52 protein-coding genes (1 of these 52 cut by a window edge) are annotated in these 57,275 nt (G+C 61.4%); 27 read left to right on the forward strand and 25 right to left on the reverse strand.

What is annotated here, in order from left to right; all coding sequences use genetic code 11:
* Positions 1-785: 785 nt before the first annotated feature.
* The gene (locus NMAG_RS07195; RefSeq protein WP_004217317.1) at positions 786-1,718 is read left to right on the forward strand and encodes a phosphotransferase; all 933 of its coding nucleotides are present in this window, start codon (positions 786-788) and stop codon (positions 1,716-1,718) included.
* 141 nt (positions 1,719-1,859) lie between these two features.
* Here NMAG_RS07195 and ygfZ read toward each other — a convergent pair whose 3' ends face one another.
* Both ygfZ and NMAG_RS07205 read right to left on the reverse strand, forming a co-directional pair.
* On the reverse strand, positions 1,860-3,014 hold the full coding sequence (gene ygfZ / locus NMAG_RS07200) for a CAF17-like 4Fe-4S cluster assembly/insertion protein YgfZ (RefSeq protein WP_004217318.1): 1,155 nt from the start codon (positions 3,012-3,014) through the stop codon (positions 1,860-1,862).
* A gap of 88 nt (positions 3,015-3,102) precedes the next feature.
* Positions 3,103-3,402 carry a DUF6432 family protein gene (locus tag NMAG_RS07205; RefSeq protein ID WP_004217320.1) on the reverse strand — a complete coding sequence of 100 codons (300 nt, stop codon included), beginning with the start codon at positions 3,400-3,402 and terminating at the stop codon, positions 3,103-3,105.
* Positions 3,403-3,721: 319 nt separating this feature from the next.
* Here NMAG_RS07205 and NMAG_RS07210 point away from each other — a divergent pair, with 319 nt between their 5' ends.
* From NMAG_RS07210 to NMAG_RS07220, 3 genes are all read left to right on the forward strand, one after another.
* Positions 3,722-4,930 carry a DUF7093 family protein gene (locus NMAG_RS07210; protein WP_004217323.1) on the forward strand — a complete coding sequence of 403 codons (1,209 nt, stop codon included), beginning with the start codon at positions 3,722-3,724 and terminating at the stop codon, positions 4,928-4,930.
* 290 nt (positions 4,931-5,220) lie between these two features.
* Positions 5,221-5,604 (forward strand): DUF5611 family protein, encoded by a 384-nt coding sequence (locus NMAG_RS07215; RefSeq protein ID WP_004217325.1) that lies wholly within the window; start codon positions 5,221-5,223, stop codon positions 5,602-5,604.
* A gap of 302 nt (positions 5,605-5,906) precedes the next feature.
* Positions 5,907-6,089 (forward strand): hypothetical protein, encoded by a 183-nt coding sequence (locus tag NMAG_RS07220; RefSeq protein ID WP_004217327.1) that lies wholly within the window; start codon positions 5,907-5,909, stop codon positions 6,087-6,089.
* Positions 6,090-6,190: 101 nt separating this feature from the next.
* On the opposite strand, the gene NMAG_RS07225 is transcribed toward NMAG_RS07220, so the two are convergent.
* Positions 6,191-7,744 (reverse strand): heme-binding protein, encoded by a 1,554-nt coding sequence (locus tag NMAG_RS07225; RefSeq protein WP_004217328.1) that lies wholly within the window; start codon positions 7,742-7,744, stop codon positions 6,191-6,193.
* Between the two features lie 143 nt (positions 7,745-7,887).
* Here NMAG_RS07225 and NMAG_RS07230 point away from each other — a divergent pair, with 143 nt between their 5' ends.
* Positions 7,888-8,415, forward strand: a complete 528-nt coding sequence (locus tag NMAG_RS07230) for a PadR family transcriptional regulator (RefSeq protein ID WP_004217329.1) — start codon at positions 7,888-7,890, stop codon at positions 8,413-8,415.
* Between the two features lie 145 nt (positions 8,416-8,560).
* Here the strand turns inward: NMAG_RS07230 and NMAG_RS07235 are convergent, their stop codons facing one another.
* The 4 genes from NMAG_RS07235 to NMAG_RS07250 form a co-directional block, all read right to left on the reverse strand.
* On the reverse strand, positions 8,561-10,399 hold the full coding sequence (locus NMAG_RS07235) for a site-2 protease family protein (RefSeq protein WP_004217330.1): 1,839 nt from the start codon (positions 10,397-10,399) through the stop codon (positions 8,561-8,563).
* 159 nt (positions 10,400-10,558) lie between these two features.
* Complete coding sequence (gene lysS / locus NMAG_RS07240; RefSeq protein WP_004217332.1) at positions 10,559-12,265, reverse strand: lysine--tRNA ligase; 1,707 nt, start codon at positions 12,263-12,265, stop codon at positions 10,559-10,561.
* A complete protein-coding gene (pyrH, locus tag NMAG_RS07245; protein ID WP_004217334.1) occupies positions 12,258-12,986 on the reverse strand; it encodes a UMP kinase in 729 nt (242 codons plus the stop codon). Before pyrH ends, lysS begins: the two co-directional genes overlap by 8 nt.
* 217 nt (positions 12,987-13,203) lie before the next feature.
* Complete coding sequence (locus tag NMAG_RS07250) at positions 13,204-14,220, reverse strand: CapA family protein (RefSeq protein WP_004217336.1); 1,017 nt, start codon at positions 14,218-14,220, stop codon at positions 13,204-13,206.
* A gap of 94 nt (positions 14,221-14,314) precedes the next feature.
* On the opposite strand from NMAG_RS07250, the gene NMAG_RS07255 reads away from it, so the two are divergent.
* From NMAG_RS07255 to NMAG_RS07265, 3 genes are all read left to right on the forward strand, one after another.
* Positions 14,315-15,253, forward strand: coding sequence for a molybdopterin synthase (locus NMAG_RS07255; RefSeq protein ID WP_012996531.1), 939 nt, complete (start codon positions 14,315-14,317; stop codon positions 15,251-15,253).
* Positions 15,254-15,544: 291 nt separating this feature from the next.
* A complete protein-coding gene (locus tag NMAG_RS07260; protein WP_004217338.1) occupies positions 15,545-15,790 on the forward strand; it encodes a DUF7123 family protein in 246 nt (81 codons plus the stop codon).
* A gap of 436 nt (positions 15,791-16,226) precedes the next feature.
* The gene (locus NMAG_RS07265) at positions 16,227-17,405 is read left to right on the forward strand and encodes a site-2 protease family protein (RefSeq protein ID WP_004217339.1); all 1,179 of its coding nucleotides are present in this window, start codon (positions 16,227-16,229) and stop codon (positions 17,403-17,405) included.
* A gap of 61 nt (positions 17,406-17,466) precedes the next feature.
* Here NMAG_RS07265 and thiL read toward each other — a convergent pair whose 3' ends face one another.
* On the reverse strand, positions 17,467-18,354 hold the full coding sequence (thiL, locus tag NMAG_RS07270) for a thiamine-phosphate kinase (protein ID WP_004217342.1): 888 nt from the start codon (positions 18,352-18,354) through the stop codon (positions 17,467-17,469).
* Positions 18,355-18,494: 140 nt separating this feature from the next.
* Here thiL and NMAG_RS07275 point away from each other — a divergent pair, with 140 nt between their 5' ends.
* The 3 genes from NMAG_RS07275 (at position 18,495) to NMAG_RS07285 (ending at position 20,110) form a co-directional block, all read left to right on the forward strand.
* Positions 18,495-18,950, forward strand: a complete 456-nt coding sequence (locus tag NMAG_RS07275; protein ID WP_004217345.1) for a 30S ribosomal protein S19e — start codon at positions 18,495-18,497, stop codon at positions 18,948-18,950.
* A 205-nt stretch (positions 18,951-19,155) separates the two neighbouring features.
* Positions 19,156-19,506 carry a DNA-binding protein gene (locus NMAG_RS07280; protein ID WP_004217347.1) on the forward strand — a complete coding sequence of 117 codons (351 nt, stop codon included), beginning with the start codon at positions 19,156-19,158 and terminating at the stop codon, positions 19,504-19,506.
* A gap of 13 nt (positions 19,507-19,519) precedes the next feature.
* Positions 19,520-20,110, forward strand: coding sequence for an alpha hydrolase (locus NMAG_RS07285; RefSeq protein ID WP_004217349.1), 591 nt, complete (start codon positions 19,520-19,522; stop codon positions 20,108-20,110).
* A gap of 81 nt (positions 20,111-20,191) precedes the next feature.
* On the opposite strand, the gene NMAG_RS07290 is transcribed toward NMAG_RS07285, so the two are convergent.
* A complete protein-coding gene (locus tag NMAG_RS07290; protein WP_004217350.1) occupies positions 20,192-20,767 on the reverse strand; it encodes a hypothetical protein in 576 nt (191 codons plus the stop codon).
* A gap of 121 nt (positions 20,768-20,888) precedes the next feature.
* On the opposite strand from NMAG_RS07290, the gene NMAG_RS07295 reads away from it, so the two are divergent.
* The 4 genes from NMAG_RS07295 (at position 20,889) to NMAG_RS07310 (ending at position 25,754) form a co-directional block, all read left to right on the forward strand.
* Positions 20,889-21,482 (forward strand): helix-turn-helix transcriptional regulator, encoded by a 594-nt coding sequence (locus NMAG_RS07295; RefSeq protein ID WP_012996532.1) that lies wholly within the window; start codon positions 20,889-20,891, stop codon positions 21,480-21,482.
* A 339-nt stretch (positions 21,483-21,821) separates the two neighbouring features.
* Positions 21,822-22,502, forward strand: a complete 681-nt coding sequence (locus NMAG_RS07300) for a hypothetical protein (protein ID WP_004217354.1) — start codon at positions 21,822-21,824, stop codon at positions 22,500-22,502.
* A 325-nt stretch (positions 22,503-22,827) separates the two neighbouring features.
* Positions 22,828-24,126, forward strand: coding sequence for a histidine--tRNA ligase (gene hisS, locus NMAG_RS07305; protein ID WP_004217355.1), 1,299 nt, complete (start codon positions 22,828-22,830; stop codon positions 24,124-24,126).
* Between the two features lie 140 nt (positions 24,127-24,266).
* Positions 24,267-25,754 (forward strand): geranylgeranyl reductase family protein, encoded by a 1,488-nt coding sequence (locus NMAG_RS07310; protein WP_004217358.1) that lies wholly within the window; start codon positions 24,267-24,269, stop codon positions 25,752-25,754.
* Between the two features lie 77 nt (positions 25,755-25,831).
* Here NMAG_RS07310 and NMAG_RS07315 read toward each other — a convergent pair whose 3' ends face one another.
* Together NMAG_RS07315 and NMAG_RS07320 are read right to left on the reverse strand one after the other, a co-directional pair.
* Positions 25,832-27,703, reverse strand: a complete 1,872-nt coding sequence (locus NMAG_RS07315) for an ABC transporter permease (protein WP_012996533.1) — start codon at positions 27,701-27,703, stop codon at positions 25,832-25,834.
* A gap of 71 nt (positions 27,704-27,774) precedes the next feature.
* A complete protein-coding gene (locus tag NMAG_RS07320) occupies positions 27,775-28,476 on the reverse strand; it encodes a hypothetical protein (protein WP_004217361.1) in 702 nt (233 codons plus the stop codon).
* 446 nt (positions 28,477-28,922) lie between these two features.
* On the opposite strand from NMAG_RS07320, the gene NMAG_RS07325 reads away from it, so the two are divergent.
* Entirely contained in the window at positions 28,923-29,840 is a 918-nt protein-coding gene (locus tag NMAG_RS07325) for an ABC transporter ATP-binding protein (protein ID WP_004217363.1), read from the forward strand.
* A 418-nt stretch (positions 29,841-30,258) separates the two neighbouring features.
* Here the strand turns inward: NMAG_RS07325 and NMAG_RS07330 are convergent, their stop codons facing one another.
* On the reverse strand, positions 30,259-30,477 hold the full coding sequence (locus NMAG_RS07330) for a hypothetical protein (protein WP_004217367.1): 219 nt from the start codon (positions 30,475-30,477) through the stop codon (positions 30,259-30,261).
* Between the two features lie 153 nt (positions 30,478-30,630).
* On the opposite strand from NMAG_RS07330, the gene NMAG_RS07335 reads away from it, so the two are divergent.
* From NMAG_RS07335 to NMAG_RS22025, 3 genes are all read left to right on the forward strand, one after another.
* Positions 30,631-32,130 (forward strand): sulfatase-like hydrolase/transferase, encoded by a 1,500-nt coding sequence (locus tag NMAG_RS07335; RefSeq protein WP_004217368.1) that lies wholly within the window; start codon positions 30,631-30,633, stop codon positions 32,128-32,130.
* A gap of 83 nt (positions 32,131-32,213) precedes the next feature.
* Entirely contained in the window at positions 32,214-32,705 is a 492-nt protein-coding gene (locus NMAG_RS07340; protein ID WP_004217370.1) for a hypothetical protein, read from the forward strand.
* Between the two features lie 367 nt (positions 32,706-33,072).
* Positions 33,073-33,213, forward strand: a complete 141-nt coding sequence (locus tag NMAG_RS22025; RefSeq protein WP_004217371.1) for a hypothetical protein — start codon at positions 33,073-33,075, stop codon at positions 33,211-33,213.
* Positions 33,214-33,238: 25 nt separating this feature from the next.
* On the opposite strand, the gene NMAG_RS07345 is transcribed toward NMAG_RS22025, so the two are convergent.
* From NMAG_RS07345 to NMAG_RS07375, 7 genes are all read right to left on the reverse strand, one after another.
* Positions 33,239-33,733: a desampylase gene (locus NMAG_RS07345; protein ID WP_004217372.1), complete on the reverse strand. Its 495-nt coding sequence runs from the start codon at positions 33,731-33,733 to the stop codon at positions 33,239-33,241.
* Positions 33,730-34,782 carry an ABC transporter substrate-binding protein gene (locus tag NMAG_RS07350; protein ID WP_004217373.1) on the reverse strand — a complete coding sequence of 351 codons (1,053 nt, stop codon included), beginning with the start codon at positions 34,780-34,782 and terminating at the stop codon, positions 33,730-33,732. Before NMAG_RS07350 ends, NMAG_RS07345 begins: the two co-directional genes overlap by 4 nt.
* Positions 34,783-34,839: 57 nt before the next feature.
* On the reverse strand, positions 34,840-35,478 hold the full coding sequence (locus tag NMAG_RS07355; protein ID WP_004217374.1) for a hypothetical protein: 639 nt from the start codon (positions 35,476-35,478) through the stop codon (positions 34,840-34,842).
* A gap of 120 nt (positions 35,479-35,598) precedes the next feature.
* On the reverse strand, positions 35,599-36,246 hold the full coding sequence (locus tag NMAG_RS07360; protein ID WP_004217375.1) for a phospholipase D family protein: 648 nt from the start codon (positions 36,244-36,246) through the stop codon (positions 35,599-35,601).
* Between the two features lie 124 nt (positions 36,247-36,370).
* On the reverse strand, positions 36,371-36,973 hold the full coding sequence (locus NMAG_RS07365) for a hypothetical protein (protein ID WP_012996534.1): 603 nt from the start codon (positions 36,971-36,973) through the stop codon (positions 36,371-36,373).
* Between the two features lie 186 nt (positions 36,974-37,159).
* Positions 37,160-38,689 carry a carboxypeptidase M32 gene (locus NMAG_RS07370; RefSeq protein WP_004217378.1) on the reverse strand — a complete coding sequence of 510 codons (1,530 nt, stop codon included), beginning with the start codon at positions 38,687-38,689 and terminating at the stop codon, positions 37,160-37,162.
* A gap of 123 nt (positions 38,690-38,812) precedes the next feature.
* Positions 38,813-40,390, reverse strand: coding sequence for a carboxypeptidase M32 (locus NMAG_RS07375; RefSeq protein ID WP_004217379.1), 1,578 nt, complete (start codon positions 40,388-40,390; stop codon positions 38,813-38,815).
* 75 nt (positions 40,391-40,465) lie between these two features.
* Here NMAG_RS07375 and NMAG_RS22030 point away from each other — a divergent pair, with 75 nt between their 5' ends.
* From NMAG_RS22030 to NMAG_RS07385, 3 genes are all read left to right on the forward strand, one after another.
* Positions 40,466-40,642, forward strand: a complete 177-nt coding sequence (locus NMAG_RS22030; protein WP_160165671.1) for a hypothetical protein — start codon at positions 40,466-40,468, stop codon at positions 40,640-40,642.
* Between the two features lie 321 nt (positions 40,643-40,963).
* The gene (locus tag NMAG_RS07380) at positions 40,964-41,251 is read left to right on the forward strand and encodes a hypothetical protein (protein WP_004217381.1); all 288 of its coding nucleotides are present in this window, start codon (positions 40,964-40,966) and stop codon (positions 41,249-41,251) included.
* 438 nt (positions 41,252-41,689) lie between these two features.
* Complete coding sequence (locus NMAG_RS07385; protein WP_004217382.1) at positions 41,690-42,046, forward strand: hypothetical protein; 357 nt, start codon at positions 41,690-41,692, stop codon at positions 42,044-42,046.
* Positions 42,047-42,113: 67 nt separating this feature from the next.
* Here NMAG_RS07385 and NMAG_RS07390 read toward each other — a convergent pair whose 3' ends face one another.
* Complete coding sequence (locus NMAG_RS07390; protein WP_012996535.1) at positions 42,114-43,256, reverse strand: M20 family metallopeptidase; 1,143 nt, start codon at positions 43,254-43,256, stop codon at positions 42,114-42,116.
* Between the two features lie 107 nt (positions 43,257-43,363).
* Positions 43,364-45,100 (reverse strand): globin-coupled sensor protein, encoded by a 1,737-nt coding sequence (locus tag NMAG_RS07395; RefSeq protein WP_004217385.1) that lies wholly within the window; start codon positions 45,098-45,100, stop codon positions 43,364-43,366.
* A 238-nt stretch (positions 45,101-45,338) separates the two neighbouring features.
* Between NMAG_RS07395 and NMAG_RS07400 the strand changes: the two genes are divergently transcribed.
* Together NMAG_RS07400 and nadE are read left to right on the forward strand one after the other, a co-directional pair.
* Entirely contained in the window at positions 45,339-47,234 is a 1,896-nt protein-coding gene (locus tag NMAG_RS07400; protein WP_004217387.1) for a PINc/VapC family ATPase, read from the forward strand.
* Between the two features lie 244 nt (positions 47,235-47,478).
* Positions 47,479-48,477, forward strand: a complete 999-nt coding sequence (gene nadE / locus NMAG_RS07405) for an NAD(+) synthase (protein WP_004217388.1) — start codon at positions 47,479-47,481, stop codon at positions 48,475-48,477.
* Between the two features lie 21 nt (positions 48,478-48,498).
* Here nadE and NMAG_RS07410 read toward each other — a convergent pair whose 3' ends face one another.
* Entirely contained in the window at positions 48,499-48,912 is a 414-nt protein-coding gene (locus tag NMAG_RS07410; RefSeq protein WP_004217389.1) for a hypothetical protein, read from the reverse strand.
* A gap of 110 nt (positions 48,913-49,022) precedes the next feature.
* On the reverse strand, positions 49,023-49,316 hold the full coding sequence (locus tag NMAG_RS07415) for a MarR family transcriptional regulator (protein WP_004217393.1): 294 nt from the start codon (positions 49,314-49,316) through the stop codon (positions 49,023-49,025).
* A 262-nt stretch (positions 49,317-49,578) separates the two neighbouring features.
* Between NMAG_RS07415 and NMAG_RS07420 the strand changes: the two genes are divergently transcribed.
* The 3 genes from NMAG_RS07420 to NMAG_RS07430 are packed head-to-tail and all read left to right on the forward strand — an operon-like array spanning position 49,579 to position 55,319.
* A complete protein-coding gene (locus tag NMAG_RS07420) occupies positions 49,579-53,124 on the forward strand; it encodes a DUF7289 family protein (protein WP_004217394.1) in 3,546 nt (1,181 codons plus the stop codon).
* A gap of 54 nt (positions 53,125-53,178) precedes the next feature.
* A complete protein-coding gene (locus tag NMAG_RS07425) occupies positions 53,179-53,502 on the forward strand; it encodes an EMC6-like membrane protein (protein ID WP_004217395.1) in 324 nt (107 codons plus the stop codon).
* A 2-nt stretch (positions 53,503-53,504) separates the two neighbouring features.
* Positions 53,505-55,319, forward strand: coding sequence for a ribosome biogenesis/translation initiation ATPase RLI (locus NMAG_RS07430; RefSeq protein WP_004217396.1), 1,815 nt, complete (start codon positions 53,505-53,507; stop codon positions 55,317-55,319).
* 100 nt (positions 55,320-55,419) lie between these two features.
* Here the strand turns inward: NMAG_RS07430 and NMAG_RS07435 are convergent, their stop codons facing one another.
* Both NMAG_RS07435 and NMAG_RS07440 read right to left on the reverse strand, forming a co-directional pair.
* Entirely contained in the window at positions 55,420-56,448 is a 1,029-nt protein-coding gene (locus NMAG_RS07435; protein WP_004217398.1) for a hypothetical protein, read from the reverse strand.
* Positions 56,449-56,727: 279 nt separating this feature from the next.
* Positions 56,728-57,275: the 3' portion of a class I SAM-dependent methyltransferase gene (locus NMAG_RS07440; RefSeq protein ID WP_004217401.1), read on the reverse strand. It continues 91 nt past the right edge of the window; only the last 548 of its 639 coding nucleotides appear in the window; its start codon lies off the right edge, out of view — the gene reads right to left on this strand; its stop codon occupies positions 56,728-56,730.

Below are 57,275 nucleotides of genomic sequence, written 5' to 3' on the forward strand. Positions count from 1 at the left end.
GGCGGGTTCCGTAAGCGTGTGCCCGGCCAGTTCCAGTCGCGAGAATATAGTAACAACTGCAACTAGTTACACACTGATCGCACAGCCCACTCACGGGTCACGTTGTTCCCCGTTCGCTGTGTCGCGGTTCTCACTCACTTCGTTCGCTCGCGGGTCACACTGTTCCCCGCTCGTCGTCCGCGGTTCTCACTCACTTCGTTCGCTCGCGGGTCACACTGTTCCCCGCTCGTCGTCCGCGGTTCTCACTCACTTCGTTCGCTCGCGGGTCACACTGTTCCCCGCTCGTCGTCCGCGGTTCTCACTCACTTCGTTCGCTCGCGGGTCACACTGTTCCCCGCTCGTCGTCCGCGGTTCTCACTCACTTCGTTCGTTCCGAACCGCGCTCGCTCCGAACCGCGCTCGCTCCGAACCGCGCTCGCTCCGAACCGCGCTCGCTCCGAACCGCGCTCGCTCCGAACCGCGCTCGCTCCGAACCGCGCTCGCTCCGAACCGCGCTCGCTCCGAACCGCGCTCGCTCCGAACCGCGCTCGCTCCGAACCGCGCTCGCTCCGAACCGAGCGCTCGTCGTGCGATCAGGTGTGCAGTGACTTGCAGTGGTAACTATAGTACTACCTGCTTCTGCTCAGCACGGACAGACAAGACTTGCTCAAACCGCCTCTGGCTGTCAGTAGTAGGCGGACCGATCTATTCAAGTGGTAGCCGGGGGAAGTAGCAGCTATCTTCTCGTGGCTGGAGCAGCAGGACTGAGACTCCAGCCGGTCGCCGCCCGGTAGCGGCTTTCAGCTATGGACGACCAGATTGAGAAGATAGTCGCACAGTATAGTACTGCAAGTAGCGTCATCCGTGAACTACACGACGTTCCGCCGTACCGTGTCTACGAAGTCGAGCTTGATACGCAACGTGCAGTGGTGAAAGTCGACGATCACCGACGAGGACACGCAGCCGACGAAGGTCGTGTTCACGAGTACGTCGCAACGGAGACAACAGCGTCCGTTCCCGAAGTGATCGCTGTTGGGTCTGACCACTATATTACAGTCTGTCGTGACGAGATTGTGCGCGAAGCGACACAGATAGATCCCGGCTGGGCACACGCTGCAGGTGTCTGGATGGCCACGCTCCACGGTGACACTGCCGGTGCGTTCGATGGATTTGGCCAGCCCCGAAACGATGGCACGAGTCTGTCGCTTGCAGCCCATGACACCTGGACTGACGCTGTCATCGAACGCAGTAGACATCATCGCCAGTACCTCGCGACGAAGGGGTACGCAGACGTTGCCGATGCTGTTGAAGCGTTCTTCCGGGATCATCCCTGTGTTTTCGATGGAGTCGGTGAGCCAGTGCTCTGTCACGGCGACATTCACCCTGAACATCTCAGCCGAACGAGTGAGGGTGGGTGCATCGCGATCGATTTCGAACACGCACTCGTTGCACCGGCGGCGTACGACTACTGGCGGACAGTGATGCCGTACTTCGAAGCGTCCGATGCCGTTGACGAAACTGTTACGCGGGCGTTCCAGGACGGATACGAATCTGTCCGACCGCTTCCCAATGGGTTCGAGGAGCGACGCCCACTGTACAGACTGCTCAACTGGGTTGCGTTCCTCGAATCACTCTATCTCCAACAGAACGTCGACCCGGACAAGCGCGAAGAGATCGGCGACTGGATGCAGACACGTGCATATGAGACGCTTTCGGAGGTGCGAGAGACAGTCGACTAAACAACTGGGGTAAGCAATCGGGAGAGACACAGAGCAACGAAGCAACGAGAAGATGCCTCAGAAGCGCAACTACGGAACTACGGAACTACGGAACTACGGAACTACGGAACTACGGAACTACGGAACTACGGAACTACGGAACTACGAGTAGTCCGGCAACCGATCCGACACATCCGAACCCTCGACGAACGGCAACTCGGTCCGCGTCGCCGGCACCTCCTCGCCGCCAACTCGAACCGTGAACGACTCGCCCTCGTGGTCGTACTCGAGTAGCGCCAGTGCGATGGGCGTCTCCAGCAGTGGGCTCAGCCCGGCGCGGGAGATTTCGCCGACGGAGGCGTCGCCGTCAAAGACGGCTGCGCCGGGGTTGGGGACGAGTTCGGCGGCGTCTGCGTCAGTGTGGGATTCGGGTTCTGCCTCGGCCTCAGGTTCAGACGCAGCATCCACCTCAATCGTCAACCCAATCAACCGCCGGCTCGGCTGGCCACGGTTCTCGACCCGCGAGACAACCTCCTGGCCGACGTAACAGCCCTTCTCGAAATCGAGCGCTGTTGTGAGACCGAGCACGTTCGGCACGGTTCCCTCGAGTTCGGTCTCGAACAGCGCCGACCCGGACTCGAGTGCGAGGCTGTCGCGCGTCCGGTAGCCGAATGGGGCGGCGTTGAGTCCCTGGTTGAGGAGGACGTCGTACACTGCTTCGACGTCGTCGATTCCGCAGATGACCTCGTACGTTTCCTCGCCGGTCAGCGCGTCGGTTCGGATGACGGAGACGCCGGCGTCACCCATCGTTCCGCGGACGAAGCTGTAGCGCTCGTCGGGCGATGCTGCGCCGTTGAGCACGGACGCGACCTTCTCCGTGGCCTGCGGGCCGTGGATACCGAAGATGGCGAACTCGTCGGTTGCAACGTCGATCTCGACGTCCTGGATGAACACCTTCTCGGACCAGTCAGCGGCCAGCTCTTTGGCCTCGCCCGGCGGCGTGAATAGCAGGATCCGCTCGCCTGCGTTGTAGATGTAGAGTTCGACTTCGATACGCCCCTGTGGGCCGAGTACCAGCGCGTAACAGCCCTGTCCGTCGGTTTCAGGGACGTGGTTCGAGACCACGTTGTCGACGTAGTCCCGTCGGTCCTCTCCCGTGACGGTGATCACGCCGTAGGCCAGTTCGATGAGCCCGACGCCGTTGCGGACCGCGCGGTGGGTGCGCTCCGGGCGGCCGTAGTGTTCGACGATGGTTCGGCCGGCGCGCTCGCCGAACGTCGCCCCGTGGTCCTCGTGAATGGACGAGATAACGCTCATGTTGCTGTGGAAGGGCCAGGGACCCACAGGCGTTTCGATTCGATGGTTCGAACGGTGGTCCGAGAGGAGTACGCGCGGCGTTGGCGTCTCAGAAGGGGAAGCGATCCCGAAGCCAGTCGCCGATCGACTGCTCGCCGTCCTCTTCAACGGGGTCGTCGGGGATCACACGCTCGTCGGGTTTAATTACCGTCTCGCTGCCGTCCGTTTCGACGACGATGAGGTGGTCTTCTTTCAACGTCGAGAGGGCCTCCTCGAGATCGTCGATCTCGGCTTCAACCGCGGCCCGGAGCTCGAGGACGGACATGCCGTCGTCGGCGCGGTCGACGAGTTCGTCGAGGACCGCCACCTGGGTCCGTTCCCGGTTCCGATACTCCGGCTTTGCTTTCATCGATATGTCTCTTCGACGACCCGGGATTTGACGTTTGTCGTTCCCGAACCGGTCGCGAGTCGTTGGCCATCGGGTGCTACTCGCCTCAGGTTGGCCTGCACCGCGGTACTGGAGCGACGTCGACCCATGGACCCGATGTGTTTTGTCGGTGTCATGAGTGCCGAGAGATCCCTGCGTTCTATGAGTGTCGTGAGTGTTTCGCGGGTGTGAGAGTGTAAACGCGAGATAAACGCCCGATCACATCTGTTCTATTACATATCATATGTTAGGACGTTCCAGGCGGTACGTTTTTTATGGCCAGGCTCGGTACGATGGGACAATGGTCCTGCGATGTTCGCTGCTCGGGCACGACTACGGGGAATCCGAGGTCGACCGCGAGCGCGAAGAACGGGGCAGTGAGGTCGTCGTCACCGTCCAGGAGTACGAAGAGTGTGTCCGCTGTGGTGACAGACACGTCATCAGTGAGAACACTGAGGTAACGAGTCTCTCGGCCGCACCGGCGACTGAGTCGGACGCGGTTGCTGACGCAGCTGCCACAGCTGACACCGCTGAGACGACTGCGACGCAAGACGCCGACCTGCCCCACGACGACGTATCGACAGCCACGTCCACGCCGACGTCCCCCACGGACTCGACTGCGGCCGAGCAAGGCACAACAGAAGAACCCGCTGACGCGACGACAGTCGAGGCGGACGACGCAATTACCGACGACGCGACGATCATCGACGGTGATGGCGGTGACGATGGTGATGGTGTCAGTGACGGTGATGGTGACGGTGAAACTGAGCCTACGCGTGCACACAATGACGTCGAGTCACACGCCGCAGATACCGCCGCCACTGACGCCGAGACCGCACCCGCCTCTGACGGTGCGGACGAACTCAACGTCCCGACGGACGAGGACGGCAACCCAGTCACCGACGACGGCGAGATACTCGAGGACGAGCCAGCACACGCCAGCGCGGGTGGCGACAGCGACCGCGAGCACGGCGAGTGGCCAGACTCCGACGACGTCGGCCCGCCAGTCGACGAGGAAACAGATACCGAACACGAAGAGTGGCCCGACACGGGCGAGCAGGTCGATGACGATGCAGTCGTTCTCGAACACGACTCGACGGCCTACGAAGATGACTCGGCAGCCGATGCCAGAACAGCGACCGTCGACGCCACTGACCACGAACAGTTCGGTGGATCGCAGGATGCCGGGCAGCGCGATGAGCCAGTGAGCGAATCGAACGCGACCGGGTTTGGGGCGACGGCCGGAACAGGTACCGATACTGGTGGCGGTGACACGACCGCCGCTGCAGCTGAAGCGGAGGCCGAGATGGCCGAAACAGGGAGCGGCATCGAACGCGTCGGAGACGCCCCCGCCCCCGGCGACGCTACCCATCCAGACGACGACGTGCCGAGCGAGTTCTACTGTCCACGCTGTGAGTTCGTCGTGAGCAGCGACCGCGGCTCGCTTCGGGCAGGCGATATCTGTCCGGAGTGTCGGAAGGGATACCTCGGCGAACGGGCCAGACAGTAACCGACAATCGCGTTCATCGCTTGCTGCAGTTTCACTCTCGGAATCGATGACGGGCAATGCACGCCGTCGGTTTTATTTTTCTCACGAGGTCGGACTGGCGCATCACGTACGGACAGCGTACTATCCGACAGCAGACCGTCCGAGGCGTCTGCTGGCCGCCGAGATGGCTGCGAAAAGACACCGTCTGTGAGCACGTGTGGGAACGCCCACTTCGTGTTCGCGCGACCTGTTGGGCACCAATAACGTCGGCTATGAAAAGAGGTAAACACTCCGCCGTGTATCTCCAAGCCATGAAGGAGTACAAGATGCGTCGCGGTGAATATCTCGAGGAGCGAATCCCCGACATGGAGTCGACCGTCGTGGACTACTTCGGTCCAATTACCGAAACGCAGGAGTTCAAGGGCAGCGACCTCTTCGTCATCGGCGAACCCGACAACCCCGTCTTCGAGAAAATCGTCGTCGGTACCGTCGAGTACTCCGGCAAGAAGGATAAACTCGCCGTCGAATTCCACGAGCGCGACCCGACCGAACTCGGTCCGGACGAACTCGAGGCCGCAGGCGAGGCCGTCGACGCAAAGAACGACTTCCTGCTCGAGGCGACCGGCCGTGACGCCAAGGCTCGTCGCGATTCGCTGAAGCGCTCGGTCGAAGACGACCCGGACCACGACTTCTAACAACCGATTTACTGTGGGTGCGCCAGAGGCGCACCTCGACAAACCGTTTCTGAGAGACACTCCACTCGCTGTTCCGGACACGTAGCGTTCTCCGGGTATCGTCGACCCGCTTGCCCCACACAGCACACAGTCGGTGCGATGACGATCCGTCCCCGTTCTGTCGCGTCGGGAAGTCTCTGTGAATTCGCAAGCCGTTTGCACGCCATCGTGAAATTGAGGGCAGTCACCGTGAGCGGACGTGCCGAGCGAATCCGAATCCAAGTTCGAAATCGCTATTTGGCTCACGTCGAAGCATACAGATAATGGATCTCGCAGCGTTCCTGCTCGCGACGGCGGTCGCACACGTCGGCTTTGCGATATTCGTCGCCGCACACGCCCGTCTGACTGACCAATCAGCCGGAAACTGGCCGTACATCACGCTCGCACTCGGTCTGGCAGGTATCGCCGGCTATTTCTTTTACGACGGGAGCGACGGCGCGATCTAGCGATAGCGAGCAGTCGTCTGTCACGACCGATCCATCAACCGCGTCTATCCACTTACTGATCATCGCCGAGACGGCAATATGTCTGGAAAAGCGCGCGTCACTCAGGCCAGGAAGACGTGTCGCGGTCGGTCCGCGAGCACGTCGCGACCGAACTCGACGGTCTCTGCGAACTCGTCGCTACGGAAGAACTGCATGGCGTCCTCGCGGGAGTCCCAGCGACTGGCGATGAACATGTCGTTCTCGTCCTCACGGTTCACGAGCAGGTCGGACTTGCGGTGACCGTCCATCTCCGCGAGAATCGACGCTGCATCGTCGAAGACGCCGATGAAGTCCCCACGGTGCTCGGGCTTGACGGTGTAGAACATCCCCATCGTGCCCCAGGAATCGTCCTCGTCGTCACCAGCCTGGCGAACGATATCCGGCAGGTCAGCGAGAAAGCCGGCCGCCGTGTTTGCCGCACGGTCTGTCTCCCAGAGGCTGACGACCGCGGTTTCCGCGTCGGAGTCGTCGTTCTGGGGCTCGTAGACGGCCGTTTTCACGTGCGTATCGTAGTGATCGAAGTTCGTCCGTAGCCCCTCAACCTCCTCGAAGAGTTCGCCTGCGTCGGCCGCGGAGTAGAGCACGACCGCGTGGACATCCTCGCCATGTGGCTGGCCCGCGTAGACGCCGAGTTCCTCGAGTTCGCTTCGGACGCTCTCATCGTCCTCGTCGGCGCCGGCGTCATCGTGCGGATCGCCGGAGCCGTGGCCGTGGCCGTGGCCGTGGCCGCTATCACCGTGGTGGTGGCCACTCGAGTCGCTACCATGGCCGTGGCCATTCCCATTCCCATGCCCATGCCCACCTGCATGCTGATGACCGGACGTCTGTTCCTGCGGGACCTCCTCACCCGCAAGGAACGCACCCAGGTTTGCCGGCGGGAACCGCCGCGCCGAGAGGAATCGACCGAACTCGGCGAAAGCTGAACTCGAGGGATCGAAGCGCATCTCGGTGAGCAGTTCCTTCACGTCCGTTGGGTCGTCCGCAAAGAGGGTCACACCCCACTCGAAGTCATCCAGGCCCACACTTCCCGAGATGATCTGGGTCACGCGCCCGGCGTAGTTCCGACCGAGTTCGCCGTGACTCGAGAGGTGGTCTGCACGCTCGTCGAACGGCAGGTCATACCAGTTGTGCTCCGGGCCGCGGCGCTTGTCCATCGGATAGAAGCTGACGAACTCGCTGTCCGGAATCGTCGGCTTCAGGCGGGACTCGATATAGCGCTTCGTGCCAGTGTCCTCGATCTCGCCGTCCTCCTCGAAGTACTCCTGGGACATGTAGCCTGAGACCTCGGTCACGGAGAGATACGAGTCTGCGCGCTCGGTGAACTCGGCGAGCGCAGTCTGCTCAAACTGGCGCTCGAGTGTATCAAGCGCTGCGAGCGTCGGACGGAGGTGCAGGAGCAGCAGGTCAGCCTTGTGGCCGAGTACGGAGAACACTGCAGAGTCACCCTCCTCGGCGTCTGCAACGTCGTTTGCGGCCGTAAGATAATCGATACCTTCCTCGAGTGCTCGGGAGCGGCGGTGTTCGGGGGCGTCGCGCCAGGCGTCCCAGTCGATCGAGCGGAAATCGTGCAGGACGTACCAGCCTTCGTCGGTCTGTGGCGGTTGGCGTCGTTCCATACGCGCGGCTTGGGGCGGCGAAGCCAAGAAGGAACGGGTTTCGTTCGCGCAAAAACGGTCCGAGGCGATACCCGGCCGCGAAACCGGCGACCAAACCCGGCGACCGAAACCCTTTACGTATATCCGTTTAAATCTCGTGTCATATGCGGAAAAGTGGACCGCCGAAGGGACTCATCGCCTACCTCGTTCTCGAGTTACTCGAGGAGAAGCCTCGGTACGGGTACGAAATTCTCAAAGAGATTCGCGACATCAGCGGCGGTCACTGGGAACCATCCTACGGCTCCGTCTATCCGATTCTCTACAAGTTCGAAGAGAAGGGGTGGGCCGAGCGTATCGAGCGCGAGGACGAGCCCGACCGCAAGTACTTCGAACTCACCGATTCGGGCTACGAGGAACTCGAGGAGCGACGCGAGAGCAGCACCGAGAAGGCACGCGATTTCGCGGACGTGATCCTCGGTTTCTTCCACGTCTATGCGGCGTTTTCGACGGACGAACGATTCGAAATTCCCGATGTAGAGGGCGAGTGGCAGTTCAACGAGGACTTCAGCCGCTGGGTCGTCGAGCAGGTGGTCCGACACCACGAGCACTATTTTGATACCGAGTTCGAGCGCATCGAGGCGACGCCCGAGGAGTTCTACGAACGCCGGGGAATCGAGACGGACGGCAAGTAGCGAACGGCAAGTAGCGGGCGGCGTGGAGCAGTACGTCCGTCGGGCGGAATTGTTGCTGGAGGCGGTGTTGGTGTCGGTCAAACTCGAAGAGACAAGAGCAAGACTGCGTACACGTGCAACGAGCTGTGACGGCGAGCTGTGACGATCAGCCCGCCAACCAGCCCTGCGCGAACAACATCGCGAGGAAGCTGATCAACATCGTTAGCCCCACAGAGGTGGTCACGATGCGAACCATCCCACGGTTCGCCTCAATTGGCAGTCGGGAGATTACCGCCTCTGTACTGGTCCGAAGGATGTGCCCGCCATCGAGCGGGAACGCCGGAATGCAGTTGAAGAACCCAAGCTGAACGTTGATCCAGCCGGTCCAGAACAGCAGGTTCGCGAGGACGAATATCGTCCCGTCACCCAGCGCGGCGAGCGACCCCTGCACCTCATAGAAGTTCTGCACACCGCCGGTGAAGCCGGCGAAATTGAACGGGAGAATCCCGACAACGCCGATCAGTGGCAACAGGAGTGCGAGACCGATCTTCCCGAGGAACGTGTCCGTCACCGCGCCGTAGCTGCTCTCACCGCCTCCGCCGAGGACGGCGAGGTACTCTTCTGCGGGGTAGAGCTGTACGCCGAGGTCGTTCAACTCGAGTCCAGACGTTCCCAGCGCGCCCTGGATTCCCAGGAACGCGCTGCCGGGCTGTTGTGGGTGCTCGCCGAGGGTGACTTCTGCCTCATCGCGTTCGCCGTCGGCGTAACTCACGACGGACAGTTCGTCGCCAGGCTCGGCATCTGCGAGCTGGGACTCGAGTCCCGCGTAGTCGTGGACGCGTTCGTCGCCGATGGTGGTGATGATGACGACGTTTCCGGCCTGGCCGGTTGCGTCGTCGAGCGGTTCGCCGTCGGCGACCTCGACCGCTGCGCCGATCGGTACCTCGGTGTCGGTTTGCTCGTCGGTGTCCGCCGGCTGGACGGTGAGCGTCGCGGTGTGGTCATCGCCGACAGCGTCGATGAAGCCCTGTTCAGTCCCGACGGCGTCGCCGTCGACGGCGACGATCTGATCGCCGGTCGAGAGGTCAGCCGGACCGCCGTCGATCGCAGCGGTGACGAGCAACGAGCGGTCGACAGAGACTGTTTCCTCGCCGTCGAGTTCGACGGTCACTTCGTCACCGCCGGACTCGAGTTGCGCCATGAGGTCGTCGTTGTCATCTACTGCGTCGCCGTCGATGGCGGTGATCCGGTCGTTCGGCTCGATACCGGCGTCTTCGGCGGGTGAGCCAGGTGCGACGCCGCCGACGGCAGCACCGGGGGCGACGGCGATCGCGCCGACAATAGGACCGAAGAGGAGCGCGAAGGCGATGATCGTGACGGCGAAGTTGTTCGTCACGCCAGCCGCGAACATCCGCGTCTGGCCGCCACGGGAGGCGTCCTTGCTACTCTCCTGGTCGGGCTCGACGAACGCGCCGAACGGGATGATCGCGAGCATCGCGATTCCCATCGAGTTGATGTCGATGTCCTCGACGCGACAGAGCAGTCCGTGACCACCCTCGTGGACGACGAGACCGACGAGCAGGCCGAAAACGATACCCGGCGTCGCAGAGAGCGGCAGGAAGTCATTGACGCCCGGGATAACGAGGACGTTCCGTGGCTGCTGGACGCCGCCAGTGGGCTGTGGCGTCGTGAGAGCAGCGACTGCCGCGAGCAACAGGAAAACGAACATCGTCGCCATGACGACGACGGCGATCCCGATACCGATATTCGCCCACGCCCGCCAGAACCGTTTCGGCCCGGAGAGCCAGTCGAGAAACTCCCGACCGCGTTTCGTATGGAAGGTAAGAATCGGACCCTGTGCTCCGACGAATGCGGGGAGCAGATCCAGTTTCCGGAGTGCGATAATCCCGGCCCAGTAGAGCAAGAGCCCCACGACGACCCACGTGAGTAGCTCCGACCCGAAGAGTTCGGGAACCGAGACGACAGCTGGCGTGCCGTAATCCATCGACAGTAATTCAGCGCGGTGTTCTCAAAGGGCTTTTGTCTGGCGTTGCCTCACCACATCTGATAGTTTTCACCGCGTTTGTGAAGAAGCGAGCTGCCAGAATGGGGTCGGCTCGTACCCGGATCCCGTCGAGCGCTGGTGAGAACCGTCGAATGTCGTCTAGCGCTCCCGGCGAAGCCGCGCGACGACGAACTCCTGGTCTACTTTCGCCAGGAACGGCCCGAGCTTCGGACCCTGCTCCTCGTCGAAGAACAACCGGTAGCCCGCACCGAAGAACTCGCCGGTGTCGATGTCGTTGCGCTTTGCCGTCTCGTAGATTTCGCCCTGGATTTCCTCTGGGTCGTGACCCGCCTCGATGAAGTCCGCGAGTTCGGCGAGGGCGTCCTCAGTCTCGGCGTCGAACTCGTGATCTGGAATCTCGGTGCGCTTGAGTTCGTAATCGAACTCGTTCTCGGTTCGGCGCGCCCAGTTGCGGGCGCGCTCGACTCGCGCGAGCGCCTGTTCGACCGCCCACTCGGGCGCGTCGTCCGGAATGTGTCCCTCGCGGCGGGCGATTTCCTCGCGCAGGTCCGGATCGTCCGTCATGCCAAGCACCGCAGCGAAGGTGTAGGGGAGACGGATGCGCTCCTCGCGAACCTCCTCTACGACGAGCGGGTAGACACGGTCAGCGAAGGCCTGTTCGTCCTCAGTCGCCTCCGCAACTTCGCCGAAGTAGGTCGCCTCGAAGCGGTCGAACTCGTCGACCAACTGGTCGAGGCGTTCGATGCTGAAGTCCCGCGCTCGCGAGGGATCCTTCGCAAAGAAGTACCGGAGGACCTCCGGCTCGAGTAACTCGAGTACGTCCGAGACGAGAATTACGTTCCCTTCGGAGGAGGAGAACGGCTCGCCGTCTAAGGTGAACCACTCGTAGACCATCGGAACGGGCGGCTCGATATCGAGGACGTTGCGAGCGACATCGTCGCCGCTCGGCCAGGAGCCTTCGGCGTGGTCCTTGCCGAAAGGTTCGAAGTCGACGCCGAGGACGCCCCACTGGCCGGGCCACTCGAAGCGCCAGGGCATCTTGCCCTCGCGAATGGTGGCGGTTCCCTCGTGACCACAGCCGTCGATGGTGCGGTCGCCGGCGTCCATGTCGGTACAGCGGTAGTCGACGGTTGGGAGGTCGCTCTCTTCCGGCTCCAGCGTGACATCCGTCACCGTCTCCGTAACCTTGCCACACTCCTCGCAAATCGGGTTGAACGGGATGTACTCCTCGTCGACCTTGTCCTGATACTCGGCGAGGACTTCCCGTGCGCGGTCACGATTTGCCAGCGCGTGACGAGTGACGTCGTCGAACGTGCCGTCCGTGTAGAGGTCTGTCGTCGAGACCATGTCGATCGGCACGTCGACGGCGTCGGCGCTGTCCTGGATAATCGTCGAGAAGTGGTCGCCGTAGGAGTCACAGCAGCCGAAGGGGTCCGGAATGTCGGTATATGGGTGGCCGAGGTTGCGACCGAGCGCACCGGCGTCGACATCGCCGAGGTCGACGAGGTTTCCATCCAGGTCACAGAGTGTGCGTGGAAGCTTTCGCAGCGGGTCGCGGTCGTCGGCAGTGAAGACCTGCCGGACCTCGTGACCGCGTTCGCGCAGGACCGCGGCGACGAAGTAGCCTCGCAGGATCTCGTTGACGTTGCCGAGGTGTGGAACGCCGGAGGGCGAGATGCCGCCCTTGATGACGATTTCCGGCTCGTCCTCGTCCGGGTGCTGGTCGGCGACGCGCGCTTCGACCTGGTCCGCGACGGTGTCTGCCCAGAAGGCATAGCGCATCTCGTCGTCGTCCTGCTGGAGGATGTACGGACTACGGCCGTCGGCGAGGTCGTCCTCACTCATCTTCGTCCTGTGCCCAGTAGGTTGGTTCCTCGCCCGCACTCTCGGGAACCACGTCCGTCCCGTCGTGTTCGCCGTAGCGAACTGCCTTCGCGATCCGATCCGGGTCCGTCCCGTCGAGGACGATCGTGCGCATGCCCGAGCGCTCGATGATCTTCGCCGCGAGCAGGTCGACCGGTGCAGACGCACCGGCGTTCATCTCGAGTCCGGCGATGACGTCGACGAGTTCGTCCGCGCGAAGGTCGTCGTACTTCGTCGCGTCGTCGTCTTCCTTCGGGTCGGCGCTGTAGACGCCGGGGACGCTCGTCGCGTAGACGAGCAGGTCGGCGTCGATGTACTCCGCGAGCGCGGCACCGACGGCGTCGGTCGTCTGTGCCGGTGCAACGCCGCCCATAACGGAGACGTCGCCACGGCGAAGCGCCTCGCCGGCCTCGTCGTAGTCTTCGGCGGGCGCGGTGACGGCGTCCTCGCCGAGCGCGGCGATGAGCAGGCGCGCGTTCAGGCGCGTCACGTCGATGCCGAGCTGGTCCAGTTCGATCTCGTTTGCCCCCAGTCCGCGGGCGGCGCCGATGTACTCGCGTGCGACACCGCCGCCCCCGACGACGGTGCCGACACGACAGCCGTCCGCGACGAGGTCCTCGACGACGGCCGCGTGTTCGGCCACCCGATCGGTCCCGAGCTCCGGGACGAGCACGCTGCCGCCGATAGAAACGACCACTTTCATGCTAACCCGGTGTAACCGGGTTGCTATCTTAAGGGTTGCCAACTCCGCGGCGACTGTGGGGTTCCAGCACCGCGAACGCGTCGGTATTTCGATGGGTTCAGCCGACTCGTCAGATCCCCAACCAGGTTTCCATCAGGTTCCTATTAGGCCCACACTGGGCACCCGTCAAGTCCCTATTAGGCCCACACCAGGCCCGTATCAAGCCCACACCAGCCCCTCACCCAGTGTCGAGTTCGAGGACCAGATCCGCGCCATCCTGCTCGAACGTCGTTCCGTAGCGCGCCGACAGCGACCGCATCCGTTGCCGGGCCCACGTCGCTGCCTCCGCACTCGCCGTCGAGACAGTACACTCGCTGATCTCGGTCGGGACAAGCCGAAGTTCGACCGGCTCGCCCACATCGGTCACCGAAAGCACGAACAGGAAGCTCCGGTCGTTTTGTAGCTCCGGATCGACGGCGTAGTCGTCGACGAAATCGCCCGCATCGTAGACGATCGGCCGACCGTCGTGGAGCTCGATACCGTGGAAGACGTGGGCGCTATGGCCGTGGACGAGGTCGACGCCCTCCTCGACCAGCCAGCGGCCGAACTCACGGAACGACGCAGACGGTTCGGTAACCATGTTCGGCCCCCAGTGAAGGGACGCGACGAGGAGGTCAGGATTCGATCGGCGCGCGCGGTCCAGTGCCTCTCGGACGCGCCGTTTCGTCTCCTCGTCCCCGACATCGATTTCGATCCACGCCGTGCCGGGCGTCTCCTCGTCGGCCGCATACTCCGGCGTATTGTCGGTGAACGAGACGACGGCAATCTCGCAGTCGCCGATAGATCGCACGGCCGGCTCGAGTGCCTCGTCGATCGTCTCACCAGCACCCGCGTGTGCGATGCCCGCCTCGTCCAGCGTGGCAAGCGTGTCCCGCAGCGCGATCGTCTCGTAGTCGAGGACGTGATTGTTCGCCAGCGCACAGACGTCGACGCCGACGGACTCGAGTGCGGGAATCGCCCAGTCGGGGTCCGCACGGAAGTGAAACGGTCGATAGGTTCGCTGCCACTGCCGGCCGCGCGTCGAGAGACAGCACTCGAGATTGATTACGAGTCCGTCGAGTTCGCGGAGCTGGTCGCTGACGGAGCCCCAGACAGCATCCGGGGCGCGACGACGTGTCCGCTGACGGGTGTCGACGAGCCGCCCGAGCATTACGTCGCCCGTAAAACCGATTCGAGTCGGCGATTGCTGGCCCATAGTCGACCGTCGACGCGAACGGACAAAGCGCCGGGGGACGCCTGAACTGGGCTGCGGCGACAGCTACAAAGTCAGACCGGACTATATGTCGACCATGCACGTACTCGGGATCCTCGATCACGGCGTCGACGAGACGACGCTCAACAGCGTCGTCGATCGAGCCGTCGACGAACTCTCACAGGCTGGCCGCGTCGGCGTCGTCCGCTACGACGCGACGATCGCTGACGGCACCCACGAGACGCTCACCATCGGCGGCGACGTCACGTATGGGCTCGGTGCTGACGGCGACTGGACCGCAACTGGCACCGGACTCTCCGTTCAAGACGCAGTCGACCAGCTCGCAATCAACTGCGACTACGGCGTCGTTGTCGGTGTTCCATCGCTCCAGCGGCGGTATCCGACGCTCGTCGTTGGTGGTGGCGATAGGAGCAGTGATGGCAGCAACAACGAATTACGCGACGCCAATCGCGGCCGCAACCGCGACCACGACCAAGGCCAAGGCCAAAGCCACGATCACGATCACGGCCACGACCACGAGCACATCAAAAACACGCTCGCAACAATAAACACCGCAACCGATCTCAACACGCTCGATCTCACCGCCGCACTCGAGTCCACCGAGCCACACCGGACACTCGAGTCCCTCGTCGCCGAGGTCAAACAGTCACCTCAAGCGCCTCGCGCCGGCGCAATCGCGACGTTTACGGGTCGTGTCCGGCAGAAGGACGCCGAAGACGACACGCCGACGGAGTACCTCGAGTTCGAGAAGTACGAGGGCGTAGCGGACGAGCGCATGGCTGCACTCGAGTCGGAACTCGAGGCGCGTGAGGGCGTGTTTGCAGTCGAACTCTACCACCGGACTGGCGTCGTCGAGGACGGTGAGGATATCGTCTTCGTCGTCGTCCTTGCAGGACATCGCGAGGAGGCGTTTCGGACCGTCGAAGATGGAATCAATCGTCTGAAGGACGAAGTGCCCCTGTTCAAGAAAGAAGTGACGCTCGAAGACGAGTTCTGGGTTCACGAACGCTCGTGAGAAGAGGGGACATTATTACACGTATATACCGTTCGAATCCACAGTGAATCGAGTTCAGTCAGGAGCAGAATACCGTCCCCATCTATCAGTACTGAAGGTGGTTTACGATGTCGGTAACGAAACGAGATAATACGTTAGCAGCCGTTTTAAAATTTCTAGAGCATTTTGAGAGAGTCTCGCGACCCATCGGTAAACCAAGGTGAAACGTTACAGCGGACTCGTCACACTGAACGCAACCGAAATTTCACTAACCATCCACCCTTTATAACATGTTACCGGAGATAGTGGTTGATGTCGATGAGCACGACAGCCCAACCCTCCACGGAAAGCAAAGAACACCGCCTGAAGCGATACCTTCGCGAGCGCGCCGAAGACGGCGAGCTCTACTTCAAAGGGAAGTTCATCGCCGACGACGTCGGCATGTCCCCGAAGGAAATCGGCGCGCTCATGGTCAAACTCTCGGAGTCGGCAAACGACCTCGAGATTGAGAAATGGTCCTACACGAGCGCGACCACGTGGCGCGTCGAACCTGCCTGAGTCGATCTCCCGTCGACACAGCGGCCACCTGTTCCCGGGTCGAACGGGTTTCGCTCGGAGTTCGGTCCCCACCTCCGGCGTGTCCCCGCTTTACACCCGTTCGCCGTGATCCACGGTACGAACCCGGAACTGAACAACCGCACCTGTTCGGACTGCAGACACCCCACAGGCACACCACCAATCCGTCGCGTGCCACCACGACAGACACACCCCAGACGCGAGCCAGATCGGTCCCTCGACCAGGTCCGGGCTCGCGTCACCATTCTCGCATGTGCGTACCAGACACGAGTACAGCGACAGCGGTCTCACCCTGGTGCGTGCCAGCGGTAACGCCAACGGCAACCCCAAAACGAGGCCGCCGCCGAAGATGGGACGCGGCTAACAGGAACTGACCAACTGCAGTCGATTTATACGAACCCGTGATGAATCACTGGTGATGGACGACCGCGCTTCGTCCGAGCCCGACTCTGGCCCCAATCCAACACGTCGAGCGACGGCTACGAACGGGCAGACCGTCGACGGCCCCCCAATCGAGCGCATCGAATCCGTGTTCGCAGTCTACGACGTCCACATCGACGGCGATCAGCTCGTCTACTACGGTGATCCCCTCGAGCCGCCCGAGGAGTTACTGGAAGAGCTGTGGCCTGTCTTCCGCTCGCACGGCTACGAACCGCGCTTTTCGACACGCTACGGCGAGTACGTCCTCGTCGCCGAGCCAACAAGTGTTGGAATCAACGGCATTCCATGGACGAACATCCTGCTACTGCTCGCAACCGTCGTCTCGACCCTGTTCGCCGGCTCGATGTGGTACCACATCGATCCCATCTCGAATCCGACAGAGATGTGGCGCGCCTGGCCGTTCACCGTCGCGATTCTGGGTGTCCTCGGCGTCCACGAGATGGGCCACTACGTGATGAGCCGCTACCATCAGGTCGACGCCTCACTGCCGTACTTCATCCCCGTTCCGACACTCATCGGAACCATGGGCGCGGTCATCAAGATGAAAGGCCGAATGCCCGATCGTAAGGCCCTGTTCGATATCGGCGTCGCCGGCCCGCTCGCCGGACTGATCGCCACCATCGGTGTCACCATCGTCGGCCTCCACCTCCCGCCGACGGTCGCCCCCGATAGCGTCGTCCAGGATACCAATGCGATCCAGATCCAGCTCGGCTACCCACCGCTACTCGAGTTACTCGCCGCTGCCTTCGATCAGCCGTTGTACCGTGACGATCCGGCACGAGCGGTGAACCCGGTGGTCATCGGCGGCTGGGTCGGGATGTTCGTCACGTTCCTGAACCTGATTCCGGTGGGCCAACTCGATGGCGGGCACATCCTGCGCGCGATGACAGGGCGGTTCCAGGAGACGATCGCGGCGCTGGTTCCGGGCGTTCTGTTCGGCCTTGCGGCGTACCTCTACTACGTCAGCGGGCACAGCGGGAACTCGGTGCTCATCTGGGCTGTCTGGGGGCTGTTTACGGCGGTACTCGCCTCCGTCGGGCCCGCCCATCCGGTGCGTGACGACTCGCTCGGGACTGGCCGATTCGTCCTCGGCCTCATTACGTTCGTCCTCGGCGTGCTCTGTTTCATGCCGGTGCCGATCGAGATTATCGAGTGAGACGACTACTGTTGACACTGTGTGCCAGTAGAAACGCAGTGTTCCATCATCGACTCCAGAACTAGTCGCAGCCGTGCGTAAAGCCTCGATCCGGCAGCGCCTCTCCGTCCATCGTAATTCCGTCCTCGCGTGGAACCGCTGAACCGAGCACCGAAATCGATACGGGCGTCACCTCGCGAACCCCCGCTAACGCCCCCTCGGGAATCGTCGCGACGAGTTCGAAGTCCTCCCCGAACGTGGTCGCCTGCTCCAGCGCTTCCTCGTCAGTGTCGGTGACCTCGCGCAGTGACTCCGCGATCGGAACACGGGACGCGTCGACTTCGAATCCGCACCCGCTCGCCTCTCCCAGCTGATGGAGCGAGCGCGCGAGCCCGTCACTCGAGTCCATCATCGCCGTGGCGTGGAGTGCCAGCGCGCGCCCAGCCTCGATTCGCGGCTCGAACTGGAACAACTCGTTCGCGCGCTCGTGCTTGTTCTGCCCGAAGTACTCGAGTGCGGCGGCGCTGCGGCCGAGGGTGCCGGTGACGCAGAGAAGATTGCCCGAGTTCGCGCCGCTTCGTGGGACCGGCTGGCCGTCAAAGCGACCGATCGCAGTCGTCGTCACTGTAAACTCGTCGTGCCCGTCGAGGTCGCCGCCGACGTAGTCGGCACCGACGAGGTCACAGACATCGCGCGCGCCGCGAACGAAAGCGAGGAGTTCCTCGCCGTCGAACTCGGGAGCAGCGTAGGCGGCGACCGCAGCAACCGCCTCAGCACCCATCGCGGCCACGTCCGAGAGCGAGGCCCCGACGGCGCGCCAGCCGGCTGTGTAGCGGGTCGTCCCCGCCGGAAAGTCCGTCGTCTCGTGGAGCATATCCGTCGTCACCACGAGGTCGTCGACCACGGCGGCGTCGTCGCCGGCGTACTCGAGTTCGTCCGCGAGTAGCGCCAGGGCGGCGCGTTCGTCCATACGCCTCGTTTCTACTCGAGTGCGAAAAACCGTCCGGGTTTCGGGTGTGGTCGGTGGATCGGTCGATGGGCGTGTGAACCGACATCCCGCTCGGATCGGATACGATGGTCTTAAATGCCGCGACAGGGAACCAAACGGCAATGGCTACGATGTATGACGTTCCGGCGGACGACCTCATCGAGGCGCTCGCTGAGGACCTCGCGGACCGACTCGACGAACCGGACTGGGGAGAGTTTGCAAAGAGCGGCGTCGACCGAGAACTCCCACCAGAACAGGAAGACTTCTGGGCAACCCGCGCTGCAAGCCTCCTTCGCAAGGTCGCAGACCGCGGCCCTGTCGGTGTCGAGCGACTCTCGACCGAGTACGGCGGCGGCAAGAACGGTTCGAACCGCTACCAGGTCGCACCGGACAAGCGCGCTGACGGCTCGAAGAACCTGATCCGAACGATTCTCCAGCAACTCGAAGAGGAGGACCTCGTCGAAACCGCAGAGGGTGAGGGTCGCCGAATCACCGCCGAGGGCCGCAGCCTGCTCGACGACACTGCCGGCAACGTCCTCGAAGACCTCGACCGTCCGGAACTCGAGCGCTACGCGTAAGTACGGTTTACGCTGATCGAGATTTTTGCAGTCCAGGATGAAGTTGTGAGCCGACGCTGTGGCTTCCGAACTGCGGCTGTGCTGTCTCTCTGCGTCCGATCGGGAGACGCAACGAAACCGGACCGCACCGAACCGCACAAACGCAGCGTCAGCGGCCGCGTCCGAAATCATTTTCCACCTTGCAGGACAAGCTGTTCGTATAGCTATGAGCGGCTCACCAGACGAGGAGAAACTCGAGGAGCTTCGCCAGAAGAAGATGGAACAGCTCCAGGACCGCGCCGATTCCCAGCAAGGGGGCGAAGAACAGGAAGCCGCCCGCCAGCAGGCGGAAGCCCAGAAGAAGGCCGTCCTGCGCCAGCATCTGACCGACGACGCCCGCAAGCGGCTCAACACGGTCAAGATGAGCAAGCCACAGTTCGGCGAACAGGTCGAACGCCAGGTCATTAGTCTCGCCCGCAGCGGCCGTCTGCAGGGCAAGATCGACGACGAGAAGATGAAACAGCTCCTGCAGGAACTCAAGCCCGACTCGAAGAGTTTCGACATCCAGCGCCGCTAACGTGGGAGCAGGCATGGACCTCGGACTGCTCTACAGCGGAGGGAAAGACTCGACGCTCGCCGCGCTTCTCCTCGACGAGTTCTACGACGTCACCCTCACCACGGCACACTTCGGCATTAGCAACGACTGGAAACACGCCCGCGAAACCGCCCGCGCCACCGGCTTCGAGTTCGAGCGCCTCGAACTCGATCCTGACGTAGCCCGCGAGGCCGTCGACCGGATTCGGGAGGACGGCTTCCCGCGCAACGGCATCCAGCACGTTCACCAGCACGCACTCGAGACGCTCGCCGCAGGACGGTTCGATGCGATTGCAGATGGTACCCGGCGCGACGATCGGGTCCCTACTGTCTCGCGCGCACAGGCCCAGAGCCTCGAGGACCGCCACGGCGTCGATTACATCGCGCCGCTGTCCGGCTTCGGTCGGACGGCCGTCGATCGACTCGTGGAGGATCGCCTCGACGTGACGGTGGGTCCAAGTGAGGAGATCGACCGCGCAGACTACGAGGCAGAACTTCGGGACCTCATCGCCGAGAAAGACGGGCCGACTGCGGTTACGGACGTGTTTCCGGACCACGAGCAGACGTACGTGACCGACGTTCGGTGACGAGCCGGCCACACTGGGACCGAGATTCGGGCAAGGCCAGTTTCGGCGTCGTGCCTGGTTTCCAACAGGTTCAGATGTCGACTACACGTCGTGAATCGAAACGATCGTCTCATCCTCGAGGTCGACCCGGACGACGTGCGAAGGAGTCCGTTCGTTGACGCCACGGAGTTCGACGATTGCTCTGTCAGTCCGATACGAACCATCTCGAGTGACAACGATGGAATCAGTGGATTCCGTCACTTCGAAATCGATCTTCTCGGTGTCGTCGGTCTCGTTCAGGGACAGCGCTACCTGTTCGACCGGTGAGACGGACAGTTCGTAGTCGTCGCGTTCGTGAAGATACTGCTGGACAGTATCGTTGCTCGTTGCAGTTTCGATCGCTTGTTCGCGGTCATCGGCGTGTATCGGCTCTTGCTCTTCGGTCGTAATCGTATATTCGCCGTCGGTTTCGACGATTTCTACGGTCGTCACGTTCGATAAATCGTCACTGACAGTGTAGGATTCACCACCCTGGGACAGCGTCATGTGCTCGTTCGTGACCGAAATCTCGGTGTGATCTCCACCCGAACTGGCGATTGCAAGCGCTGTCCCCGTCCCAGCAATTGCCACTACCAGAATGGCCACTCCGAGAACGGTAGTGCGAGTGGGTTCGATCATACCAACGTATCGACCGGAACAGTCAATCAACGTTTCGAGAAACAGGTATGAAACAAGTTGGAAACTAGTTGTAGCGCCGTTTCACGAAGACTATTAGAGGGACTTGATCGATACGGCGTCTATGAGAAATATATCCGGCTGGCAACTACTTGCAGCTGTCATATTTCTAGCGGCGACACTCGTTTTCACGGTGCAACTTATCAATCCGACACCAGTCGTGGTCTCGGTCGGCGACAACGGATCGGACGTCGTCGAAGCGGGTGAACAGTTTCGTTACACCGAAGTCGGGATTATCACGGTCGCCGCATGGCTTATGGGAGCGAGTATGCTGTATCTCGTCGTCAGTGTGGAACGCGATACGATACTGACGAAACCGACGACCGCCACATCATCAGCGGCATCGTCCGTGGGGTCCGACGGTGCAGAACGATCCGTCCACCTCGAGTTTGCGGACGATACGAACTCTCCAGTCGAACAACATCGAACTCAGTTCAACGAAACGACCGACCGACTCGACAATACTGAACGGGAGATTTATTCTATGGTCCTCGATGCCGACGGCGAAATCCAGCAACGAAACATCGTCGCTAACACCGATTTCTCGAAAGCGACGGTCACGCGGACGCTCGACTCCCTCGAGGCGAAAGGCTTACTCGAACGGAAACGACAGGGTGTTGGAAACGTCGTCGTCCTCCAGGAAACCGTCTCACCGTGAATGGCGTCGCAAATCTGGATCGGCAGGTTACACTCACCAAAACCTCCACATTCTCGCTCCATACGGTCCTCAAGCCGCAGATACACAGGTGTGGAACCAGTTTATAACCAGTTCTATTTTGTTACCAATCAAGACTTATCATGTCTTTCAGTCAACGATCTCTCGAGAGCGATTCGATAGAGTCCCCTCGCACGTCGACTTCGGTTGCTGCCGGACAAGCCACTGTACAGACCGGTCGCACTCGAGACGCGATCGGGTGTGTGCTAACGGTGTCTGGTAGTGAGACGTCACAGGAGACCCGCCAGAGATCGCTCTCGTGACACCCCACAGTAAGAGACCATGAAAAAAGTACTGACAATCACACTGGCGCTTACGATGTTGCTCGCAGTCGCTGCGGGCGGCGCTATAGCGACAGAACAGACGACTGAATCACAAACGATCGAGTTCGGCGAGTTCGAGATCGATCTCGTGCAATCGGACACAGACTCGACCGAAACGGAGTCAGACGAGACGACATCGGTCGATCTGAACGAGTGGAACAACGATAGTAACGACGCAGACTCGCCCGATGGAAGCACGAACGGGTTACAGACGGTCTCGATCGACGAGCTCGACCTCGATCTGATCGAGGCAGACGATGGCTCCTCCGAACCGGTCGAATCCACGATAATCGACCTGGAAGAGTGGACCGCCGCGGAGAAACCGACCGAGGCAATCGGTCCCGACTCGTTCAGTTTCTCGGATGCGGTCGAACCGGACGAAGCGAACCTTCACGGTTCGTTCACGTGGAGCGAAGGGGAACGCGTCGAGATTCCCGTCCAGTGGACGCCAGCCGACCAGGACATCGTCGTCGGAATCGTCGACCTCGACCAAGGCGAAGGTCCCGGCGCAGTCGTCAGCAATGGAGCCGACACGGTCGAGTTGACGGTCCCCGAAGACAGCGACGAGTGGGCAGTTATGATCGGTAACCCCGGCGAGAACGCCGGTACGGTGTTCTATAGCGGTAGCGTCGAGGCGTAACGAGGTCCCGTCCCCGCTGACGCGTTTCGAGACGACAGGGCCATACCGGCCACTGTCGGTTCAGTGCCGGGTTCGTGTTCGTTTCCAAATTCTCATCACGATAATCGCGCCCCGTCCTGCGGTCGCGCCGGAAATGACTTACAGCAGACCGTAGCAGGCCGGGAGCGCCACTATAATAACAACTGCACCGATTCACACACTGATCGCACAGCTGTTGCACGATCAGGTGTGCAGTGACTTGCAGTGGCTACTATAGTTGTCGTACTTCTCGTATCGATCGAGCCAGAGGAAAGGATAGAAGTCCGCCCTCGGCGAACCACCAGTCATGTACGACCGGATCAAGGGCTTTCGTGACTTCTATCCCGGCGAGATGGCCGCCAGACGGGCGACCATCGACACGCTGGAGGACACCGCCCGCGGCTACGGCTTCCGCGAGATTGGCACGCCCGCACTCGAGCGCGCCGAAATGTGGACCGACAAGAGCGGTGACGACATCGTCGACGAACTCTACGCCTTCGAGGACCAGGGCGGCCGCCACGTCACCCTGACCCCCGAACTGACGCCGACCGTCGCGCGGATGGTCGTCGCCAAGCAACAGGAACTCTCGAAACCCATCAAGTGGTTCTCGACGCGCCCGTTCTGGCGCTACGAGCAGGTCCAGCAGGGCCGCCAGCGCGAGTTCTACCAGACCAACGTCGACATCTTCGGCTCCTCGGAGCCCGAAGCAGACGCCGAAATTCTCGCCTGGGCCGCAGACGCGATGACCAACCTCGGACTCACCGGCGAGCACTTCGAGTTCCGCATCTCCCACCGCGATATTCTGGGCGGGGTTCTAGAGAGCTACGACGCCGACGTCGACACCGAGGATGCCATCCGTGCGGTCGACAAGTCGGACAAACTCTCGACCGTGGAGTACCATGACCTGCTGATCGGCGCGGGACTCACGGCCGACCAGGCCGTCGAGTTTGACGATCTCATCGCCGGCGGCGACTTAGAGGACGTCCGGGAGTTCGCAAACACCGAACGCGTCGACGCCGCGGTCGACAACCTCCAGAACGTCCTCGCGGCAGCCGACGACTTCGGCGCGCGCGAGTTCTGTACGATCTCACTCGAGACGGCCCGCGGGCTGGACTACTACACGGGCGTCGTCTTCGAGTGCTTCGACTCCGCAGGCGAGGTCTCGCGGTCGATCTTCGGTGGTGGGCGCTACGACACTCTCATCGAGTCCTTCGGTGGCCAGCCAACGCCTGCGGTCGGTGTCGCACCCGGTCACGCGACGCTCTCGCTGCTGTGCCAGCGCGCTGGTGTCTGGCCCGCAGAGGAGGTCACGACGGACTACTACGTGCTCCAGATCGGCGACACGCGGACAGAAGCCGCACAGATAACCCGAGAGCTGCGCGAGCGCGGGCACGTCGTCGAGACCGATGTCGCCGGCCGGTCGTTCGGTTCGCAACTGAACTACGCGGACTCGATTAACGCCGAAACGGTCGTCATCGCAGGCGAACAGGACCTCGCAAACGACGAGGTGACGATCAAGGATATGGCGTCGGGCGATCAGTTGCAGGTTCCGGTCGAGTCGTTCCCCGGTGAGCACGAGCAGCCGACGCTCGCCGACTTCGAATAACGACGGGACCCACACGCTGTGATTTCGTATGGAACGGCTGGGGAAGTCTTTCTGATGGGAGATCGCTGTCACCACCTCCTCCGTACCACCGCAAAAGCAAGAGTTACGTTCCCCATTTCCGAAAGCAGGAACAGTACCCAATGGTGCGCAACCAGTACGACGTGATCGTTGTCGGGGGCGGGATCGCGGGCTGTTTCGCGGCGGCGACGGCAGCCGCCGAGGGGATCGACGTGGTCCAGTTAGAGCGCAAACCCCGCGAGCAGGGTGGGTTCATCGCCTGTGGCGATGCGATCAAGAGCCCTCGCGATCCACAGAATTACCCAGGGCCGATCGATATGGACGCGATCGCCGACGATGAAGCCGTCCTCGTCGACAACAACATCGACCAGATCGAGTACTGGGACGAAGAACTCGGCGTACGGAAGGTCTTACCCTACAAGGACAGCAGCAACGTCGTCGACCGCTACGAGTTCGGCCAGCGCTTGCTCGAACAGGCAGCCGACTGCGGCGTCGAGCAACACTACGACACGGTGGTCAACGAAGTGACCCAGAACGGACAGGTAACCGGCGTCAAAGCGGTCCGGGACGGTGAGCCTGTCACCTACGAGTGTGACGTGCTGATCGACGCTGCAGGCGCACAGTCGATCCTGCAGGACATGGTCAGCTTCGAGGACCTGGATACCCCCGGCGAGCCGACATTCGAGGTGCCCCACTACACCCACTTCGGATCGGCCTACCGCGAAATCATCGAGACCGAACAGCCGGTCGAATACCACAACGCCATCGTCGGCAAACCCCTAGAGGAGATGGGCTACATCTGGTACTTCCCGCGGACGCCGACCCAGATCAACGTCGGGCTGGGCTTCCAGATGAACAAGGAACCGATCCCGCTCGCTGACCGCCTGCGCCGCGACATCGAGCACCGACACGAGTACCAGGGCGCAACCGTCGCAGAGCGATTCGGCAACACGAACAAGCTCGGCGCGGCGATTGCCCTCCGCCGACCGCTCGACTCGATGGTCGCCCCCGGCTACCTGGCCACAGGCGGTGCAGCGGGGACGACCCACCCGATCACGGGCAAGGGCATCCGCGGTGCGGCCTACTCCGGCTACTCCGCCGGCCGTGCTGCCACCCAGGCCATCGAGGACGGCGACACCTCGGAGGCCGGACTCTGGGAACACAACCGCTGGCTCTACCGCGAGCACGGCGAAGCCGCAAAACTCGCCTCGTGGGACGCGTACAACGTCGCCGCGAGCACCCTCGACGTGAACACGCTGCGGGCCGTCGCCGCACTCCTCCCCGAGGCCGAAATCCGAGAGATCGTCGGTACCTCCACGGAGATAGACAGCCTCAAAAGCAAACTTCTCGTCGGTACCGGCGTCCTCAAGAACTTCGTCTCCGAGTATCGCAAGGACTCCTTCGAGACCCTCGGCATGAGCAAACGCGACCTACTCGAGTCCATTCGCAACGTCAGGAAGACGCGAAATCACGTCGCCAGCTACCAACAGCAGTACGAGGCCTATCCGGCGGACCCGTCGACGTTCGACACGTGGCTCGCAGAGCGCGATCGGATCGATCAGACGTTCTACGACGATCTCGGGATTCCGCCGAGCGAGCAGAAGTACTGAGACGGTCGGTTAAACACCCATCACCAGCACCCAGTCGGAGACGGATTACTGAAGAGAGTATTTTGCATAATCAGACGTCATGTGAGATCGATTCGTTCGAACCGCCAACAGGCGATCACGATCGGCACGGTCCCCCATAGGACCAGTATAGGTACCGAAAGCCACTCCGAGAGGTACCACGGGACGCCGCCGTCGAACACATCTGAAAGGAGTGTCACGGTTGGCATGGGGTCGTCAGTGGTTAGTTTCTCAAGCACGCTGCTGCCGGCGTCGTTGGAATTGGGCAGTCCTGCAATCCAGTTTGTCGCCGCCTGGTACGAATACTGCGGAATAAGCCGTTCCGTAAAGAAATACGGTCCTGGACTCGGGTTCTCGGTGATCGTCGACACCAGTGCCGCGTAGAGATCGTCCCAGAAAAACGGCAGGACCATAAACACCGATAACGCCAGCGTGATCGCCCGACGGCCGGTCTTGGCGATGGCAGAGATAGCGGTAGCGATAGATACCCACATGAGGAGATACACTCCAGAGGCCACCAGAACCGCGATCGTCCGAATCACCGGTGGTGGGCCGTACAGCGCTGTTGAGACGAGGATGACCGGGAGTAAAGCCAGCGTGGTAACCACCACGAGCGTGACCGCCTCACCAAAGAGCTTGCTGAGAACGTACTCCCATCGATCCCTGGGATATTTAAGCAATAGTCGAGTCCGGCCGCTCGCTCGGTCGCCGGTGACCAGGGCGTAGCCGGCGAAGACGGCAGCAATTCCGCCGAGGTACGCTACCACCGATTGGAGAATCATCAGTGCGTATTCCGGCGGCGGATTCGCTGGAATGCCGGACACAGGCCCGATGAGGAGCTCGAGGCTGAATAACACGACCACCAGACCGTACGCCCAGTAGGCCGGCCTGCGAATTTTCACTAGCCCTTGGCGGATCACAAACAAAAGAAGGGGCGTTGCACGACCGGAAAGACTGCTGCCCGCAAGCAAGCGTCGTGTCAGGGTTCGTCCGTGGTTGGATCGATCGGTCCGACCGAGGAGTCGACGAACGCCTGTGGACGGGCCGGGATCAAGGTCTGACCTTGAGAACCGCCAGTAGGCGATCCCCACGGGTAGGACGCCCCACAGGACCAACACCAGCAGCGAGACCCACTCTGAGAGGTACCACGGAATCGACCCTTCGATTACCTCTGGAACGATATGCATCGAACTGAGGAGAACGATAGCGTCCGACTCAAAGTAGCGTATTACGGATCCGGCAGTGTTATGCGCGTTTGGCAGCCCCATTGCCCAGTTCGTCACGGTGTAGTATGCGTCGTGAGGAGACAATCGATGGGCAAAGAAGTAGAGCAACGGTGATTCCGTAACAGGAACTAGTCGGAAGAGCCCGTTCACCAAACTTGACCAGGAAATCGCTACTAATACGGCTGGAACGACGACGGTGATCGCTTGACGTCCGGTCCGGACGACCATGGAAACGGCGGTCGCAAAAGAAAACCAGACGAGAAGGTACCCGGCCGAGAGCACGAGAAATACCGCGACCGGAAACAGGGGCGGCTGACCATAGAGAGCCGTCGAGATGGTTACGCCAGCGACAATGGCAAGGGTAGTGAACAACACGAGTGCGAAAGCTTCGCCGAGAAATCTCCTAACGAGATACTCCCGGCGAGTGTACGGCAACTTCAGTAACAACCGAATCCGTCCACTAGTCCGGTCGCCGACCACCGTCGCATACCCGGCGAGCACAGCAGCAAAAGCGCCAATAACCGCGACAAACCACTGGAACGTCGCGAGCACGACAAACTCGCCACGCTCAAACTCGCCCGGGGGGTACAATCGATGTGGACTGATTGGGCCACCAGCAGTTGCAGTTATTCCGAGCACGAAGAGGAAGAGACAATACACCCAGTAACGACTGCTTTTCACCTCTATGTATGGAGTTTTACACATTTGAAATGATATTATTGGATTATATCTCGGCCAACCTTGTCCGACAAAAACGGTAATAGCTCCGAATCGACCTAATCAGTGCCGGGTGCCTTCTTTTCTAGTACCTGGAAATCCCCATCTCTTCTTGCTCTCGACTCGATGACGGACTCGACCTCTACGACACCGATACCGAGTGGCTCGAATGCATACTCCCCTGCGAGCGTCGCATCGAAGTATGTAGTACGCCGGTTTAGTTCATCAGTTGTGAGTCCGTTGAACGAACAGGCAAGACCGTGACACTCGTAGTCGTGTTCCTGGCTGGCGGCTCTATAGTCGTCACCATTGTAGTCCCATTCCACTTCTTGGATGTGAGTGTAGACGTCGTAACCCGCAACATCTGCCTCAGCTTTTACCGTTTCGTCCCCTGGAAGCCAAGTGTCCGAAGAGTTCTGCTGCATGGTATTTGATTCGCGACTAACCGTCCAGTTGAGGTTCTCCTCGAACGTGTCTCCCACGGCATCTATCTGTTCGTTCGTGAGATCATGCCAAACCTCGTCGTTGCATGAACAGGTCTGATTCTCACTCCTCTCAAACATCTCAAGGAGAAATTCGAGCGCTGCCTCGTCGTTGTCGGGGTCGAAGTCCGTGTTGGGGCCGTCATCGTCTCGTGCTGAGACGGCACCTGCCGTCGAGGCCCCGACCAGGGAGGCGGCGGCGAGGCCGCCAAGTCGGAGAACGCTTCGTCTATTGTTCGTCGATCGCTGCTCGCCGGAATATGGTGTTTCGTCTGTCATTGTAGTACCTCAAAGCGTGTCCGCATTACGCACGGACACGTTCCCTATCATCAATTACTCAATCAATAATATTTATGATTGGGACATATGAAAATCCCACAATATCGAGATGAATATTATATATGTAGTTGTAAGTATTATGGTGGGGTGGCAGTGGTATAGTGAGATTTCCATATCATATTGAATGATTTTCAGTCACTGATGCTACAACAATCGTAACTAATTGGGGAGTGGTTCTTCTCTTTGGTTCCGATAGACACGACAGCGGAGTTGGAATGCTCCGAGATACGGCGAAAACTCGCTCGTGTAGACAACCGGGTGGAATGACAGTCAGATCACGCCGGGCGTCAGTAGCCCACCCAGGTAGTGACGTAAACGCTTCAACGGAATTGGAACCTGTCGGAACGTGCAAAGAGTGATATATTTCCAGAGAGAATACTCGAGCAATGAATATCATCGAGACCGATTTGTTGACGAAACGGTACGGCCGGACGCTCGCGGTCGATTCGCTCGACCTCTCGGTTCGGGAGGGAGAGGTTTTCGGCTTCCTGGGGCCGAACGGTTCGGGGAAGTCGACGACGATCGATACACTTCTCGGTTTCGTATACCCGAGTTCGGGCACAGCGTCGGTGTTCGGGATGGATCCCGCAGAAGACGGGAAGGCAATTCGCCAGCGTACCGGCGTAGTCCCTGACGGCTGTGAGCTGATGTCAGGCTGGACTGGGCGGGACCACCTCGAATTCGAGATTGAGTCCCGGGGCGTTGAAGCAGACGTGGACGCCCAACTCGAGCGGTTCGGGCTGCTCGAAGATGCTGATCGGGTGGCCACCGGCTACTCACGCGGCATGACACAACGGCTGTTGCTCGCGATGGCCTCTGCTGGTGATCCGGACCTGCTCATCCTCGACGAACCGTCAACAGGACTGGATCCGAACGGCGTGGCGGTGATGCAGGAACTCGTCAGGGAAGCGGTCGAGAGCGGGACAACCGTCTTCTTCTCGAGCCATCAACTCTCTCAGGTCGAGTCGGTGTGTGATCGGGTCGGGATCCTCCACGAGGGAGCACTCCTAGCGACCGACTCTATAGACTCATTACGCTCGACTATGGGTGCTACCACCTATCTACGAGTGTCCGTTGATCGGGTTCCCAGCGACGTTGACTCCCTCCAGGAACTCGATGCAGTCGATGACATCCGCATCGACGGCCGGAACCTTCAGGTTCAGTGCGACGGCGACGCGCAACTGACGGTTCTCAACCACCTCGATCAGCTCGGCGCAACTCCTCGTCACTTCGAAACTGAACGTGCCTCGTTACAGGAGATTTTCAGGTCGTATACGTCCGAATCTACCGCTGGGGCGGACTGACGGGGCATCGATAACTAGGTTTGGCCCTGCCTCGGTCCGTGATATTGAAACTGGACTTTCTTACCGGGTCACGAGTCGCGCCAGCACCCCAAACAGCGACTCTACTTGGTGGTCAATCTCGTCAGTGGTCACTTTGGCAACCCAGCGTGGCGGTCACCGGCACGGCCGGATACCGACTGGACGGTAGTCGCCCCTACGGTGTCGTCCCGTCGTTGGCGAAGAAACCATGGACGAGTTCCAAAGCTGGCTCGACTTGATCAGCGAATAACTCGTCAATGGCCTTCGAAACCATAGGGAAACCTCTGGGGAAGCACCATTCTGTCTTCCGTCAAGCTAATAGTCGACAACACGGGAGATGTCACGCGCACAAAAAAAACATCCGAGAGTTGTTCTGACCGGTGATCGACTGTCAGTCGCGTTACTCGAGTTCGGTCTGAGCTTTTGCATCCACGGTCGCGTCGTCCTCGTGGTGCTGGTCGCCAGTTTCGGCAGCAATTGGCTCGACCAGATCGCCACGTTCGATTGGCGAGTGGCCGGTGTCGACGTGGTGGTCGATCATCGCGAGATCGAGGTCGGTCGTCTCCTCTGCCGTGACGGTGTGCGTCCACTCACACTCCCCACAGTATGCGGTTGGCACGAATGAGGACTCGAACTGCGTTCTAATGAGGGTGCGGGTTCATACGCAGCGCGTTTAAGACGGACAGTTGTTCGTCTCTTGTTGGCAGTCACTGATGGACGCCGGCAAACGGCAAGTCCCACCATTAACTGCCCCAGCGGTGTAGCACCCGCGATGGTCGACGCCGACACCCGACCGAACGTCCTGCTCGTGCTCACGGATCAGGAACGCTACGACTGCAGCGCTCTCGACGGGCCGGTCGCCGAAACGGTCGAAACGGAGACGATAGACCACCTCTCGGCGACCGGTACGCACTTCGAGCGCGCGTTCACTCCGATCAGCATCTGCTCGAGCGCTCGCGCATCGCTCCTGACCGGCCAGTTCCCCCACGGTCACGGCATGCTGAACAACTGCCACGAGGACGACGCCCTCCAACCTAACCTGCCACCCGGCGTCCCGACGTTCTCGGAGAAACTCGACGACGCTGGCTACCACCTGACCTACACCGGGAAGTGGCACGTCGGCCGCGATCAAACTCCCGAGGACTTCGGGTTCTCCTATCTCGGCGGGAGCGACAAACACCACGACGACATCGACGACGCGTTCCGCGAGTACCGCGCCGAACGCGGGACGCCCGTCGGTGAGGCCGATCTCGACGATGTCATCTACACCGGCACCAATCCGCGGGACGACAGCAACGGAACGTTCGTCGCCGCCACAACATCGGTCGAGGTCGAGGAGACGCGCGCCTGGTTCCTGGCCGAGCGTACTATCGACGCAATCGAGGAACACGCGAGCCGCGACCGCGACGCTCCATTTTTCCACCGAGCGGACTTCTACGGCCCACACCACCCCTACGTCGTCCCCGAACCCTACGCCTCGATGTACGACCCCGAGAACATTGATCTTCCCGAGAGCTACGCCGAAACCGACGCCGGGAAACCCCGAGTCCACGCGAACTACCGCTCCTACCGCGGTGTCGAACAGTTCGACCGAGACGTCTGGAAAGAGGCCATCGCGAAGTACTGGGGTTTCGTCACCCTGATCGACGACCAGTTCGGCCGGATTCTGGATGCACTCGAGTCCACCGGCCTCACGGACGAGACGGTGGTCGTCCACGCCTCGGATCACGGCGATTTCGCTGGAGGGCACCGCCAGTTCAACAAGGGGCCGCTGATGTACGACGATACGTATCACATCCCGCTGCAGGTGCGCTGGCCGGGCGTCACGGAGCCCGGATCGGTTCGCGAGGAACCGGTTCACCTCCACGATCTGGCAGCGACGTTCCTCGAGATGGGTGGCGTGGCGATCCCCGAGAGTTTTGATTCGCGGAGCCTCGTGCCGTTGCTGGACGCTGACGGTCCGGAACAGGAATCAGCACCGTCGGCATGGCCTGATTCCGTCTTCGCCCAGTACCACGGCGACGAGTTCGGGCTCTACACCCAGCGAATGGTCCGAACGGACCGGTACAAGTACGTCTACAACGCGCCGGACGTAGACGAGTTGTACGACCTCGAAGCGGATCCGGCGGAGTTGCAGAATTTGATCGACCACCCCGACTACGCCGACGTTCGTCGAGAGCTCCGAACCAGGCTCATCGACTGGATGGAGGAGACCGATGATCCAAATCGGCAGTGGGTGCCGGACGTGCTGCGGGCGGCAGAGGAGTCGTGACGGGGCCACGCTGTGAACCACAGGCCGACCTAGACAGGATCACAGCAGTCCCAGGACACGGTGTTTATACTCCAACCGCGGCAATGTCCTCGTATGAGCGCGCCACTCCCGAATGGGACCGGAACTGGAATCAGAACCGGAGCCAGAACGCGACGGGTGATGCGATGACGGCCGCCGGCCGCAACGACGACGACATGACGGCCGAGGAGTACGAGGAACTCGCCATCGCACTCGAGGGCCTGATCAGAGAACTGCGCGACGAACCGATCAAGGACTCCCGACTCGAGGGGCTGTTCGACGAGGCGACGACGAGCGACCCGCGCGTCTGGAACACGGTGACGGCGTTCATCGATGTCGAAGACGGTGAGGCAGTCGTCACCGACGAGTCGAAACTGGCACAGGGGAAGTGGGCCCCGGAAATTGTCGCGGGCTGTGATACGATGGTCACGATCGATATCCAACGTGGGTTGATGCCGGACGATTTCAAGTATCTCGTCGGCAAGAAGCTGAGCGAGCAGGCCGAGGAGTTCAGGGAGAAAGCGACAGACGAAAGCGAGAGTGTGGATTCGCAGTAGTGGCAGCGTAGTACCGGTGTAGCGCTGGCGTCGCGTCGGCGTAGCGGCGGTGTGGCGCTAGTGTAGCATCGGCGTAGCGGCGGTGTAGCGCTGGCGTCGCGTCGGCGTAGCGGCGGTGTGGCGCTAGTGTAGCATCGGCGTAGCGGCGGTGTAGCGCTGGCGTCGCGTCGGCGTAGCGGCGGTGTGGCGCTAGTGTAGCATCGGCGTAGCCTGGCACAACAAGACCAAAACGACAACCCCACCTCGTCTCGAACTCGCGAACCGAACTCGCCGGTTTACCCGTCCTCAGCCGCTCAGTGTAACGTTCTGGACCGCCCCAGTGTCACTCCAGCTACAGCTTTTTCTGCGAGGCGACCGAAGCGCACCTATGCGTCTCTCTACGAAAGTACTCATCGTCGGGCTGCTCCTGATCGTGATCCCGATTCCGGTCCTCCCGCCGTTTGTCGGGGCAATCATCGGTTTCGGCGTCCTGCTGCTCGGGCTGTTCCTCCGGTTCATGGACCTGTGACGACGAATTGGGGACGAAGCGGACGTCAGGAGATGATTCGCTCGCGTTCGAACTGCCCGCCGGACTCGCCGCCCACAGCATCGCCCGACCGCCACCGCCACGACCCCACCGCGAACGGCTCGAGTGAAACGATCACGTACGAACGATCCGGCCAGGTCGCCGCCTCGACGTCCGTCTCGCTCGGTCGCGCCGGCCCGTTCGGATGGGTGTGATAGAAGCCGACGATCTCCTCGCCCGCCGCCTCGAGTCGCTCGAAGCACTCGAGTTGCTCCTCGGGATCGATCCGGTAGCGCGTCCGCGGGGTGTCGGCGACGTTGACGGTGGGATAGCTGGACTCGACACGGCTCCGATTCGCATCGAACGACCCGCCCAGAATCCCGCAGATTTCCTCGGGTGCGCCGTCACGAGCGTGGTCGCAGATCTCCTCGCAGATCGAGTCGGGGATGACGAGTGTCGGTTGGTCCTCGCTGTCGGCTGCGTCGGCAGGAAGGTGTTCGCCGGTATCCGACTCGCGAGTCACGGCTGTCTCCCCGCCGCTGCTCGATCCGTCTCGATGTTCTTCTCGAGTGCGTCGAGCGAGACGACAAGCTCGTCGGCTGTCGCTGGGTCGGACGAATCACCGAACAGATCCGGCCGAATGACCGGTGCAAGCGCCTCCAGCGTGTCGACTAACCGCGGCCCAGGGCGGTTCAGGTAGTGGTTGCCGTCCATCACCCAGACGCGCTCCTCCTGGACCGCGGTGAGCTCGTCCCAGCCTTCGCGCTCGGTGAGTTCCCCTATGTTTGCTGCCGTCTGCTCCAGCCCGAAGCCACAGGGTGCCACGACGAGACACTCTGGGTCGTACTCGCGTATTTCGTCCCACTCGCGCGGGCGGGAGCGTTCGCCGACATCGGCCAGGCCGTACTCGCCGCCGGTCCATTCGACGAGTTCGGCGGTCCAGTGGCCGGCGATCATGACGGGGTCTGTCCAGTCGAAGATGGCGACTCGTGGGCGTTCCTGCGGGGTGCAGTCCCGGGTGCGCTCTCGAACGCGATCGACCCGGGACTCGAGTTCGGCTCGCACTTCGGCGGCGCGTTCCTCGCGACCGGTGGCGCGGCCGATGCGCTCGAGATCGGAGAGGACGTCCGCCATGCTGTGTGGGTCGGTCGTCAGCAGCTCCGGGTTGGCCGGAATGGACTCGAGTGCGTCCGCGATGGCGATGTCGTCGACGGCACAGACGTCGCACATCCCCTGCGTGATGACGAGGTCGGGGTCGAGGGCGGCGAGTGTGTCGGTGTCGATGTCGTAGACGCCGGGTGTGTCGGTGTCGATGTCGTAGACGCCGGGTGTGTCGCCTGTCTCGTCGTCATCGCCGGCCGTCTCACTCTCACTGTGAGCGTCCTCGACCACATCGAGCACCTGCTGATCGATCTCACTACTGGAGCCGTCGGTGTCGATCCGCGAGCGAGTGATAGACGGGCCCGACTCGACCCGCGGCGGCCAGTCGCACTCGTGGGAGACGCCGGCAGGCTCGAGTCCGAGCGCGACGACCAGTTCGGTCGCCGAGGGGAGCGTCGTGACGATTTGCATGGCTGGTCCTACACAGCGCGTGAGTAAAAGCAACGGCCTCGGTGATCAAGACAGCAGTCAGCGTTCGTTACCGGTGTCGTACCTGTCAGTGTCGGGTTCGTCGTCGGTGTCGTCAGAGTCCTCGAAGCCGTCAGCGGTGTCAAATCCGTTGGACTCGTCATCGCCCGCGCCGAACTCGTTCTCGTTGAATTCCGTGCCTACCATCGAGTCGTCTACACCGTCAGTATCGGCAGGACTCTCATCACCAGCAGTCGCTCCCTCGTCGATATCGAACGCATCCGTCTCGAGTTCCTTCCCATCAGCGACGACACTGCCATCCCGAATCTCGATCGTCACGCCGTCCTGCGTCTGCGTCTGGCCGAGCAGCGAACTCGTCGCGGACTCGACCTCCTGGTTTACGGACCACGCGAATCTGAGGACGGACTCGAGTCCGGTGCCGGCCTGGCGGGCGTGGTGGTCCGTGGTGAGTTCACCGAGGCTCACCGCACTCTCGGGGTGGAGATACTGAATTGGGTGGTCGTTCGGGACCTCGTGGAGGTCGACGTCGAACGACCAGAGGTACGGCAGCGCCTGAATCGCGTACCCCTTCGGCTTCGGCGCGCGGCGGCCGGCGGTGGACATGAGCGTTGCAATCGCCGTGGTTCCCGCGTCGGTGTCGTAGTAGACGCCGGGGAGGCCCGGAATTGAGAGTCGCATACCGGATCGTGGGAGTTCGTTCGGGGTGAGTGTGAGCCTGGCAGTGCCAGCCCGCTTTTATACCCTTGCGAGCAGCCAGCTGTGGACGATTCGAAACTCGCGTGTGCTCGGTAATCGCGATCAGGCGAACGCGTTCGAGAGCACCAGCCAGAGGATGACCATCCCGACGACGTACGATGTTCGGTGGCTGAGCACGGCGCGGGTCGGCAAGAGCGTGCCCTTGTTGAACCAGTTGACGGCCGTCTTGGCCATCATCACCGGTTTGAAGAGGTCACGTCGGCGGATCGGATCACAGACTGCGAGCAAGTCCGTGATCCACGTGCGGAACGGCTCGATTCGACCGTCAGTCATCGACTTCCCCTCGACGTAGGCGCTCAGTTCGAGGTTCTGCTCGAACGCGACCTGTGTGAGGTTCGCCGAGCCGACGATCACGGCCGGGTTCTCGCCCTCCCGGAGGTAGAGCTTCGCGTGCAAGAACCCGTCAGGGTACTTGTAGAGAGTGACCTGCTCGTTTTCGTCGAGGTCCCGCAGGTCGCGTGCGATCGTCGCAGAGAACTGATCCGCCGCCGCGCCGACGACGATCACGAGTTCGTTCGTCGGCTCTCGCTCGAGAAACGCCTCGATATCGGGGCGCATCGCACGGTAGGCGTTGTGTGTGAAGAAGCCAGTGACGAGGTAGATCGTCCCATCGTCCTCGAACAGCCGCGTTACCTGCTCCTCGACGTTTCGGTCTCCCCAGCGGTTGTTGACGAGTTCGATGTCACTCATTTGTCTGCCTCTTCGATTGTCTCTGTACTCGACTGAGTGTCGATATATGCTTTCCCCATTTACCGGTTTCAGCGCCAGTGAGCGCTGTTCTCACACAACACGAGCTGTAACGAAAGGGGACCACTCACCGGGTGACGTACCGCTCCGGCACGTACTGGCGGGCCCACGCCGGTAAGAACCGAACAGCCCACCGCGCGATGTCCTCGAGTCGCTTTCTCGCCCCCGTGTAGACGACCGAAACGCCGAGCAGAAGCGTAGCCAGGAGTTGCCAGTGCCACTCGAGTAGCGCCAACGATGGCACCGCGATGCCGACGGCGAGTGCGAGGTCCTCGGGCGCGCCGTCGTACCTGATCCAGCGCCGCGGCGGGATCCACCGGCCGCGGTAGTGGTCGTAGACGGAGCGTTCGGAGCGGTTGTGCCAGGGACGGGCACCGAGCCCGCAGGAGACGATATCACCGGCGTTGTGAAGGGCGGCAGCGAGGAGGAAGGCGAGGACGGCGAACGTTGCAGCCGTTGGCACAGCGAGTGCGAGTACGAGAGCGATTCCGGCGGCTATGGTGCCGTAGATCGGGAGGTGGAACGTCTTCCGGTGTGTCGCGAGCACGTCGAGGTCGGGTGTGATGCCGCCGACCACACCAGCCGCGAGTACTGTCGTGGCGTGGTCGGGAGCGAGCACCGCCAGCGGGAGGGCGACGAGGAGGCCGACGAGCGCGTGCGTCGTCACCATCATCGGATCACGCTGGTAAGGCGAGAACGGAGATAAAGTCACGGCCGGCACGCGAGCGGACTGACAAGCGGGCGAGGTGACGGGAACGGCTGGCAGTCTCATACGGCTTGTTGTCGCGTTGTCGTTCTGTACCGGTGACGCTCCGGCGGGCCGGCGATCACCGGTAACACGCCACGACGATCCGTGTCAGTAGCCGTCCAGCTCGTACAGTTCGCCGTACTTCGCCTCGACATAGTCGAGGAAGTAGTCGGCGGTGAGCGGTTCACCCGTCGCGACCTCGATCAGTTCTTCCGTCGGGTAGCGCTGGCCGTAGCGGTGGACGTGCTCGGTCATCCACTCCCAGATCGGCTCGAACTCGCCCTCACGGACGAGGCCGTCGACGTCCAGATCGTCCCGGATCGCGGCGTCGAGCTGGGCGGCCAGCACGCTGCCGACGGTGTAGCCCTGGAACGCCGCAAAGCTGGCAGACCAGTGGGTATCCTGCAGGCAGCCGTCGGTATCGGTCTCGGGGACGACGCCGAGGTAGTCGTCCATCTTCTCGTTCCAGACGCGCGGGATCTCGGAGACATCGAGGTCGCCCTCGACGAACGCGCGGTCGATCTCACATCGGAGAATGATGTGGAGGTGGTAGGTGAGTTCGTCCGCCTCGACGCGGATCAGGTTCTCCGGATAGATTCGGTTCACCGCGGCGTAGGCTTCGTCGACGGTGACGTCTTCGAGGTGCGGGAAGTGCTCTTTCATCGTCGGCAGGAAGAACTCCCAGAACGGCTTCGTGCGGCCGACGTGGTTCTCCCAGAAGCGCGACTGGGACTCGTGGACGCCCGAGGAGAGCGACTCACCCAGCGGATTGCCGTACTCTCCCTTCGGCAGGCCGAGCTGGTAGGTCGCGTGGCCGAACTCGTGAATTGTCGCCATCAGCGCGTCGGTCGGGTCGTGTTCCCGGAATCGGGTCGTGATTCGGGCGTCGAACTGGTTGCCGGACATGAACGGGTGTGGCGCGGTGTCGAGCCGGCCGTGTTCCTCGGGGTAGCCAAGCAGGTCCACGACCTCCTGGGAGAGTGCCATCTGGTCGTCCTCGTCGTAGGTGTGGCCCCTGAACACCGACGGCAGCTCTCGTCCCTCGGTTTTGATCTCCTCGATCAGCGGCACGAGCCCCTCACGAAGTTCGTCGAAGATTCCCTCGACCGACTCGAGTGGCAGGTACGGAAGCCGGTCCTCGTAGAGCACCCGGTAGGGATTCGCGTCGGGCTCGATGGCGGCCGCCCGTTCGCGGTGCAGATCGATCAGTTCCTCGAGATTCGGCGCGAAGTGCGCGAAGTCGTCCTCGGCTTTGGCCTCCTGCCAGACCTGCTGGGTTTCGACCTGGTGGGATGCGACGCGTTCGACCAGTTCGGCCGGTATGTCGGCAGCGCGGTCGTACTGGCGGCGGAGTTCGCGAACGACGGCAGCCTGCTCGCCGGTCAGTTCGGCGGACTCGAGTTCGTCTAGCCAGGCACCGACGTCGTCGTCGACGAGCAGGTCGTGGCTGAGCCCCGAGAGCGTCGAGAGCTGGCCGGCTCGGGCGGGTGTCCCGCCCTCGGGCATCATCACGCGCTGGTCCCAGCCGAGCGCCATCGAGGCCATGTGGACGTTCGAGAGCTTCTCCGATCGCTCGAGGAGATCGTGGTACGCCTCGGGTGCGTCCGCAGTGTCGTGTGAATCGTCCGCGGTTGACATGTTCCATCTCGACGGACAGAGCAAGCGCTACTAAATCCTCGGGAAGGGGCGATCGAGACGGCCGGCAGCTGTAGACGGCTAAAACAGCAGAAAACGAATCTGTGAGGTTCGAGACGGCAGGTCTCAGTAGTCGTCCAGCTCGTACAGCTCGCCGTACTTCGATTTGGCGTACTCGAGGAAGTAATCCGCCGTGAATCCCTCGCCGGTAGCGTCCTCGATCAGGTCGGGCGTCGTGTAGCGCTTGCCGTGCTGGTGGATGTTCTCCCGGAGCCAGCCGTTGAGGTCGTCGAACTCGCCCGCACGGATCTGGTCGTCGAACGCGCCTCGCGGCTCGTCGCCGCTCGGCTCTTCCGAGGCGGTCGCCTCGCCCCCAATATCGTCCTCAGCCGCAGCGTAGAGCTGCGCGGCGAGCACGGACCCAAGCGAGTACGTCGGGAAGTAGCCGAAGGAGCCGTGCGACCAGTGGATGTCCTGCAGACAACCCTCTGCATCCGTTTCGGGGCGGACACCGAGGTACTCCTCGTACTTGTCGTTCCAGACCTCGGGGACGTCTTCGACCGCGAGGTTGCCCGAGATCAGTTCGCGCTCGACTTCGAACCGGATCACGATGTGGAGGTGGTAGGTGAGTTCGTCCGCCTCGACGCGGATCAGGTTGTCGTCGTACACCTGATTCGCAGCCTCGTAGGCCGCCTCGGGAGAGACATCCGCGAGTTCGTCGAAGCGCTCGCGAGCGATCGGCAGGAAGTGCTCCCAGAACGGCCGCGAACGACCGACGTGGTTCTCCCACAGACGGGACTGAGACTCGTGGACAGTGAGGTCCCGCGACTCACCCAGCGGCGTCCCGTAGTGCTCGTCCGGCAGTCCGAGCGTGTAGTTCGCGTGCCCGAACTCGTGGATAACCGACGTGATGGAGCCGAGCAGGTCGTCCTCCTCGAATCGCGTCGTCACGCGCGCGTCGTACTGCGTCCCCGAGGAGAACGGGTGCGGTGCCGTATCGAGACGGCCGCGCGACCAGTCGTACTCGAGTGAGTCGAGCACGTCGCGGGCGAGCGCTTCCTGATCATCGTCGTCGAATTCGCCCGCAAAGGCGTCGGTCTCGATGTCGGCGTCGCTGTCCTGGATCGCGTCGATCAGGGGGACGAGTTCGTCGCGCAGGCGTTCGAGCACGCGTTCTGCGGTGTCGAGGTCGAGGTATGGTTCGTAGTCCGCAAAGAGAACTTCGTAGGGGTCTGCGTCGGGGTCGATGTGGTTCGCGTACTCGCGTTTGAGTTCGACGAGCTTCTCGAGTGTCGGCGCGAAGGCCTCGAAGTCGTCTTCCTCCTTGGCCTGCATCCACTTCGGATGGGCGTTGGCGGTCGTCTCGGAGATTTCTTCGACGAGTTCCTGCGGGACGCTGGTTTCGCGGTCGTAACGCCGGCGGACCTCGCGGACGGCGGCGGTTTGCTCCTCGTTCAGATCATTCTCCTCTAACTCGGCGAGCAGCTCACCGGTCTCGTCGGCGGTCAGCAGTTCGTGGCTGATCGACGAGAGTGTCGAGAGCTGCTTCGCCCGGGCTGGCGTGCCCTCCTCGGGCATGACGACTTCCTGGTCCCATCGCAGGACGCCGGCGGCGTTCGAGATGTTCGAGATGCGCTCGATTCGTGTTTCGAACTCGTCGTAGGTCGATCCCTCCCCCTCGGGTTGGGCCTGATCGGCTGACATATTAGCCGATAACGTGGGTACTGGTATCAACCTCGTGGTTCCGGATATCCAGAGAGGGGTTTCAGTGAGGGTAGTGTGAGTGAGGAACAAGCAAGAGGCAGCAGAGTGGCGAACGGGCGAGAGAAGGGGAGTGGAGAGCTGAGGAGAGAGGCAGAGTGGAGAGAAGAGAACGAGTACAGTTGTGGAGGATTGACCGCGCAACCAACTGAGGAAGGCAGGTACGTCGGCCTAGTGGCGGATGGTGGAGTTTGAATACCGCGTTTTATCGGCAATTGTAGCAGGAAGAGGCCACAGACACCCCTTCAATCCAGCCAAGTAACAGTAGATATAAGTCTCCCTACACCATCATACAGAACGGAAGCCAAAAACCCAATCAGGGATGGGTATGAGTGAAATGCCCCGGGTGCTAGGACCACCCGAGACGTGGCTTCCAACCTATGAAGGAATTGGTTGCCATGCTTGCATACATTCTACCGGGACATAAACATCCCGCACGACCGACGTATCGCCAGCCCCGAGTCTCACGGCACTTGACCAGCTATGCGCGAGCGTGTTCGATAGTCGGAGGAGACAATGGGCGATGACCTTGCAGATCCGCCCGGCGAAGTAACGATGTCTTCGATACCGGACTGCCCGCTCTGTGGCCAGCCGGTTACAACGGTGACTGTTCTCGGGCCTGTAACGGCCGTTGCAGTTCCCTGTGGCTGTCGTGCACCGCCTGAAGTCCTGCTCGTCGATCCCGACGCTGCCAGAGACGCTATCGGTGGCAGGAGTACGAAGGCGGACACGAACAAGAATACGGACACCAACGCCGATACCGACACCAACGCCGAACACAATCCCGCTGGCCCAGACGACTGAGACAAGCGAAACCACAGGTAGCGGCGCGGAGACTCACATCAGCGGTTACGGGCGACACACACCGGTGAGAATCCGAGTACGGTGTTCGGACCGACAGTAACCAAACCCGGCTATCGGCTGTTTTGACTGTGCCGCTGATCGACAACTTGCGCTTCGCTCGACTGCCCCACTAACGGTTGGAGATCGCTACAGCAGTGGCTCAGAGGAAGTACCCCGGGACAAGTATAGTAACAACTACAATTATTCACACACTGGTCGCACAGCCGTCGTGCGCTCAGGTGCGCATTGACTTGCAGTGGTTACTATAATTCGAGAGAGCGAAGCGCGCTCGTCATCACGGACATCTTCGATTTCCGTACGACCACGAGGCTCTCTCGCTGTACCTCTGTAGAAATTGCAAGCCAGGGATTATTCGCCCACGCTGACGGTTTTATGCCCATGGTCGTCGCATCAGCCGTCGTCTTCGTCGTCAGCCTGCTCATCGGTGCACTGGGAATCTACGTCGGCGCGCGGATCATCGTCGGCGAGCGCAGCTTCGATCACGCGATCGTCACTGCCCTGTTCGGCGCGATAATATGGGCAGTCGTCGGCTATCTGGTCGGCTGGATCCCGCTCGTCGGCCCCCTCCTCGCATTGCTCGCGTACATCGCGGTGATCAACTTCCGGTATCCCGCCGACTGGACTGCCGCTGCGATGATCGGTTTGGTTGCGTGGGTCACCGTCCTGATCGTGCTCTACGCCCTCGCCGCGCTCGGCCTCACTGGCTTCGAAGCGGTTGGCGTGCCGGGCGTCTAACAGCGCTGGTCACGGCACGTTTGCTGGCTGTGGTCTCCTTCGTCAGGGACGCTGCTCAGCCACCCCATCACTGCAGCCACGTCTCCGCAACACCACGATACGTCTCGTAGCAGCGCTCGAGTACCTCGATCGAAACGCTCTCGGTGTCGGTGTGGGCCTCGCCGGGTTCAGCAGCACCGTAGATCACACACTCAGTTCCCGCCTCCGAGAGCCATCCTGCGTCCGTCGCGTGCGGTTTCGTCACGAGTCCCGGCGAGCCGGGTTGGACGTCATCGGCGACCGACTGCACCGTCCCCGCGAACGACATGTCATCACACCGCATCGGCGGCAGATCCTGATCGACCGTCCACTCCACGCCAACGAGTTCCTCGACCCGTCCAAGAGCCGCCCGCTTGCCCGGCACCGTCCGCTCGTCGACCGTAATTTCACAGCGGTCGGGAATCACGTTCATCGCCGTCCCACCATCGATCTCGGTGACTGCGATGGTGCCCTCGAGTACCTCTCCGGCCACGTCGGCTGCGGGGAACTCGAGTGCCCGAATGCGAGCGACGGCATCGGTCGCGCGGTAGATGGCGTTCTCGCCAGCGGCGATCTCGCTGGCGTGGGCGGCGCTGCCGCGTGCCGTAATCGTGCTCCCGCGGCGGCCCTTGTGGGCGACGACGACATCGGTTACGTCGGGCCCGGAGTAGTTGGTCGAGCCCTCGCCGACGATAGCGTACTCGGGAGCGAACCCCTCGCTAATGGCGTGTCGCGCGCCCGTGCCGCCGACTTCCTCGCCGACGAAACTCGCGAAGACGAGTTCGCCGGCGGCGTCTGTCTCACCGGACTGTGAGGTGCTCGGGCTACTCGAGTCGGGTGTGTTGATATCGCTGTCGCGAAACGCGATCATGGCTGCTGCGACGGCCCCTTTCATATCAGCTGTGCCGCGGCCGTAGAGGCGGCCGTTTCGCTCTTCGATATTGTAGGTGCCGTCGGACTCGAGCTGGGTGTCGTCCGGTTCGACGACGTCGTGGTGGCCGACGAGTGCGAGTGTGTCGCCGTCCGCAGTGGATCCCTTGCGTGCGATTACGTTCCCGACTGCGTCTCGCTCGACGTCCGCGTCCGTCTCGCGGCGGAGCCACGACTCGATGAACTCGCCTGCCTCGGCCTCGCCCTCGTCCGTGTGACTCGGAATCGAGACGAGTTCTCGAGTCAGCGTCGCAACTGTCATGGTCAGGATATCGACGGCCGAGGTGTTCAGTCCACCGGACGCCGCGGATTGAACGCAGCAGAGCGCACATAGCCGGCTGCAACCGGACCGGTCACCATTCGCCGTTCTCAAACAGACCGATCCGGCTGGCTGGCGTCGACCCCCGTCTCGACTTCATCGGTAAGCCGATCGACCGAGTCGCGGACAGTCCGAAGACTCGCCGTCTGTTCCTCACTCGCCGCCGCAACCGATGCAGCCGAACTCGCAACCTCATTGGCCGACTCCGAGAGATCGGCAAGCGTCTGTGCCGTCGATTCGACGCCGGCGACCTGTTGATCGGCGGCGGCCGCAACCTCGTCCATTCGCGCGGTCGTCGTCTGTGCCGACTCGTGGATCTCCTCGAGTGAGTCGATCGTTCGACGGACGCGATCCGTACCGGTATCGACGCGGTCGACCGTCTCCTCGGTGGTCTCGACTGCGGCGGCGGCATCCTCGCGGATCGCCTCCGCGGCGCGTGCAATGTCTGCGAGATCAGTCTTCGTCTGCTGGGCGAACGAGCGGACCTCGCTGGCGATGATGCCCATGGTTTCGCTGCTGTTTCCAGTGCCGGCACCAGCGCCACTGTCGCCCGTCGCTCGAGCGGATTCGATCTTCGCGTTCGCCGCCAGCACGGACGTTCGCTGGGTCAAGTCGTCGAGTCGGTCGACGAGATCGTCGATCGCTTCGATCCGGTCGGCGAGTGCGTCCATGTCCGCCGCGACACGATCGGTCGCGTCCTCGATTGCACCGAGTTCGTCCAGCGCCTCGTCGGCCGCGTCGACGCCGTCGGCGGCGAGGCGCTCGGTTCGGGCACTCTCTGCGCGGGCCGCGTCGGCTGCGTGTGCGATTTCGTCAGCCGCGTCGCTGACGTCGTCGAGTTCCCGGGCGGCGCTTTCGATGTGAGTCGCCTGCGTTTCGGTCTGATCACTGATCGATTCAGCCCGGTGGGCGACCGTCTCCCCCGCGGTGTGGAGGTCAGCAAGCGGTGCCTGAACGTCAGACTCGACCTCCCGAGCGAGAGCGGCCCGTCGATCGATTTCGTCTTCGAGCCGCTGTGCGTCGGCGTCGACGTACGTGTCGACCGCAATTTGCATATCGAGGTTGAGCAGGCGCAACAGCGAGAGCACGTCCAGCATACCGTCGTCGATCGCCTCGCGAACCGTCGTTTCGAACGACTCCTCGAGTGCGGTTTGCGTTGCGTCGCCATCGTTGTCGCCAGCTCCCGACTCAGCACCTGTCTCTGCCCCCTGTTCAGCAGTGTGACGCCCGAATCCCAGCGCGTTCACGACCCGACCGAGTCCGCCGGCCGACTCTTCGGCCTCCGCCTCGCGTTCGTCTGCCCACTCGATGATTGCATCCACGACCTGTTGCTGGACGCGCTCGTTCAATCGTGAGAGCAGTAGTTCGTAGTAGACGCCGTACTGCCCCACGTACTGGTGCAGCGGCATGTCGAGCAGCTCGTGGAGCTTACCGATCCGAGCACGATTCGCGAAAAAGTCCTGGTCGTACGGGCCGGTCGCCAGCGAGACCAGATACGCCTGCTGGGTCTGTTTCAGTGCGTCAGTCCCCTTGGGCGATCGGTTGACGATTGTCTGCGTTCGCTCGTACTGCAGGACGTTGTCATAGAAGTCGTCGGCGATCGCTTCCCGGTTGTCACGCAACAGCGGCTCGAGGTCGGCGAGTCGCCGCTCGTCGGCCGAGTCGAAGCCGATGAATTCTTTCCGCCAGGCGAGTTCGCCGTCGTCGAGTCCGATGCGATCGACGAGGTCGTCGACGTCGAACGTGCCGTTGAGTCCGCCATTTCCGAACGTCTCCTCCGGTTGCATTGGTTGAGAGTCGATCGGGGGCGGATCATTGAAATTTCCGTGACTGTTCTCGCAGAATAAGAATGGGTACAGATCGTCATGTACAGCCGAGCGGTCGGTGAACTGCACACCAGCCACTGCAATGGACAAGCGGCCACCCAACGAACCAGACCAGAACCAACCTCGCGGCCAAACAGTGAAAGCAAAACCGTGGCCATGCGGTGAACACCCTTATAGGCGTACGTGAACCAGTTCACGTATGAACGTCGTGCCGGACACGAGCGTGGTCATCGACGGCCGCGTCTCGGCGACGATTGACGATGGGCAGTTCGAGGGAGCGACGATTTCCGTCCCCGAAGCGGTCGTCGCAGAACTCGAGGCGCAGGCCAACGACGGCATCGAGACCGGCTGGGACGGCCTGGAAGAACTCCAGCGACTCGCCGACCTCGCCGACGAGGGCGCGATCGAACTCGAGTACGTCGGGGAGCGTCCGAGCGCAATCGAGCGCGGACACGCCTCCGAGGGCGAGATCGACGCGCTGATCCGCGACATCGCGGAGGATCTCGAGGCGACCTTCCTCACGAGCGATATCGTGCAGGCCGAGGTCGCCGAGGCGAAGGGCCTCGACGTTGAGCACGTCACCCCTGAGACCCGCGAGGTCGACGTGGGGACGCTGACCGTCGAGACGTACTTCGACGAGGCGACGATGAGCGTCCACCTGAAGACGGACACCGTCCCGATGGCAAAGCGCGGCGAACTCGGCGAGATGCGCTACAAGGAAATCGCCGACGAGCCGTTAGACGAGGCCACGATGGACGAGTACGCCCGCGAGGTCGTCGACGCCGCAAAGGAGTCTTCGGAGGGCTTCATCGAGCTTTCGGAGCCGGGGATGAAGATCGTCCAGTTCCGGGACTACCGGATCGCCATCGGTCGCCCGCCGTTTTCGGACGGGATCGAGATCACCGCGGTTCGACCGATCGCCCAGACGGACATCGAGGACTACGAGAACGCCGAGGAGCTGAAAGAACGCCTCCTCGAACGCCAGCGCGGCGTCCTCATCTCTGGTGCACCCGGGGCAGGGAAGTCGACCTTCGCCCAGGCGGTCGCCCGGTTCATCTCGAACCACGATTACGCGGTCAAGACGATGGAGAAGCCTCGCGACCTGCAGGTCGGTCCCGAGATCACCCAGTACACCGAACTCGGCGGTGAGATGGCGAAGACGGCCGACGCCCTGCTGATGGTCCGGCCCGACTACACCATCTACGACGAGGTTCGCAAAACCGACGACTTCGAGGTCTTCGCGGACATGCGCCTCGCTGGCGTCGGCATGATCGGTGTCGTGCACGCAACCCGTCCGATCGACGCCCTGCAGCGCCTCGTCGGCCGCGTCGAACTCGGGATGATCCCGCAGGTCGTCGACACCGTCGTCTACATCGAGGCCGGAGAGGTCAACACCGTCTACGACGTGCGCACGGAGGTCAAGGTCCCCGCAGGTCTCACCGAGGAAGACCTCGCACGACCCGTCATCCAGGTCACGAACTTCGAAACCGGTGAGCCGGAGTACGAAATCTACACCTTCAACCGCCAGGTCGTCACCGTTCCCCTCAAAGAGGAGGAGGGCGGCCCTGGCAGCGAATCCGGCGTCGACCGAATCGCGAAACAGGAGATCGAACGCGAGATTCGCTCCGTCGCTCGCGGCTACGTCGACGTCCAGTTGAAGGGCCAGAACACCGCCACCGTCTACGTCGAAGACGACGACATCTCGAGTGTCATCGGGAAAGGCGGCGGCCGGATCACAGATATCGAGAACCGACTCGGGATCGATATCGACGTGCGGACGCACGACGAGAACCCGAACTACGGCGCAGGTGCGGGTGGTGCAAGCGCGAACGGCCGCGGTGGCGGTAACAGTGGCAGCAGCGGCGGACAGGCTGCAGGCCAAATGGTCACCCCCGAAATCACCTCCCGCCACATCGTCATCCCCGTCGACGGCAACCACGGTGAAACCGTCGAGGTCCAGGCCGGCGGCGACTACCTCTTCACCGCAACGGTAAGTCGCGGCGGGGAGATTCAGGTCTCGCGCGGCAGTGCGATCGCGGACGAGTTAGAGCAGGCGATCGATCGGAAGGATCCGGTTACGGTCGTTCCATCGTAGCGCCGCGAACAGAGTGAGCGGCTTTTTGGGGGAGATTTTCGCGCGAGGGTGATCGTGCTGTTGCAACCGTGCCGTCGTAATCATCACGACGAGTCAGCCGCTGCGTTTGTTTTCCAACCGTTCGGCGAGTGGGAACTATATGAACGACCACCATCACGGTGGAAGACTACTAGCTGTTTAAGGAGTGCGCATATATGTGAGACGATTGTCTCACCAGACAGAACAAACGTGGTGAACCCAAACAATGTGTGCTGAACACAGTGCAGACAGGACAAACGTCCACACAGAAACAGCCGTTCCGCCCGATCCGTTCATCGCTACGCAGCCCCGTCTCGAAGCCGTTCGCTCCCAGATTGTCGACTCGATCCAACAGCGCGTCGCCGATGCAGGTGCCCACGGCGTCGTCGTCGCGATGAGTGGCGGCCTCGATTCGACCGTCACGGCAACGCTGGCCGTCGAGGCACTCGGTCCCGAGCGCGTCCTCGGCCTCACACTCCCCTGTCACAAAACCGAACAACGCGACGCCCGCGACGCCCGCACACTCGCAGCGGGGCTCGGGATGGAGTTCGCCGAGATCCAACTGCGGCCGCTCCTCGAGTTGTTCGACGACACGGTGGCGAGTGTACTCGAGTGTCGGCTCGACGGAAGCAGGGACGGGAGTAGAGACAGGGACGGAATCGAAGATGACGATAGTGGCAGAGACGGTGAGAGTACCAGTGGCACCGACAGCGCCAGCGGCCGACCCAACGAACGCAACTGCGAACTCGGAAACGTCGTTGCACGCCTCCGGATGAGTTGTGCCTACTACGCGGCCAACCGCGAGCAGCGACTCGTTCTTGGCACGGCGAACCGCTCGGAGTTGGCACTCGGGTACTTCACGAAATACGGCGACGGAGCGGCGGACACTTATCCGATCGGCGACCTCTACAAGACCGAGGTACGGGCGCTCGCACAACGAATCGGCGTTCCCCGCCGGATCATCTCCAAGTCGCCGACGGCCGGCTTCTCGGCTGACCAGACCGACGCCGACGAACTCGGTGCACCCTACGAGACGATCGATCCACTGCTGTTCCGACTGGTCGAGCAAGACCAATCGGTCGCCGACGCTGCTGCCGATCTCGACCTCGACTGGGAGACGGCACGAACGATTGCGTGGCGATGTGCCAGAACCGAGCACAAACGCGGTCGACCGCCGGTGCCGGGCATCAGCCGGTTCAGGCGTGTCGATGCTGACACAGACTGAGTGATGCCCCCTGCCGATCAGTCACTGTTCTGCTTCGTGTCGATACAGGTTCGGATTTCGCCACCAGAACAGCCCCCAGGAGAGCATGAAGCCGGCACCCATCGCGATGATGTCCTGGAGAATCTGCCAGAGACCGAGGCCGACGATTGCGACCAGCGCGAGCGCCGAGCCGAGTGCAGCACCGACAATGACGAACAGCACGTCACCGATAATGTGCTCGCGCGGCTGTTCCCAGTAGTGCTGTCGGTCCTCGTCGTACCAGACGCCGACGTAGATCAATACCGGTGACATCGCCGTAATAATCGTGACGACCTGATAATCAGGACCCAGCCCTGCCGGACCGAGAACCGTGAAGTTGAGCAAGTTCGCGATCATCGCCATCGCGAACAGTCCAACAAGCAGCCAGCCCCACCGCGGTAACGCCTCCTTGTCCATGTCTGGGCAGCGTCACCGTATCAAAATAATCCTGCCGTTCTCGCGTCACCTTCGACGGCAGTTCAAACACGGAAGTGACAGCGCGAACCGGTAACTCCGCACAGCAGGCGTTATTCCGCACAGCAGGCGTCTTTCTTCGGCGCCTCGTCGACACCGCTCCCGTCTGCCGCCACTGGTTCCTCCAGCCGATACAAGCTCTGGCGCGCATCAGCAAAGTAGATATCCTCGTCGACGATTCCGATCTCCTCGAGGCGCTCGAGTGCGTACCGAACCGTCCGCGCCGAAAGCATCGACTCCTCGACGATCTGCTTCTGGGTGAGCGGCCCGTCGTACTCGAGAACCTTGAAAACGAGTTTGGCGCTCGGAGGCAAGTCTTCGATCTCCTCCCCGTCGGTCTCTACCATGTTACGAATCGAAAGCGTGCAGCAGTATAAAAGTTGAGCCTTTCACCGACAAACTTGCAGAAAATTCCAATCTGTGGGCCAAGTAAAATGCAACCGTTGCGCCTGCAAGTGTCGATATCGTCTCTTGACCAGGTGGTCAGCACTCGTCACGACTGAGTGACTGATTCGGATGTGCCAGCGTGTTCGGCCTGCCGACCCGGTAACATTGATAGGTATACATATTTTTATAGTTGGTATTAGTTACTGATTCATAAGACTAGAAATGGACGGGGATCACAGGGGTGTCGGTGGGGACCGAGCCGCAAGTCCAGTACTCGGTATTGTTCTTCTCTTTGCGATGGTCGGGATTGGTGCACTCCTGCTGTTCACAGCTGGATCCATTATGCTCGACGGGCTTGGCTCTGAGGTCGACCGCGAAAAGGTCCACCTCTGTATGGACGAGACTGACCACCGGCTCGGCACCGTCGCCTCAACGGGATACGAACAATCGCTAGCACTTGACGATCCAGATTGCCAACCCTCGGTTGTCAGCGATGGCTCAATTTCAATCACCTGGTACAACAGTACGGACGGTAAAAAACCACCATGGGACAACTCGAGTCGGACAGCCACTGAAGATCTTGGTGCACTCGAGTTCGAACTCGAGGATCGGACGCTCGCACACCAGGGTGGTGCCATCTGGGAGGTTTCTGAGTCCAGCGTGCGAACAGAGAAGTCGCCGGAGATCGGCTTCACCGAGGATGGATTGCTGGAACTGGGGTTCATGCAGGTCCATCAGTCGGAGACGATCGGATCGGAGGGAGTTCTCCGGCACGACTTCGAAAGCGAGTCGGAAGCGGCAACAAACCTCACGACAGCGGTTGAGGAGGCGAACGAAGACGTTGCGATCAAGATCGAGAGCGAGTATGCGGAGGGGTGGAAGGACCACCTCGGAAGCGAAGAAGAGTACGCTGATCAATTCCACGAGTTCGATGTCAACGTAGAGTCGACCTCGAATCCCAACGAGGTCGTGATGACGATCGAAGAGATCGACACAGCCCCAGAAGAGCCGTATTTCTTGGTCGAAGAGGACCACGGGCTATGGGATCAAGGCGGGAACGAGCCACTTCCTAGTCATATCTTGGATCATGGGGACTTCTTCCACGTCAATACGACACTGATGAATTACGGAAACGAATCAGGGCATGTCAACGCTACGCTCATGATTCGGGACGAATCGGGTACTGGTGTCGAGAGTCGGGAAATCACGTCTGACGACGAAATTGAGCCTGGCGAATATATCTCGACGGCCAATCACTCGGAGTGGAACTGGGACGGGGCTGGCGCAAACCACTTTTTCAAAACTGGCAACCCAAGCGATGCAATCGGCGTCGAACCGGGGGAAGAGTACGAGTACAACGTCGAAACTGCTCCAGGAGGGGCCACCCTCAACGACCCAGGCCAATTCATCATCGAGGATGATCCACCGGAGGTCACCATCACTAACGTCGAGGATCCAGTCGGCCAGGGAGAGACGTTAACAGTCCACGCAAATGTCGAAAAGCGCGGGTATGGAGACGATCAACTCGTTTGGCTCAGTGGTTTCGACGGCACCATCGTTGACACCACCGAAGTCGATTCCGAGGGGAGTGGAATGGAATCGGTCGAACTCGAGTGGGGAAGCGTCGATTTACCCACGGACTCCACTGACACCGAAATCGCAGTCGGAACGGAGTCTAACAGTGATACCGAAAAGGTCGATGTCTATCCGTCGCTCAACATAACCGATATCGATGTGCTTGATGATCCGGTTGAGGAAGACGGATCGGTAACCGTTGAGGCAATTATTGAATCAATAGGAGATGAAGCCGAAACAGATGTATTTATAGGGGGGGACGAGGCCGGTAGTCAGTCCGTTACCGTTCCGGATACGGGAACAAAGGCTGTCGAACTTGAGTATGACGTTGGAGAGCGAACTGATCGCATCACGGTCAGGACGGATAGTTTCGAAGCAGAAGACGACGAGATGGAGGAAGTTGTCGTCGTCAAGCGAGATGGGCCAGAATGTGATGCCGTCGATTATGAGGGTAGTGGGTCAGAACATGACCCGTATCAAATAAGCAACGTCGATCAGCTCCAGTGTATCAACGATCAGGGCCTCGATGAACATTACGAACTCGTCGACAACATCGATGCCCACGGAACCGAGTACTGGAATCCAGCTGTGAGCCACTCAGAAACAGTATATCCAGAAAGCCGCGAATTTGGATTAGGTGATCGGTTTGAGCTCTCCAACACTCCCGTAGTTGAAAGAAGTGTCGAGGTAGATGCAGGCACTTTGAATAGTGATCCAGAGTTTGAGCTTATCGATGCCGAAGCAGGCGTCGTAGAGATACGAGAGGATTCAGGACGGGGCGACAACTGGAGGCAACTAGAGGTATCCTATCAGGAGTCAACAGAGTCCGGCGAACCCCGTGGATTCGAACCGATCGGGCAAGACGGGAACCCCTATGCGGCAAACGGTGACCAAGGGAACTCCAGTGGATCGTTCGACGGCCATTTCAATGGAAGCGGTCACCTGATTGAGGGACTATCCATCGATCGACCCGATGAACGATTTGTTGGGTTGTTTGGTGCGACAGGTCACACGACGAACGCCGATCCAGTCGGTTCTGGGTCAACGATAGAGAACGTGAGGCTTGCCGACGTGAACATCCATGGACAACAGCACGTTGGTGCACTCGTTGGTCAGGCCGGCGGTGAAGTGATTCAATCACGCAGTGAGGGAGTTGTCAGAGGTGAAGAACAGCTGGTGGGTGGATTAATTGGAGACGGGGCTCACGCCAGTCTTGATAATGAACTTGTCGCGGAAGGTACCGTAATTGGTGGGCCGAACACCGATTACAGGAATGGTGAAGGAATCGGTGGGCTGATTGGCCGATCAACGTTCCAGACCGAGGTTTCTGTGGGCTATACACAGAACATGACGGTGATCGCCGATGATGGAAATTCGGTTGGAAGTCCACCAGACCGGAGCCATGCGGGAGGGCTCATCGGGACATCATCCTACCGAGACTCTACATTCGATCAGATGTATACGATTACGAACGCCGACGGATTTGACGGCGCGACTGGGGCAATTGTCGGAACGATCTTGGGTGCTCAGGGAGAAAGCACTACCGGTGACACGTTCACCGAGAGCGTCTACTGGCAGAACAGTGAAGATCCGTACGGCGTAAATGATGTTGATTGGAACGCACCAAGTCCCACACTCAACTGGAATGGGCGGAGTGAAGACGACATGAAAGGTAACGATGTGAACCAAGGCGGCAGAATGGGCAACCTCAACTTTGAGGAAGAGGGGGGCCCATGGGTCGCCGTCCCCGATGATTACCCTCGCTTCGACTGGGAGCTCGAGGCCGAGGGAATCTTCGAGGTCGACATTGACAACGTCGAAAACGTAACCGCCGGCAACTCCACTACGATCGATGCCACGGTTACGAGCCGTGATACGGACTTGGATGAGGACGATGTCCCACAGATAATCACGCTCACGGACACCGACGGCCAGGTCGTCGATACGAAAGAAGTGGTAGAAAGTGATCTAAACGAAGACGGCGAGACGGAGGTCGAACTCGAGTGGCAGACCAGTCTCAACGACGATGGCAGCGGCGAGGTGACTGTTCGAAGCGAGGATCGAGCGGATTCAGCACCGATTGAGATCGAACCCGGCGACGAAATCGACTGGACTGGGGACGCAGATGGATCGCTGGACGACATCGGCGATTCCACGATTGAGATTGATGTTGATGCCGTCGAGGTTGGCTGACTGAGCCGCACCCAACCCGAACCCCTTTTCACCACCGACGATAGAGTCACAGACATGTCGACCGAATCGATTAGCGACCGGCGCGAGCACATTCGCTCGATCAGCGTCACCGCGCTGGCCGCGCTGCTCGGCGTCGGGACGGCGCTCGCCTCCATGGCGCTCACCGGTGATGTCTCACCGGGTGAGGCCGCAGGCGATACGCGAGCGCTCTTGCTCGTCCTCACCGCGATCGTCGCACAGATCGTGCTCTTCGACGTCACGAGCATCTATAGCGACGACGAGTTCGGGATCAAACACTACCTGTTCATCACGTTCATGACCTTCTCGATGTGGTTTGTGACGTGGGGTATCCTGCTCACCGCGGAGCTTAACGCATAACCATGGCGGACGACAGCATCGCCGTCGTAGACTTAGATCGGTGCCAGCCCGACCGCTGTAGCTACGAGTGCAAAAACTACTGTCCGCCGAACCGGACCGGCAAGGAGTGCATCACGCTCCGTGGCGAAGAAACGCCCGAGGGACAGCCCGAGCAGGTCCGCATCTCCGAAGAGATCTGTCTCGGCGAAACCTGTGGCATCTGCGTCGAGAAGTGCCCCTTCGACGCGATCGAGATTATCAACCTACCACAGGAATTGCAGGAAGAACCCGCACACCGCTACGGTGAGAACGCCTTCTCGCTGTACGGCCTTCCAGCTCCGCAGGAGGGACAGGTCACCGGCATCCTCGGCCCGAACGGGATCGGGAAAACGACCGCCGTTCGCATCCTCGCCGGCGAACTCGAGCCCAACCTCGGCCGCTACGAGGAGTCGCCAGACTGGGACGAGGTACTGGAAGCCTACCGTGGCACGGAACTACAGGACTACATCGCCGACGTGCGCGACGGCGAGATTACCGTCGCCCGAAAGCCACAGTACGTCGACCAGATTCCAAAGCAGTTCGACGGCAACACCCGCCAGCTCCTGGAGCAGACGGACGAACGCGACGCGCTCGACTCACTCGTCGAGCGGCTGTCGATCGGCCCCGTCATGGACCAGGCGATCGAGGATCTCTCCGGCGGCGAACTCCAGCGCGTTGCGATCGCAGCGACGCTGGCACGAGATACGGACTTCTACTTCCTGGACGAGATCACCCCGTACCTCGACATCGGACAGCGCGTTACCGCAGCGCGATTGATTCGCGAACTCGCCGAGGACGAAGGGAAGTCGATGCTCGTCGTCGAGCACGACCTGGCGATCCTCGACCTGCTCGCCGATACCTTACACGTCGCCTACGGTGAGCCCGGTGCCTACGGTGTCATCACCTCGCCGAAGTCGGTCCGGAACGGGATCAACGAGTACCTCTCGGGCTATCTCGACAACGAAAACATGCGGATTCGCCAGAATCCGATCGAGTTCGAGGAGCACGCCCCACGAACCGCGACCCACGGCGACGTGCTCGTCGACTATCCGGACCTCTCCAAGAGCTACGGAGAGGGCGAATTTAGCCTCGAGATCAAGGGCGGCGAGATCCACCGCAACGAGGTACTCGGTATCGTCGGCCCGAACGGAATCGGGAAGTCGACGTTCGCAAAACTGCTGACTGGCAATCTCGACACGGACGAGGGCGATGCCGACCTCGACCTGGATATCTCCTACAAGCCACAGTACGTGACGATCGACCAGCACATGCGAGTCGACGCGTTCCTCTCCTCGATTACGGACCAGTTCGGCTCCTCGTACTGGAACACCGAAATCGCCCAGCCGCTCCAACTCGAGCGGATCATGGAACAAAACCTCTCCGATCTCTCCGGCGGTGAACGCCAGCGGGTCGCCATCGCGGCCTGTCTGTCGGACTCTGCAGACCTGTACCTGCTCGACGAACCGTCGGCGCACCTGGACGTCGAACAGCGCGTCCAGGCAACTAGCGCGATCCGACGCTACGCCGAACAGCAGGACGCGACCGTGATGGTCATCGACCACGACACGTACATGATCGACCTGCTCGCGGATCGGCTGATGGTCTTCGACGGCGAACCAGCGGTCCACGGTCACGCCAGCCAGCCCCAGCCGATGCGCGACGGTATGAACGAGTTCCTCGCTAATCTCGAGGTTACGTTCCGCCGTGACGAGCGCACGTCGCGTCCGCGAATCAACAAGCCAGACTCGCAACTAGACCGCGAGCAAAAGCGCGAAGGCGAGTACTACTACTCGCCCTGAGAGCGGTTCTCCGCGCCGTCGCGTTTTCCACGGCAACGTGCCCCCGTGCCCCCGCGCCCCATTTGTGCACCCATTTCACTACACGAACGCATGGGGCCGCTCAGTGGTCCGGAACATCCCGATCGAGAATCACGACGATTCCTGCTACCACAAACAACACGCCCAGCAACGCGTAGGCGAGGACTGCACTCGAGACGACCAGCGTTCCGGTCGCCCCGAAGACCGCGCCGGCGGCGGCGACGAGCGTCCCGAAGAGAATCAGTCCGGTGCCGACGAGTTCGGTCGTCACGCCGTCGTCCTCGGTCTCTGGCGTTGCATCGGGGCGTTCGAGTGGGTCCACCAGTCGCCACTTGGGTTCGTCGGCGCGTTCGAGTCGGTACCGGCCGCGAGAGAGCGAGGAGAGGACGGCGTCGCTTGCTGCATGGACGGTGGTCGTCCACCAGTCATCAGTCGTTGTCGCGGTGTCAGTGCCAGCCTCGGCGTCCGCGGCGGGCAGGTCGGTTCGAGCGAGATAGATCGGTTCGCCGATCGCGTGATCGATCGACGCGGCGTCGTACCCGACGTCTTCGATGAGTCGGGCGAACAGGAAGTCCTCGGACCATGGGATCGGCTTCTCGAGTTCGAACGCGACGAGCTCGCCGTGCGGGAGCGAGACGGTGAGTTCGACCGTCGTCTCGTCGAGCGCGGTCACGTCGGCGATCCGGCCCTCAACGTAGCCCTCGGGAGTCGTCATTACGTCGATGCGACCGAGTTCGTCGGCAAGGGGGCCTTCCTGTGGGTGAGTGGTAGTGTTCGACCGATTGGCATCACCAACCGCACTGCCTGGCGATCCATCGCGACGAGCACTGCTGGCATGGCCATCGAGTTCGGAGCGGTCGGTGTGATCCGTCCGATCGGGGCGTCCGGCGCGGTCCGTTCGGTCGGGACGGTCACGGCGATCACTCGACTCGGGAGGTCCGCGCGTCACCTCGATCTCGACCTCGCCGCCGGACACCGCACCGTCAGACTCGTCGCCGTTCGTGCCGGATGCGGATGGACTCGAGTTCGAACTGGAAGAAGTGGGAGTGTCAGCGTCGGCACTCGAGTCGGCGTCCGAATCTGCGTCGGTGGGGGAGTGGTCGTCTGTCACGAGTGGAGTCGGAGAGGGGCGTTGGAAGCGGGTTCTGGGTGAATTCGGGTGGCCTATCGAAGTGTCGGTGTCGGTGTCGGTGTCGGTGTCGGTGTCGACATTGACATCAGCGCCACTACTGTCGGAATTGGGTAATCAATCATCCGTACGGGATCGAGCGGTGTAAGTCGTTTGCCAGTATCCTGTACGTGTCGATGGGTGCGTCCAGTGCACGAGCCAGTCACTCATCCACCGAATCCGAGCGTTCCAGACCGACAGTCGATATCGTACGACCCAGCGTCACAGTGGCGTCGCCCGGACCACCGCAAACAGCCCATCACCGTGACCCTCACGAACGTCGACGTCCGCCGGCTCGAGTTCTGTCGGGTCCTCGAAAATCGTCTGGACGCGCGCCTCGACCTCGAAGCCGGCCTCCTCGAGAAGGTTACACGCCTCGTCTGCGGTCACAAAGTCTGCGTCGGCGTAGAACGGACTCTCGTCCTTGTGTTCCTGATAGACCTGTCCAACCGGACTCGCCCGGTCGAGGACGGCTGCGACGAGCGTTCCGTCCTGCTCGAGGACACGGTGGGCTTCAGCGAGCGTAGTAGCAGTGTCGTCGACGAACGAAAGAACGGTGACGAACTGGACGTACTCGAGTGCCCCGTCATCGAACGGGAGCGATTCGGCGACACCGCGGACGGGAGTAACGCCGCGCTCGCGTGCTCGTTCGAGTGGGGCGGTTGCGGGGTCGAGTCCCCGGGAGACGCCGAGCGGGGCGGCGAATCGTCCTGTGCCGACACCGATCTCGAGTGCGCGGCCGGGAACAGGGGCGGGACAGACGGACTCGA

Source organism: Natrialba magadii ATCC 43099 (assembly GCF_000025625.1).
GTDB classification, from domain to species: domain Archaea; phylum Halobacteriota; class Halobacteria; order Halobacteriales; family Natrialbaceae; genus Natrialba; species Natrialba magadii.

Excerpts from the sequence above, each read along its gene's own strand:
- NMAG_RS07195 (WP_004217317.1), top strand. The coding sequence starts at position 786 with ATGGACGACCAGATTGAGAAGATAGTCGCACAGTATAGTACTGCAAGT.
- ygfZ (WP_004217318.1), bottom strand. The coding sequence starts at position 3,014 with ATGAGCGTTATCTCGTCCATTCACGAGGACCACGGGGCGACGTTCGGC.
- NMAG_RS07205 (WP_004217320.1), bottom strand. The coding sequence starts at position 3,402 with ATGAAAGCAAAGCCGGAGTATCGGAACCGGGAACGGACCCAGGTGGCG.
- NMAG_RS07210 (WP_004217323.1), top strand. The coding sequence starts at position 3,722 with ATGGTCCTGCGATGTTCGCTGCTCGGGCACGACTACGGGGAATCCGAG.
- NMAG_RS07215 (WP_004217325.1), top strand. The coding sequence starts at position 5,221 with ATGAAGGAGTACAAGATGCGTCGCGGTGAATATCTCGAGGAGCGAATC.
- NMAG_RS07220 (WP_004217327.1), top strand. The coding sequence starts at position 5,907 with ATGGATCTCGCAGCGTTCCTGCTCGCGACGGCGGTCGCACACGTCGGC.
- NMAG_RS07225 (WP_004217328.1), bottom strand. The coding sequence starts at position 7,744 with ATGGAACGACGCCAACCGCCACAGACCGACGAAGGCTGGTACGTCCTG.
- NMAG_RS07230 (WP_004217329.1), top strand. The coding sequence starts at position 7,888 with ATGCGGAAAAGTGGACCGCCGAAGGGACTCATCGCCTACCTCGTTCTC.
- NMAG_RS07235 (WP_004217330.1), bottom strand. The coding sequence starts at position 10,399 with ATGGATTACGGCACGCCAGCTGTCGTCTCGGTTCCCGAACTCTTCGGG.
- lysS (WP_004217332.1), bottom strand. The coding sequence starts at position 12,265 with ATGAGTGAGGACGACCTCGCCGACGGCCGTAGTCCGTACATCCTCCAG.
- pyrH (WP_004217334.1), bottom strand. The coding sequence starts at position 12,986 with ATGAAAGTGGTCGTTTCTATCGGCGGCAGCGTGCTCGTCCCGGAGCTC.
- NMAG_RS07250 (WP_004217336.1), bottom strand. The coding sequence starts at position 14,220 with ATGGGCCAGCAATCGCCGACTCGAATCGGTTTTACGGGCGACGTAATG.
- NMAG_RS07255 (WP_012996531.1), top strand. The coding sequence starts at position 14,315 with ATGCACGTACTCGGGATCCTCGATCACGGCGTCGACGAGACGACGCTC.
- NMAG_RS07260 (WP_004217338.1), top strand. The coding sequence starts at position 15,545 with ATGTCGATGAGCACGACAGCCCAACCCTCCACGGAAAGCAAAGAACAC.
- NMAG_RS07265 (WP_004217339.1), top strand. The coding sequence starts at position 16,227 with ATGGACGACCGCGCTTCGTCCGAGCCCGACTCTGGCCCCAATCCAACA.
- thiL (WP_004217342.1), bottom strand. The coding sequence starts at position 18,354 with ATGGACGAACGCGCCGCCCTGGCGCTACTCGCGGACGAACTCGAGTAC.
- NMAG_RS07275 (WP_004217345.1), top strand. The coding sequence starts at position 18,495 with ATGGCTACGATGTATGACGTTCCGGCGGACGACCTCATCGAGGCGCTC.
- NMAG_RS07280 (WP_004217347.1), top strand. The coding sequence starts at position 19,156 with ATGAGCGGCTCACCAGACGAGGAGAAACTCGAGGAGCTTCGCCAGAAG.
- NMAG_RS07285 (WP_004217349.1), top strand. The coding sequence starts at position 19,520 with ATGGACCTCGGACTGCTCTACAGCGGAGGGAAAGACTCGACGCTCGCC.
- NMAG_RS07290 (WP_004217350.1), bottom strand. The coding sequence starts at position 20,767 with ATGATCGAACCCACTCGCACTACCGTTCTCGGAGTGGCCATTCTGGTA.
- NMAG_RS07295 (WP_012996532.1), top strand. The coding sequence starts at position 20,889 with ATGAGAAATATATCCGGCTGGCAACTACTTGCAGCTGTCATATTTCTA.
- NMAG_RS07300 (WP_004217354.1), top strand. The coding sequence starts at position 21,822 with ATGAAAAAAGTACTGACAATCACACTGGCGCTTACGATGTTGCTCGCA.
- hisS (WP_004217355.1), top strand. The coding sequence starts at position 22,828 with ATGTACGACCGGATCAAGGGCTTTCGTGACTTCTATCCCGGCGAGATG.
- NMAG_RS07310 (WP_004217358.1), top strand. The coding sequence starts at position 24,267 with ATGGTGCGCAACCAGTACGACGTGATCGTTGTCGGGGGCGGGATCGCG.
- NMAG_RS07315 (WP_012996533.1), bottom strand. The coding sequence starts at position 27,703 with ATGTGTAAAACTCCATACATAGAGGTGAAAAGCAGTCGTTACTGGGTG.
- NMAG_RS07320 (WP_004217361.1), bottom strand. The coding sequence starts at position 28,476 with ATGACAGACGAAACACCATATTCCGGCGAGCAGCGATCGACGAACAAT.
- NMAG_RS07325 (WP_004217363.1), top strand. The coding sequence starts at position 28,923 with ATGAATATCATCGAGACCGATTTGTTGACGAAACGGTACGGCCGGACG.
- NMAG_RS07335 (WP_004217368.1), top strand. The coding sequence starts at position 30,631 with ATGGTCGACGCCGACACCCGACCGAACGTCCTGCTCGTGCTCACGGAT.
- NMAG_RS07340 (WP_004217370.1), top strand. The coding sequence starts at position 32,214 with ATGTCCTCGTATGAGCGCGCCACTCCCGAATGGGACCGGAACTGGAAT.
- NMAG_RS22025 (WP_004217371.1), top strand. The coding sequence starts at position 33,073 with ATGCGTCTCTCTACGAAAGTACTCATCGTCGGGCTGCTCCTGATCGTG.
- NMAG_RS07350 (WP_004217373.1), bottom strand. The coding sequence starts at position 34,782 with ATGCAAATCGTCACGACGCTCCCCTCGGCGACCGAACTGGTCGTCGCG.
- NMAG_RS07355 (WP_004217374.1), bottom strand. The coding sequence starts at position 35,478 with ATGCGACTCTCAATTCCGGGCCTCCCCGGCGTCTACTACGACACCGAC.
- NMAG_RS07360 (WP_004217375.1), bottom strand. The coding sequence starts at position 36,246 with ATGAGTGACATCGAACTCGTCAACAACCGCTGGGGAGACCGAAACGTC.
- NMAG_RS07365 (WP_012996534.1), bottom strand. The coding sequence starts at position 36,973 with ATGGTGACGACGCACGCGCTCGTCGGCCTCCTCGTCGCCCTCCCGCTG.
- NMAG_RS07370 (WP_004217378.1), bottom strand. The coding sequence starts at position 38,689 with ATGTCAACCGCGGACGATTCACACGACACTGCGGACGCACCCGAGGCG.
- NMAG_RS07375 (WP_004217379.1), bottom strand. The coding sequence starts at position 40,390 with ATGTCAGCCGATCAGGCCCAACCCGAGGGGGAGGGATCGACCTACGAC.
- NMAG_RS07380 (WP_004217381.1), top strand. The coding sequence starts at position 40,964 with ATGGGCGATGACCTTGCAGATCCGCCCGGCGAAGTAACGATGTCTTCG.
- NMAG_RS07385 (WP_004217382.1), top strand. The coding sequence starts at position 41,690 with ATGGTCGTCGCATCAGCCGTCGTCTTCGTCGTCAGCCTGCTCATCGGT.
- NMAG_RS07390 (WP_012996535.1), bottom strand. The coding sequence starts at position 43,256 with ATGACAGTTGCGACGCTGACTCGAGAACTCGTCTCGATTCCGAGTCAC.
- NMAG_RS07395 (WP_004217385.1), bottom strand. The coding sequence starts at position 45,100 with ATGCAACCGGAGGAGACGTTCGGAAATGGCGGACTCAACGGCACGTTC.
- NMAG_RS07400 (WP_004217387.1), top strand. The coding sequence starts at position 45,339 with ATGAACGTCGTGCCGGACACGAGCGTGGTCATCGACGGCCGCGTCTCG.
- nadE (WP_004217388.1), top strand. The coding sequence starts at position 47,479 with ATGTGTGCTGAACACAGTGCAGACAGGACAAACGTCCACACAGAAACA.
- NMAG_RS07410 (WP_004217389.1), bottom strand. The coding sequence starts at position 48,912 with ATGGACAAGGAGGCGTTACCGCGGTGGGGCTGGCTGCTTGTTGGACTG.
- NMAG_RS07415 (WP_004217393.1), bottom strand. The coding sequence starts at position 49,316 with ATGGTAGAGACCGACGGGGAGGAGATCGAAGACTTGCCTCCGAGCGCC.
- NMAG_RS07420 (WP_004217394.1), top strand. The coding sequence starts at position 49,579 with ATGGACGGGGATCACAGGGGTGTCGGTGGGGACCGAGCCGCAAGTCCA.
- NMAG_RS07425 (WP_004217395.1), top strand. The coding sequence starts at position 53,179 with ATGTCGACCGAATCGATTAGCGACCGGCGCGAGCACATTCGCTCGATC.
- NMAG_RS07430 (WP_004217396.1), top strand. The coding sequence starts at position 53,505 with ATGGCGGACGACAGCATCGCCGTCGTAGACTTAGATCGGTGCCAGCCC.